Origin of the sequence: Mucilaginibacter sp. SMC90, assembly GCF_022811725.1 — a bacterium.
Taxonomy (GTDB): Bacteria; Bacteroidota; Bacteroidia; order Sphingobacteriales; family Sphingobacteriaceae; genus Mucilaginibacter.
Window position 1 is genome coordinate 4,955,773 of record NZ_CP094527.1, and the last position, 57,671, is coordinate 5,013,443.

The 57,671-nt window shown below is 42.1% G+C and carries 45 protein-coding genes and 3 tRNA genes (2 of these 48 only partly in view); 25 read left to right on the top strand and 23 right to left on the bottom strand.

Annotation, left to right across the window (positions count from 1 at the left end):
* From MTO98_RS20745 to MTO98_RS20755, 3 genes are all read right to left on the bottom strand, one after another.
* Positions 1-272, bottom strand: partial view of a hypothetical protein gene (locus MTO98_RS20745; RefSeq protein WP_243480899.1) — the 5' portion only. It extends 175 nt beyond the left edge of the window; 272 of the gene's 447 nt are visible here — the first part of the coding sequence; it begins with the start codon at positions 270-272; its stop codon lies beyond the left edge, outside the window.
* A gap of 345 nt (positions 273-617) precedes the next feature.
* Positions 618-1,367, bottom strand: a complete 750-nt coding sequence (locus tag MTO98_RS20750; RefSeq protein WP_243480900.1) for a glucose 1-dehydrogenase — start codon at positions 1,365-1,367, stop codon at positions 618-620.
* A 92-nt stretch (positions 1,368-1,459) separates the two neighbouring features.
* Entirely contained in the window at positions 1,460-2,050 is a 591-nt protein-coding gene (locus tag MTO98_RS20755) for a Crp/Fnr family transcriptional regulator (RefSeq protein ID WP_243480901.1), read from the bottom strand.
* 151 nt (positions 2,051-2,201) lie between these two features.
* Between MTO98_RS20755 and MTO98_RS20760 the strand changes: the two genes are divergently transcribed.
* The 3 genes from MTO98_RS20760 (at position 2,202) to MTO98_RS20770 (ending at position 9,751) form a co-directional block, all read left to right on the top strand.
* Entirely contained in the window at positions 2,202-2,744 is a 543-nt protein-coding gene (locus tag MTO98_RS20760) for a carboxymuconolactone decarboxylase family protein (protein ID WP_243480902.1), read from the top strand.
* A 96-nt stretch (positions 2,745-2,840) separates the two neighbouring features.
* Complete coding sequence (locus MTO98_RS20765; RefSeq protein WP_243480903.1) at positions 2,841-3,302, top strand: DUF417 family protein; 462 nt, start codon at positions 2,841-2,843, stop codon at positions 3,300-3,302.
* Positions 3,303-3,694: 392 nt separating this feature from the next.
* Complete coding sequence (locus MTO98_RS20770; RefSeq protein WP_243480904.1) at positions 3,695-9,751, top strand: alpha-2-macroglobulin family protein; 6,057 nt, start codon at positions 3,695-3,697, stop codon at positions 9,749-9,751.
* 196 nt (positions 9,752-9,947) lie between these two features.
* Here the strand turns inward: MTO98_RS20770 and MTO98_RS20775 are convergent.
* The 4 genes from MTO98_RS20775 to MTO98_RS20790 all read right to left on the bottom strand — a co-directional run bounded on the left by MTO98_RS20775 (position 9,948) and on the right by MTO98_RS20790 (position 12,508).
* A tRNA-Ser gene (locus tag MTO98_RS20775) sits at positions 9,948-10,034 on the bottom strand.
* 56 nt (positions 10,035-10,090) lie between these two features.
* Positions 10,091-10,180: transfer RNA gene (locus MTO98_RS20780), tRNA-Ser, on the bottom strand.
* Positions 10,181-10,268: 88 nt separating this feature from the next.
* Positions 10,269-10,355, bottom strand: a tRNA-Ser gene (locus MTO98_RS20785).
* 83 nt (positions 10,356-10,438) lie between these two features.
* The gene (locus tag MTO98_RS20790) at positions 10,439-12,508 is read right to left on the bottom strand and encodes an HD family phosphohydrolase (RefSeq protein ID WP_243480905.1); all 2,070 of its coding nucleotides are present in this window, start codon (positions 12,506-12,508) and stop codon (positions 10,439-10,441) included.
* Positions 12,509-12,622: 114 nt separating this feature from the next.
* On the opposite strand from MTO98_RS20790, the gene MTO98_RS20795 reads away from it, so the two are divergent.
* The 10 genes from MTO98_RS20795 to MTO98_RS20840 all read left to right on the top strand — a co-directional run bounded on the left by MTO98_RS20795 (position 12,623) and on the right by MTO98_RS20840 (position 22,608).
* A complete protein-coding gene (locus MTO98_RS20795) occupies positions 12,623-13,480 on the top strand; it encodes an SPFH domain-containing protein (protein WP_243480906.1) in 858 nt (285 codons plus the stop codon).
* A gap of 8 nt (positions 13,481-13,488) precedes the next feature.
* Entirely contained in the window at positions 13,489-14,016 is a 528-nt protein-coding gene (locus MTO98_RS20800; RefSeq protein WP_243480907.1) for a hypothetical protein, read from the top strand.
* Position 14,017: 1 nt separating this feature from the next.
* Positions 14,018-14,194, top strand: a complete 177-nt coding sequence (locus MTO98_RS20805; RefSeq protein WP_243480908.1) for an Arc family DNA binding domain-containing protein — start codon at positions 14,018-14,020, stop codon at positions 14,192-14,194.
* A 193-nt stretch (positions 14,195-14,387) separates the two neighbouring features.
* Positions 14,388-15,566, top strand: a complete 1,179-nt coding sequence (locus tag MTO98_RS20810) for an acetyl-CoA C-acyltransferase (RefSeq protein WP_243480909.1) — start codon at positions 14,388-14,390, stop codon at positions 15,564-15,566.
* A gap of 156 nt (positions 15,567-15,722) precedes the next feature.
* The gene (locus tag MTO98_RS20815) at positions 15,723-16,649 is read left to right on the top strand and encodes a hypothetical protein (protein ID WP_243480910.1); all 927 of its coding nucleotides are present in this window, start codon (positions 15,723-15,725) and stop codon (positions 16,647-16,649) included.
* A gap of 128 nt (positions 16,650-16,777) precedes the next feature.
* Positions 16,778-18,253 (top strand): POT family MFS transporter, encoded by a 1,476-nt coding sequence (locus MTO98_RS20820; RefSeq protein WP_371825432.1) that lies wholly within the window; start codon positions 16,778-16,780, stop codon positions 18,251-18,253.
* 115 nt (positions 18,254-18,368) lie between these two features.
* Entirely contained in the window at positions 18,369-19,100 is a 732-nt protein-coding gene (locus MTO98_RS20825; RefSeq protein ID WP_243480912.1) for a polyprenol monophosphomannose synthase, read from the top strand.
* Positions 19,101-19,281: 181 nt separating this feature from the next.
* The gene (ruvB, locus tag MTO98_RS20830) at positions 19,282-20,304 is read left to right on the top strand and encodes a Holliday junction branch migration DNA helicase RuvB (protein ID WP_243480913.1); all 1,023 of its coding nucleotides are present in this window, start codon (positions 19,282-19,284) and stop codon (positions 20,302-20,304) included.
* 28 nt (positions 20,305-20,332) lie between these two features.
* Entirely contained in the window at positions 20,333-21,532 is a 1,200-nt protein-coding gene (locus tag MTO98_RS20835) for a Gfo/Idh/MocA family protein (protein ID WP_243480914.1), read from the top strand.
* A 185-nt stretch (positions 21,533-21,717) separates the two neighbouring features.
* Positions 21,718-22,608, top strand: a complete 891-nt coding sequence (locus MTO98_RS20840) for a polysaccharide deacetylase family protein (protein WP_243480915.1) — start codon at positions 21,718-21,720, stop codon at positions 22,606-22,608.
* Positions 22,609-22,751: 143 nt separating this feature from the next.
* Here MTO98_RS20840 and MTO98_RS20845 read toward each other — a convergent pair whose 3' ends face one another.
* Together MTO98_RS20845 and MTO98_RS20850 are read right to left on the bottom strand one after the other, a co-directional pair.
* Positions 22,752-22,940, bottom strand: a complete 189-nt coding sequence (locus MTO98_RS20845; RefSeq protein ID WP_243480916.1) for a hypothetical protein — start codon at positions 22,938-22,940, stop codon at positions 22,752-22,754.
* An 8-nt stretch (positions 22,941-22,948) separates the two neighbouring features.
* The gene (locus MTO98_RS20850; RefSeq protein ID WP_243480917.1) at positions 22,949-23,305 is read right to left on the bottom strand and encodes an STAS/SEC14 domain-containing protein; all 357 of its coding nucleotides are present in this window, start codon (positions 23,303-23,305) and stop codon (positions 22,949-22,951) included.
* A 173-nt stretch (positions 23,306-23,478) separates the two neighbouring features.
* Between MTO98_RS20850 and queG the strand changes: the two genes are divergently transcribed.
* The gene (gene queG / locus MTO98_RS20855; protein WP_243480918.1) at positions 23,479-24,408 is read left to right on the top strand and encodes a tRNA epoxyqueuosine(34) reductase QueG; all 930 of its coding nucleotides are present in this window, start codon (positions 23,479-23,481) and stop codon (positions 24,406-24,408) included.
* A gap of 251 nt (positions 24,409-24,659) precedes the next feature.
* On the opposite strand, the gene MTO98_RS20860 is transcribed toward queG, so the two are convergent.
* On the bottom strand, positions 24,660-25,685 hold the full coding sequence (locus MTO98_RS20860; RefSeq protein WP_243480919.1) for a 3'-5' exonuclease: 1,026 nt from the start codon (positions 25,683-25,685) through the stop codon (positions 24,660-24,662).
* Between the two features lie 125 nt (positions 25,686-25,810).
* Between MTO98_RS20860 and MTO98_RS20865 the strand changes: the two genes are divergently transcribed.
* Together MTO98_RS20865 and MTO98_RS20870 are read left to right on the top strand one after the other, a co-directional pair.
* Positions 25,811-27,784: a DUF3857 domain-containing protein gene (locus tag MTO98_RS20865; RefSeq protein WP_243480920.1), complete on the top strand. Its 1,974-nt coding sequence runs from the start codon at positions 25,811-25,813 to the stop codon at positions 27,782-27,784.
* Complete coding sequence (locus MTO98_RS20870) at positions 27,784-29,694, top strand: DUF3857 domain-containing protein (protein WP_243480921.1); 1,911 nt, start codon at positions 27,784-27,786, stop codon at positions 29,692-29,694. Before MTO98_RS20865 ends, MTO98_RS20870 begins: the two co-directional genes overlap by 1 nt.
* Here the strand turns inward: MTO98_RS20870 and MTO98_RS34310 are convergent.
* The 6 genes from MTO98_RS34310 to MTO98_RS20895 form a co-directional block, all read right to left on the bottom strand.
* Complete coding sequence (locus MTO98_RS34310; RefSeq protein WP_256464308.1) at positions 29,681-29,809, bottom strand: hypothetical protein; 129 nt, start codon at positions 29,807-29,809, stop codon at positions 29,681-29,683. The genes MTO98_RS20870 and MTO98_RS34310 overlap by 14 nt on opposite strands.
* Positions 29,810-29,900: 91 nt before the next feature.
* Complete coding sequence (locus MTO98_RS20875; protein ID WP_243480922.1) at positions 29,901-30,467, bottom strand: C40 family peptidase; 567 nt, start codon at positions 30,465-30,467, stop codon at positions 29,901-29,903.
* A gap of 209 nt (positions 30,468-30,676) precedes the next feature.
* Positions 30,677-33,286 (bottom strand): DNA mismatch repair protein MutS, encoded by a 2,610-nt coding sequence (gene mutS / locus MTO98_RS20880; RefSeq protein ID WP_243480923.1) that lies wholly within the window; start codon positions 33,284-33,286, stop codon positions 30,677-30,679.
* 203 nt (positions 33,287-33,489) lie between these two features.
* Positions 33,490-35,787 (bottom strand): hypothetical protein, encoded by a 2,298-nt coding sequence (locus tag MTO98_RS20885; protein WP_243480924.1) that lies wholly within the window; start codon positions 35,785-35,787, stop codon positions 33,490-33,492.
* Between the two features lie 137 nt (positions 35,788-35,924).
* Entirely contained in the window at positions 35,925-37,865 is a 1,941-nt protein-coding gene (locus tag MTO98_RS20890) for an LTA synthase family protein (protein WP_243480925.1), read from the bottom strand.
* Positions 37,866-38,305: 440 nt separating this feature from the next.
* Entirely contained in the window at positions 38,306-38,869 is a 564-nt protein-coding gene (locus MTO98_RS20895; protein ID WP_243480926.1) for a KilA-N domain-containing protein, read from the bottom strand.
* A 234-nt stretch (positions 38,870-39,103) separates the two neighbouring features.
* Between MTO98_RS20895 and MTO98_RS20900 the strand changes: the two genes are divergently transcribed.
* From MTO98_RS20900 to MTO98_RS20910, 3 genes are read left to right on the top strand one after another with little or no spacing between them, the layout of a single operon-like run.
* On the top strand, positions 39,104-39,502 hold the full coding sequence (locus MTO98_RS20900; RefSeq protein WP_243480927.1) for a DUF2809 domain-containing protein: 399 nt from the start codon (positions 39,104-39,106) through the stop codon (positions 39,500-39,502).
* A gap of 1 nt (position 39,503) precedes the next feature.
* The gene (locus MTO98_RS20905) at positions 39,504-40,274 is read left to right on the top strand and encodes an oxygenase MpaB family protein (RefSeq protein WP_243480928.1); all 771 of its coding nucleotides are present in this window, start codon (positions 39,504-39,506) and stop codon (positions 40,272-40,274) included.
* 3 nt (positions 40,275-40,277) lie between these two features.
* Positions 40,278-41,063, top strand: a complete 786-nt coding sequence (locus tag MTO98_RS20910) for a DUF817 domain-containing protein (protein ID WP_243480929.1) — start codon at positions 40,278-40,280, stop codon at positions 41,061-41,063.
* A gap of 97 nt (positions 41,064-41,160) precedes the next feature.
* Here MTO98_RS20910 and MTO98_RS20915 read toward each other — a convergent pair whose 3' ends face one another.
* Positions 41,161-41,712 carry a sugar O-acetyltransferase gene (locus MTO98_RS20915; RefSeq protein WP_243480930.1) on the bottom strand — a complete coding sequence of 184 codons (552 nt, stop codon included), beginning with the start codon at positions 41,710-41,712 and terminating at the stop codon, positions 41,161-41,163.
* 214 nt (positions 41,713-41,926) lie between these two features.
* Between MTO98_RS20915 and MTO98_RS20920 the strand changes: the two genes are divergently transcribed.
* Positions 41,927-42,382: a hypothetical protein gene (locus tag MTO98_RS20920; protein WP_243480931.1), complete on the top strand. Its 456-nt coding sequence runs from the start codon at positions 41,927-41,929 to the stop codon at positions 42,380-42,382.
* 61 nt (positions 42,383-42,443) lie between these two features.
* Here the strand turns inward: MTO98_RS20920 and MTO98_RS20925 are convergent, their stop codons facing one another.
* On the bottom strand, positions 42,444-42,992 hold the full coding sequence (locus MTO98_RS20925) for a fasciclin domain-containing protein (protein ID WP_243480932.1): 549 nt from the start codon (positions 42,990-42,992) through the stop codon (positions 42,444-42,446).
* A gap of 224 nt (positions 42,993-43,216) precedes the next feature.
* On the opposite strand from MTO98_RS20925, the gene MTO98_RS20930 reads away from it, so the two are divergent.
* Positions 43,217-43,447: a helix-turn-helix domain-containing protein gene (locus MTO98_RS20930; protein ID WP_243480933.1), complete on the top strand. Its 231-nt coding sequence runs from the start codon at positions 43,217-43,219 to the stop codon at positions 43,445-43,447.
* Between the two features lie 98 nt (positions 43,448-43,545).
* A complete protein-coding gene (locus MTO98_RS20935; RefSeq protein ID WP_243480934.1) occupies positions 43,546-43,938 on the top strand; it encodes a DoxX family membrane protein in 393 nt (130 codons plus the stop codon).
* 17 nt (positions 43,939-43,955) lie between these two features.
* On the opposite strand, the gene MTO98_RS20940 is transcribed toward MTO98_RS20935, so the two are convergent.
* From MTO98_RS20940 to MTO98_RS20960, 5 genes are all read right to left on the bottom strand, one after another.
* Positions 43,956-44,573, bottom strand: coding sequence for a TetR/AcrR family transcriptional regulator (locus MTO98_RS20940; RefSeq protein ID WP_243480935.1), 618 nt, complete (start codon positions 44,571-44,573; stop codon positions 43,956-43,958).
* 57 nt (positions 44,574-44,630) lie between these two features.
* Positions 44,631-46,178: a DHA2 family efflux MFS transporter permease subunit gene (locus MTO98_RS20945; protein ID WP_243480936.1), complete on the bottom strand. Its 1,548-nt coding sequence runs from the start codon at positions 46,176-46,178 to the stop codon at positions 44,631-44,633.
* 467 nt (positions 46,179-46,645) lie between these two features.
* On the bottom strand, positions 46,646-47,017 hold the full coding sequence (locus MTO98_RS20950; RefSeq protein WP_243480937.1) for a glyoxalase: 372 nt from the start codon (positions 47,015-47,017) through the stop codon (positions 46,646-46,648).
* Positions 47,018-47,146: 129 nt separating this feature from the next.
* A complete protein-coding gene (locus tag MTO98_RS20955; protein WP_243480938.1) occupies positions 47,147-49,825 on the bottom strand; it encodes a c-type cytochrome in 2,679 nt (892 codons plus the stop codon).
* Between the two features lie 42 nt (positions 49,826-49,867).
* Complete coding sequence (locus MTO98_RS20960; protein WP_243480939.1) at positions 49,868-50,725, bottom strand: DUF1080 domain-containing protein; 858 nt, start codon at positions 50,723-50,725, stop codon at positions 49,868-49,870.
* Positions 50,726-51,068: 343 nt separating this feature from the next.
* On the opposite strand from MTO98_RS20960, the gene MTO98_RS20965 reads away from it, so the two are divergent.
* From MTO98_RS20965 to MTO98_RS20975, 3 genes are all read left to right on the top strand, one after another.
* Entirely contained in the window at positions 51,069-55,148 is a 4,080-nt protein-coding gene (locus MTO98_RS20965; protein ID WP_243480940.1) for a hybrid sensor histidine kinase/response regulator transcription factor, read from the top strand.
* Positions 55,149-55,337: 189 nt separating this feature from the next.
* The gene (locus MTO98_RS20970; protein ID WP_243480941.1) at positions 55,338-56,183 is read left to right on the top strand and encodes a family 16 glycosylhydrolase; all 846 of its coding nucleotides are present in this window, start codon (positions 55,338-55,340) and stop codon (positions 56,181-56,183) included.
* 665 nt (positions 56,184-56,848) lie between these two features.
* Positions 56,849-57,671, top strand: partial view of a TonB-dependent receptor gene (locus tag MTO98_RS20975; RefSeq protein WP_243480942.1) — the start only. Its footprint extends 2,240 nt past the window's final position; only the first 823 of its 3,063 coding nucleotides appear in the window; the start codon lies at positions 56,849-56,851; the stop codon falls past the right edge of the window.

A 57,671-nucleotide genomic window follows, 5' to 3' on the forward strand; every position in this document is an offset into this window, starting at 1 on the left:
TCGGTCAGTTTTGATTGAAAATAATATCCGGTTACTTTGAACTTGTTTGCTTTTGCAATGGCTATATATTTAGCCCTTTCTTCTGGAGAAGGATTAGTATTGTCTATTACAAAAGGGTGAAACGTGAGAATACAGGTTTCAATAAACCGGAGTTCTTTGTTTCTTGTATTTAATTGGTCTAAGGAAATGCGCATGTGCGTTTTAAAAAACTTCTCTTTAAAAAAAGTAGTTTTCCCAGTTGCCTGAATGCCACAAAATATTACTGCTTCCATTGTACAAAGCCATTAACTGTATAAATACAAAAAAGGAAGAACTATTGCTATTTCTTCCTTTTTTGCGTTTTGCGGAGACAGGGATTTGTATACACACCTGTTTCCCGCTTTAAATTGATATTTTAAGGGTTTTCATTTTCGAACTAATCGATTTACTCACCACTTTTATATTTTAAAGATTAGCTGCAAATGCTGCATTCAAATATACTAAAATCGATCTGTAAATAAACCGGGTCGATCTGTTCTGAAGGCTTTCATGTAAAACTAACCTTCGTCACACACGCAGGTGCTTTTTTATGAAATACACCAAAAACGGTTGACTCCTTATTAAAAGCTTATTTTAATTTATAGATCGCGCAGCCCGCCATCAACCAATAGTTCGGTGCCTAACAGATAACTTGAATCGTCTGATGCTAAATATACTGCTGCGGCTCCAATTTCAGAAGGCTTACCAAGGCGTTTTACCGGTGTAAAGTTGCCCATGTTCTCTGCCATTTGCCTGGCTTCATCAGCAGAACTTGCGACTGTATTGAACACCGGTGTATCAATTGGACCCGGGCTCAACGTATTCACGCGAATTTTCAACGGTAACAAATCTACCGAAAAGCTCCGCGCTAAAGAACGTACCGCAGCCTTGGTGGCAGAATAGGCTGCATGATTTGGCACACCTTTGCCGTTTACAGTAGAAGATATCAAAATGACCGATGCGCCTTCATTCAACACTGAAATCGCTTTCTGGACTGTGAAAAATGCGCCTTTAAAATTAACATCGCTTACTTTATCAAACTGTTCTTCGGTAAAGTCTGCCAATGGATTAAGCACATATACGCCTGCGTTGGCTACCAATATATCCAGTTTTCCAAATTGTTCAGATACTTGCTGGTAGATCTGTTCCAGATCGGTGAGACTGGAAACGTCGCCCCGGAAGCCAGTGGCTTCGCTGCCCAGTTCTTTTACGGCACTATCCAAAGCCGACTGATTCCTGCCTGTAATAATAACCTTTGCGCCTTCCGCTATAAATGATTGGGCAATACCTAAACCTATACCGCTGCTTCCGCCTGTGATCAGGGCTACTTTGTTTGTTAACTTTTTCATAATCTTTTTACTTGTTTTGTTTGACTATGCAAAGTTGCCTCACAACTGATTTTCCGGAGATGAAGTAGATTAGGAAAAAAGGTTGAACTACTTCAACTTTTTGGCTTAACCCGTTGATTGCGGATTTTGGAAAGAAATTCAGTGGTCATACCCAGGTAGGAAGCTATAACGTACTGAGGGAATCTATTAACCATCAACGGATATTTCTCCATAAACAATTCATAGCGTTCTTCGGCAGATTGAGTGAGGCTGCTGATAATTCGGCGTTGCATGAATGCCACCGAGCGTTCGGCCAGGATGCGGAAAAAAGTCTCAAATTTATGGTTTTCAGCCTTTAGCTTAATTTCCTGCTCGTGTGTCAACTGGAATAACAGGCTATCTTCCATGGCGATGACAAACATGCTGGCCGGCTGCTGAAATATATAGCTGTTGTAATCGGATATCCACCACTCCTCAACTGCTAACTGAATGGTATGATCCTGCCCTTCGTCGCCAACTACGTACGCTCTTAAGGAACCATCTAAAACAAAGTAGCGGCTTTTAGCGGTAAAATCGGGTTGGATAATGAACTGTCTTTTTTTTACTCTGTGTTCTTTAAAGGCTGCTGCAAATTGTATCCCCTCGTCCTCTGTCAAGGCAACATGCTTTTTAGCATAGCTAATAATAGTATCCTGGTGGCTCATATAATTAAGGTCTGAATAACAAATATAGAGAATTGAGATATTGAACTACTTCAACATCCTTTCCTAATCTACTTCATTGAAACGGGGAGCGCCCTCATGCCACCTTTGTAATGTCAACAATGACGTAACAACAATTAAAAAATTCAGCATAATGGAAACTCAAACAAATTTCACAGTGCCCACCAGATCAGAAGTATCAGCCAACAACCAGGCAATTTTTGATAGCCTTCAAAAAGGTTTAGGTTTTGTACCAAACCTGTATGCTTATTTCGCAAAAAATGAAACTGCATTAGGCGACTATCTTACATTGCAAAATCGCAAAAGCACGCTGCGTGGTAAAGAAAGAGAAGTGGTTAACCTGGTAACCAGCCAGATCAACGAATGTAATTATTGCCGGGCCGCTCATACTGCTTTAGGCAAATTGAATGGTTTCACAGATGAACAGATACTGGATATCCGCCGCGGTCATGCCCCCTTTGATAACAAACTGGATGCTTTGGCCAAATTCACAAAATCAGTAGTTCAGAACCGTGGCCGCGCCACCCGGCCCGCAGTTGAAGGCTTCTTCGCAGCAGGCTATACTGAAGCCAATCTCATCGATGTTGTTATCACTGTTGGCGACAAGATTATCACCAATTACATCCATAACTTAACCGAACTCGAAATAGATTTCCCGATTGCAGAGGAAATATAATCAAGATACAGGCAGTGCGGAGCGTGGAATTTTTCAGCTCCGTTTTGAAAATAACACACAAATCATCAATTTTTTAACACATAAAATTTAAAAGTCATGTTAACACTATCAAAAAAAATCGCGGTATGGAACTTGCCGTTTATTATAACCACATTCGGAATAGTAACTATTTTGCTTTGGATCGGTTCATTTAAGTTTGAAGCTGTAGAAGCTAACGGAATTGCACCTTTGGTTACTAACAGCCCATTAGTTAGTTGGGATTACAGTATTTTTGGTGTACGCACCGGTTCTTCGCTTATCGGCATCACCGAAATTATTGCTGCCTTATTGATTCTCGCCGGAATATTCAAACCCAGCCTGGGGCTGATAGGTGCCGCAATATCAATAATCATATTTTTTGTAACCAGTACTTTTGTTTTATCAACCCCTGGAGTAGTGCACATCGTCAATGGCTTTCCACGATTATCCGATCTGGGTTCATTCCTTTACAAGGATATTACCGCTTTAGGCGGATCCCTTTACCTCTTTGTACATTTTGGTGAAAAGGCAAAAGTTTAACGTTTTTTAATATTTAGAAGTGCAGACTTGTTTTGAGTCTGCACTTTTGGTGTTTAGGCCTTTATACTTTCCTGAGGTGGTTGACAACACAATACTTATCATCTTACAGCCTGAAGCCGTTCGGTCTAAACCCAAATCAAGCGGGTCTTTTAGTATTAAGTTCCAATTGAGCATCCGGAAGCAACTTCATCTTGATTATCAAAAAGTTGATGCTATAAAACTGTGAATGAAAAATAAAATCTTATAACCGAGTACCCAAATTGCCTGTTATCCCTCCGGGGTTAATCATCCCGGCATAATTTGCATATGGGCCTTCAACCACAAAATAGTTACAACCTTAACACACTAAACGCCGCAAATGCAAGTTATTTATGCAACTTTAAACCTTGACGATGCTGTTGTCATTTTCCAAATTGCTAAAATATCTGCCGCTGGCAGTCTTCCTCTTTTGTTTTACCTCACTAAGCGCCCAAACTAATTACAGTACCCTTGTTTCGCAGATTGATTCGTTAACAAACATTGGCCTGCCCAAATCCGCTCTCATACTTACCGAACGTCTTGATTCCGCTGCACGGAAAAATGCCTATTTACCTGGGCAAATACAGGCGGCCTTTTCTCGTGTCAGCTTGCAATCAACGCTCGATGCAGATGACCAGGCAACCAACATCGAGGCTTTCCAGATCCGGATCAGAAAAGCTGATTACCCGGTAAAACCCATTCTGCAATCTTTACTGGCCCAGTTATATTGGGTGTATTATCAGCAAAACCGTTACCGCATCAGTCAGCGTATCAAGCAGCAGCATCCGGATAAAGATATCAGAAACTGGGACACCCAAACCATATTCAATCAATGTAGCAATTTATATGAGCTTTCGTTGGCTGATGCCGTAAAAGAGCAAAGCACACCGGTAAATATATTGGGGGATGCCTTAAAAGGAGATACATCAACAAGGTATTTAAGACCAACCTTATACGACTTATTGCTACATCGGGCGCTTGATTTTTTTCTCTCAAACGAAGCTACGATAACTCAACCCAGGCTATTATTTACGCTAAATGATCCGCTTTATTTTAGCGATAGTAAGTCATTTACCAATTTACGAATTGCAACAACCGATACCTCTTCAGTTTATTATAAAGGGATGACGTATTTGCAGCAAGCAACGCTTTTCCACCTGCAAAAACAAAATACGGATGCGTTAGCTGATATTGATTTGAAACGGATTGAATTTGTAAATACCCATTCTTCACGTGTTGATAATGACACGCTGTACGTTAACGCGCTACGTAATTTCGTTACCGGGTTTTCATCAAGTCCGATAAGTGCGGATGCGCTTGTTTTACTGGGTAAGTATTATTCAGAAATGGAAAACCTGGCAACAGCCCTGCAGTACTACAGGCAGGCAGTTGCTGCGCACCCGGAAAGTACAGGAGGGAAAAATGCGGCAAATTACATTAGGCAAATTACACAAACAACCGTGACAGCCTTCATTGAGGATGTCAATATACCGGGCAGGCCCCTTCTTGCATCGCTCAATTACCGGAATATCAAAACTGTAAAAATAAAGCTTTATAAAATTTGGGCGACACAATACAACCAAATGGCCGCTATGCATGATGAGCGGCACCCTGCTTTTAATTATACCCTACAGCCTATCCCTGAAGTATTTGATTATTTGAAAAAGCTTAGGCCTTTAAAAACTGAAACACTCCAACTGCCGGCTGCTGACGACTACCGGCCTCATATCACCGAGTTTAAGATTGATGCACTTAATAAAGGCGTTTATGTACTTGTTATAGAGGATCCCGCAACGGGCAGCGATGAAACACGCCAGCTAACTACATTTAAGGTGAGTGCTTTAACGTCAGTAAGCAAGCGTTTGCCAGATGGGCGTACACAGTTCAGCGTTTTAAACCGGGAAACAGGCGTACCGCTGCCAGGTGTACAGGTAACAACTAATGAGGCTAACGTGCAAATCAGCGATGCAAACGGCAACTGCTATTTTGATTTAGGCGGGATGAACCAGTACGCCATTAAGCTTACCACGGCCACGGATACCTTATACAGCCCCAGGATGTTTCGGGGAAACTCAAATATACCCGACACAAACGCTAACCGCCATATTATTTTTTTCACTGACAGGGAGATATACCGGCCGGGTCAGGCAATTTACTTTAAAGGTTTGTTTATACGTATTGCGGGAGCAAAAAACTCATCACTGCGCGGCGAAAAAGTGAACTACGTTATTAAGGATAATAATAACAAAGCGTTAGCCGGGGCCCAGGTTAGTACTAATGATTTTGGTTCTTTTGCAGGAAGCTTCGTTATACCGCAAAACATTTCAAACGGGTGGATAATGATCACCACTCCATTCGGCAATAAACGGCTCAGAGTTGAAGAGTATAAACGCCCCGGATTCATAGTGAAATTTTTGCCGGTAAAAAACAGCTACAAGCCCAATGATTCAGTAACTATAAAAGGAACGGTCAAGGCATATTCAGGCTATGGATTATCACAGGCCAGGGTGGCTTTTCGTATTAGCATGTTTACACAGGTAACAGATTATCGCAAATTTGATTACCGCAGGTACCGCTCGGCGCTTATTACCGGAAATGTAGTTACAGACACTGTGCAAACCGATAGCCTTGGAGAATTTGAAATCAAATTTAAAGCCTCAGTAAATGCCCCCGACGACAAAAATCTATCCTATCATTACAGCTTAAACGCCGATGTTACCGCCGGGAGCGGCGAAACCCAGTCAGCAAATACCAGCCTCATCGTTACTTCAAAAAACATAGAGGTTTTTGCAAACGTTCCGGAAAGGATAGCTACCGGTGATAGTTCTGAAATAACGGCCAGTGTTCAAAACCTTAACGCAATTAAGCAAAGCGGGCAAATAAAAATAAACATCTATGCGATCAAAAATCCGGGCCGCATATTTAAAAACAGGTTATGGAACAAACCTGACACCTATTTGATGAGCCGGGAAGATTACCGGAATAATTTTCCGCAATACGCTTATGCTGATGAGGATAACCGCGAAACATGGCCTGTACAATATGAGGTGGGCTCGTTCAGCCAACACACTGATGGTAAATCGCCGGTGATATTTGATCTCAGCCAGCTAAAAAATCAACCAACAGGATCGTACAAAGTGGTGATAAACGCTCAAAATGAGCAGGGCGATACCGCTTCTCACACCTATTTTATCAACTTATTTAATAAACCTGCACGGCCTCAGGGAGCCTCCTTTTGGGTTGCGCCAGCGGGTAAGCAATATACCAGTAATAACACTGCCAATTTCATGGTAGGCTTAGGTGCAACAAGTCACGTACTGATGGAAAAGTACAGTAATGGAAAATTGGTATTATCAAAATGGCTGCATTTAAAAGGTAAAGACCAGCAACTGGTAAGCATCCCGGTAGATACAGGTGATAATGATCAGGAGATCCAATTTTTAAGCCTCTTTGAAAATAAGATGTATACCGCGCGTGAAATGATTGGCAGGCCCGCCCTTTCTAAACAGCTGACCATTAAATTCCTTACATTCCGGGATAAACTGCAACCCGGCGAAAAAGAAGAGTGGAAGCTTCAGGTATCAGGCACAGACAAACAACAGGCAGAAATGGTTGCGGGCCTATATGATGCGTCGCTTGACCCTATTAATGGCGCCCAACCCGGCACAATAAATTATGTTTTGCTAAATTATTTAATTAACCATCGTTCATTTATGACTTACGCTAATACGTGGACGAACATACCCCAATACCAATCATCAACACAACCTTTCAAACACGTTAATTTCTATTTTTCGCCAATTGAACGGAATTATGAACGGCTCCTGATGTCAACAGTATACGCCGATGCCAATCAGATCTTTGCCTCCGTTGAAACTACTGACGCATGGGGGATCCCAATTGCAGATCCGGGACAATTGAATTACAAAGGAGACCCTAATATGGTAATCAGTGAACCTGTTGGCAACAGTAAAATCATGATCGGTTCATCAACAACACGGTTAGATGGCAAGGGGCATACAGGGACTCCATACCAAAATCCGCCGCAAACAGTCATGAGGCAGGTGGTTAATGATTATGGCGACCAGGCAAGCCTGGTGCCCATTATCATCCGTAAAAACTTTGCTGAAACAGCTTTTTTCTACCCTCAATTACATACCGACGAAACTGGAAACATCCTGCTTGATTTCACCTTACCCGAAGAGCTGACTACCTGGCACTTTAAAGCTTTTGCCCATACCAAAGATCTTAAAACAGGATATATAGAGCGCCAGATAGTAACCCAAAAAAAGTTAAGCATCATAGCCCGTGCACCCCGCTTTTTACGGGAAGGAGATACGATAGTTATTTCGGCTACACTGGCCAATTTAACTGCTTCGCCACTAAAGGGAGTAGTTGAGCTGAAACTATTTAACGCACTTAACATGCAGCCAGTGAGCTGGTTTGCAAATATCAGCGATTCCAAACAGGCATTTGACCTGTCTGCAGGTACCAATAAAGCGGCGACATTTAAACTCATTATCCCGGCCGGCACCGAAGCCCTCACCTACCGGCTTACTGCAACGTCGGGCCAATTCAGCGACGGGGAAGAAAATACCATCCCGGTATTGCCAAACCGTATGCTGGTAACCGAATCGATGCCAATGATGGTACGTGGCGGCCAAACAAAGTCATATACCTTTACAAAACTCGTCAGCAAAACCAGTTCTACCCTAAAAAGTAAAACCCTTACACTTGAATATACTCAAAACCCTGCATGGTACGCAGTACAGGCATTACCATACCTTATGGAAGCACCGTATGAATGTTCTGAGCAAGTGTTTAACCGATATTATGCTAACAGCTTTTCAACCGATATGGTTAATAAGCTGCCGGCCATAAAACAGGTATTTAGCAGCTGGAGCAGTAATAACAGTTCTGAATTATTATCAAACCTCGAAAAAAACCAGGAACTGAAAGCTACCTTGTTAGAAGAAACGCCGTGGCTAAGGGACGCGCAGAATGAATCAGAACAAAAGAAACGCATGGCATTGCTTTTCGACTTAAACAAGATGAGTTACGAACTGCAAACCAACCTGAACAAACTCAGAGACAAGCAACTGCCCGACGGCGGGTTCCCATGGTTTGGCGGTACATTTGCCGACAGGTACATTACCCAGAACATACTGGCGGGTATGGGGCAGTTATATCAGCTGCATATGGTAAACCTCGCTGACATGGAATTTAAAAACATTGCGGATAAAGCTATGGCTTACCTGGATAAACAACTGTTATCTGCATCTCAACACCAACATGATTTTAATACCCGTACACTTGATCAGTTAGAAATCCATAGTTATTATGCACAAAGCTATTTTACCGCCCGTACAATTCCCCCGGCTTCCAGAGATCTTTTAAACAATTATCTTGACAGGGCGGCAAAACAATGGGTGCAAAAAACAGTGTTCGAAAAAGGGATGATAGCTTTGACCATGCTCCGCAATAACAGGCCAAAGGTTGCGGCGGCTATCATTAAATCGTTAAAGGAAATTGCCGGATATTCAGCTGAAACGGGCATGTACTGGGCTCAAAATAAACCGGGCTATTATTGGTATCAATCGCCAATTGAAACACAAAGCTTACTTATTGAGCTTTTTACCGAAACCGGTGGCAATGATAAACAGTTAGACGAAATGAAAATATGGCTGCTGCGCCATAAACAAACCAATAACTGGCAAACAACCAAGGCTACAGCCGCAGCTTGTTATGCCTTATTGATGAAAGGCGGCAATAACCTGCTCACCGATGCCCATACATCCATAAAACTAAATGGCGAACCACTGGAACAGCTAAAACCTGCTGTTAAAGCTGATACAGGAACAGGTTATATCAAAACTACCTGGATGGATGAACAGGTAAAACCGGCAATGGGAAAAGTTGAGTTAAAAAACACCGGCAATGCCATCAGCTGGGGTGCCCTGCATTGGCAATACCTTGAAAATCTTGATAAAATAACGCAGTCGCAAACCAATATCCATTTAGAAAGAAAGTATTTTATTGAACGACAAACTGCAGGCGGTGTGGTTTTAACACCAGTTAGTGCAAGCAATAATCCGCGAACCGGCGATAAACTTAAGGTGGTCATCAACATGAAAGCTGATTTAAACTTCGAGTATGTGCAATTAAAGGATATGCGCCCCGCTGGTACCGAGCCGGCCGATGTACTATCTGCTTACAAATACCAGGATGGGCTGGTTTACTACCAGGTAACGAAAGACACCGGTACTAACTTCTTCATCAGTACACTTAACAAAGGTAACTATGTATTTCAATACGAGCTTAGGGTGGTACAACCGGGCAGTTTCTCTACAGGTATAACAAGTGTCCAATGCATGTATGCGCCGGAGTTTAACGCACATGCCGGCGGTGCACGGATCAACTTTATGCGCTAACAGCGTGTAAAGTTGTGGGTTACCAAATGCCACAACATGCCACGCCTGGTACTTGCTTTTCATCAGGGTTAACCGCTATCAACGTATTCGCCTTAAAAGGGTGCTTGTAAGTTAGTGACGTATTAAGCATTTGACATAAAAACAAACCCCCACAATCAATGATTGCAGGGGTTTGAAAATTTATTATTAAAATCTGCGGAGAGGGAGGGATTCAAACCCCCGGTACCTGTTACAGTACACCTGATTTCGAATCAGGCACATTCGATCACTCTGACACCTCTCCTTATAAACTGAACGTTAAACAAAAAATCCTGCTGGCGCAGGATCTGTTTATCTTCTTGGCGGAGAAGGAGGGATTCGAACCCTCGGTACCGTTTCCAGTACGTCAGTTTAGCAAACTGATCCTTTCGGCCTCTCAGGCACCTCTCCATTTCGCTTTTTATTGACGTTCTGAAAATCAAAACCTCATAAAAACCGCAATCCAAAAATAAAAAAAAGCCCTTAGCTTGGGCTTTTGCGGAGAGGGAGGGATTCGAACCCTCGGTACCGTTTCCAGTACGTCAGTTTAGCAAACTGATCCTTTCGGCCTCTCAGGCACCTCTCCGTTTTACTTTTAATTTATTATCCCTTTTTCAGGGACTGCAAATATAGTAATTCAAGCATCCCGTCAAAAAAAAAAATGATTTTCTAATAATCAATCCGCACATGGTAAATACTCATCAGCATCCGCTTAAAAATAGCTTTAATGGTTTCGATATCTTTTAAAGTTATATTACTGTCTTTCAGTTGATTTTGATCGAGCTTGTATTTCACAATGCGATCTACCAGTACGCTGATCGATTCTTCATCGGGCTCCTTTAGTGAGCGCGAAGCAGCCTCAACCGAGTCCGCAAGCATCAAAACCGCTCCTTCTTTGGTGAAAGGAATGGGTCCGGGATAGCGAAAAATGTTCTCGTTAATGAATTTTTCGGGAAAATTCTTCAATGACGACTGGTAAAAATAATCCACTCGCGTGTTACCATGGTGTGTGCGGATGAAGTCAATCACAACTTCGGGCAAATTAGCCTTGCGTGCCATTTCAATCCCTCTGCTCACATGACGGATGATGATCTGGGCGCTTTCCTCATAAGGCAGCTTATCATGCGGGTTAAAGCCTGAGCTTTGGTTTTCAATAAAGAATAACGGGTTCTCCATTTTACCAATGTCATGATAAAGCGCCCCTGCCCTAACCAGCAGTGCATTGCCACCAACGGCATAAATCGCGTTTTCGGCAAGGTTAGCCACCTGTAACGAGTGCTGAAAGGTACCAGGAGCATTAAAGGCCAGTTCGCGCAGCAAAGGTGCATTGGTATTGGTGAGCTCGATGAGCGTAATTTCGGATGTGATGGCAAATACTTTTTCAAACAGGTAAATGAGGGGATAAGCCAGCAGTGTAAGCAGTACGCTAACCACGAACGGTAAAAAGTCCATCCAGTCGATATTCAGGAAATCGCCCTCGCGGATAAAAGTGATCCCCAAAAATGCAACGAAGTATGTAAAGATGATGATCACTGCCGAGATCAGGAATTGCTCGCGCCGTACCAGGTTTTTTATACTGTAAATGGATACCATGCCCGCCGTGATCTCATAATAGGCAAACTCAAAGCTGTTGGGCACAAAAAAGCCGGCTATCAGCACTACCAGCAAATGGATGTTAAGCGCCAAACGGGTATCAAACAATATGCGGATGATGATAGGTACTATACAATAAGGAATATAATACAAATTGGTTGGGAACTGCAATTTTATCGCCAGCGATAAGGTTGCAAGCATTGTAGTAATTACCAGTAATATCAAACTTACCAGCCTGTTATCGGCATAAATATCTTTACGGAAAAGGTAAAGAAAAATCATGAGCAATGATATGGCTATCGCCACAAGGAAAAACTGGCCCAGCAATACCAGGTTCCGGTTACCGTTAACACGGGCATTATCCTCAAAAGCTTTTTTAAACGACTCCAGCTTTTGAAATACATCATCATTAACTACCGAACCTTTGTAAACTATCACCTCCCCTTTTTGAACCATGCCACGCGTCACCGAAAGCCCGTCTATCACTTCCTTTTCAAGCCTTGAAGTAAGATTATTATCATAAGCAAGGTTATTTTGCAATCGGTTACTGATCAGATCAAGCAGGAAGGCTTTATCCAGATCAGTATGCTTGCTTAATATCTTATCGCAGTAAGCCTGTGCTTTTTCTTTAGTAAACAGTTCATTAGTATTTTTATCAGTAGCAACATTTTTGTCCAGGATCCTTATAGAATAATTCTCTGAACTTTGCTGGTATTTGGCGTTAGGCTTAAAAACCCCTGTCTGATAAATTTCCGTTAATAAATCGGTACCTGCAGCAATATACTTTGGCTTCAGCTTATCGTTAATACCGGCATTGTGCCATTTAATTTCCAGATCGGCTTTAAAACCTTCAATCTGTTGGTTTTGCATGCCTGCATCAAGCTGATAAATTGGCATAATGCTTTCCAATGCCGATTTTTGATCGGCCATGATTTCCTGCGGTGTTTTTAATATGGCAAAATTATAGGGCGATACCAGGTCTTTCTGGTTCCAGATCCTTCCCTTTTCGTGCTCGTAGCTAAACTTTGCCTGTTTAGGCAAAAAGTAAACAATAAGCACGATACTTATCAGCATCATCAAAAACTTAACATTACGGGCGTATTTGCGCAGTAAAGCCTTTTGGCGCGAAGTGGATAGTTTTGCCATTTAAGTGATTAACCTGCCAAAAATAATATAAGTTTCTGTTATATGCAGTTTTTCTTGTTTTTGTAAAAATAAATTTGATATCTTTATGATATCATTTTAAAATCAAACTAAATCATGAATCCTGAAAAAACTATCAACCCGCCGTCCGGCTTTGCCGTGTTTGTTCTGGCCATTGTTTTAATAATTGTAGCTGTTTTCTGCTTTGGCTACGGCCTGGAGGTTATTGGCTTCATATTAACTCCAATCAGCATCATATTTTTACTTCCGGGTATCATCATCGTTAATCCTAACGAATCAAAAGTGCTTACCCTTTTCGGTAAGTACGTAGGAACTGTAAAAACAGACGGTTTTTTCTGGGTAAACCCTTTCACTGTTAAGAAGAAAGTATCATTAAAAGCATTTAACCTTAACGGGCAGCAATTAAAAGTGAACGACAGCATTGGTAACCCTATTGAAATTGCGGCCGTTATTGTATGGCAGATCAAGGATACTGCCGCTGCCGTATTTGCGGTTGAAAATTATATTCAATACGTAAACATCCAGAGCGAAGCAGCAGTAAGGCATTTGGCAAACTCATTTCCTTATGATAACCTGGAAGATGAAACCGCAGCTATTACCCTGCGCGGCGGTGCCGAACAGGTAAGCACCATGTTGGAGAAAGAACTGAACGAAAGACTTGACCGTGCCGGCATTGAAGTACTGGAAGCCCGTATCTCGCATTTGGCCTACGCACCCGAAATTGCACATTCCATGCTGCAGGTACAGCAGGCATCAGCCATTATAGCTGCGCGTAAACTTATTGTTGAGGGCGCGGTTGGCATGGTTGAAATGGCGCTGAACAAACTCTCAGAAAAAAACATAGTAGAACTTGACGAGGAAAAGAAAGCAGCTATGGTGAGCAACCTGCTGGTAGTATTATGCGGTGACAAGGCCGTTAACCCAGTTGTTAACACAGGTACATTATACCATTAATATTTATTATGGATCAGTTCAGAAGTTTTGACCAATTGCGTGTAACCGAGCTACCCGTACTAAGGCATGGCTTTTGGCGGCCATGGTATGAACTTACCGACGGGCAGTTCAGCTATGGAAAGCTTACTTACACAGGTGCTTTAAAACGCAGATGCACTATTGAAGTTGCCGGCGTTATCTGGATGATAAAACGCAGAAATTGGACAAGCCGAAAACTTATTATTGAGCAGCCCGACGGTATGGAAATGGGCTTAATAACTCCAGAGGTTTGGAGCCGTAAGGTTACACTGCATTTAAACAATGGGCTTACGGCTACTTTTTATAATAAAAAAATATTTTCACGCACCTGCACCTGGGTAAATGAGCATCTGGGCGATATCCTGAATGTAGAAACCAAGGTATGGAGCCGAAAACAACCTTTTATTGTAAAAATCGATCCGGACATGATCAAAAAAGTACCAGAATTACCATTATTGGCGTTACTGGGCATAAATTTAGTTTTGTTAAAACAGGCCGAAGCAGCGGCCGCAAGTTGATATGGCCGAAAAAAAAGCATTTGTATTACGCATTAACCCCGATATGCTGAAAGAGATTGAGAGCTGGGCTGCCGAAGAATTCAGGAGCACCAACGGCCAGATCGAGTACCTCATGCAACAGGCCCTGCTTGCGCGTAAAAAGGGGGCTAAGAAGAAAAAGGAAGATAGTGATCAGTGATTGGAGGTTAGAGGTTAGGACAACAGGCAAATTCGATAAATTCTTAATTCGTTTAATTCTAACTTCGATTACGCAAAACCAACTAATCTCTAACCTCCAACCTCTAATCCCCCTTAATTAATTTATTATGCATGCATAGTATTTTCTTTCATTCAAATCACTAAATTTGCCCACCAATTTTAATGAGGGACACATGAAAGAAGTAGTAATAGTAGCCGCCACACGCACGCCTATAGGTAGTTTTGGAGGAAGCTTAGCCGCCATAAGCGCTACGCAATTGGGTGCGGCGGTTATCAAATCGGCAGTTGAAAAAGCAGGTTTACGGGCCGACCAGGTTCAGGAAGTTTATATGGGCAACGTAATGTCGGCCAATATTGGGCAGGCACCGGCAACCCAGGCGGCTATATTTGCTGGGCTCCCCTATCTGCCCGCCACAACCGTTAATAAAGTTTGTGCATCGGGCATGAAGGCCATTATGCTGGCGGCCCAAAGCATAGCGATAGGGCAAAATGATATCGTAGTTGCCGGCGGTATGGAAAGCATGAGCAATGTGCCTTATTATCTTGATAAAGCCCGCAATGGCTACCGTTTAGGCAACGGGCAAATTATTGACGGCCTGGTAAAAGATGGCCTATGGGATGTTTACAACGATTATCACATGGGCTCCGCAGCCGAACTTTGCGCTACCGACTGCAATATCAGCCGTGAAGAGCAGGACGCCTACGCTATATTATCATATCAACGCGCCCAAAAGGCACAGGCAGATGGTAAATTTAAAGATGAAATAACGCCTGTTGGCCTCAAAGATAAAAAAGGCGATATCACTATGTTTGCCGAAGACGAGGAGCCGCAAACAGTAAAGTTTGAAAAGATCCCTTCGCTTAAACCCGTATTTAAAAAAGATGGTACAGTTACAGCAGCTAATGCATCAACCTTAAATGATGGCGCTGCGGCAGTAGTGCTTATGAGCCGCCAAAAGGCTGACGAGCTGGGCATAAGGCCGCTGGCCAAAGTTGTATCTTATGCCGATGCCCAGCAGGCTCCCGAATGGTTTACTACAGCACCATCAAAAGCTATTCCGCTTGCACTGCACAGGGCTGGCTTACAAAACTCAGATATCGACTTTTTTGAGATCAATGAAGCTTTCTCTGTAGTATCAATAGCCAACAACCAGCTTTTAAACCTCGACCCGGAAAAAGTGAACGTTAATGGCGGCGCTGTTTCACTGGGCCATCCCCTTGGTGCCTCGGGTGCACGAATCATTGTAACGCTCCTGCACGTATTAAAGCAAAACAACGGTAAATACGGCGCGGCCGGCATTTGCAATGGCGGTGGCGGTGCCAGTGCAATGGTTATTGAAAATTTACGTTAATATTGTGCGCAGAGGTGTCATCCTAAGCCTGTCGAAGGACGTGGGCATACACCCAGCCCGCTATGCTTCGACGAGGCCTGCATGACCCGTTTTAAATTTGTAGCGGCAGGCGCGATGACACGATGTAACAATACGCTCATCTAATTAAATAAAATAGTGACAAAAAAAGCTCTTCTGACCATCTTTTCCATATTACTTTGCCTTCAAACTTTTGCGCAATATTATGACGAAGGTACACGACTTAAAAAGCTCAACGAGTTCCAGGATAGCCTTAACCATCTGGGCAAAAAGATTGTAAATGATGAAAATGATATGGAGCGCAAAAACGCCAACTATCAGTTTATTAAAACACTGGTACAGGCGCTAAAGATCAACAACTCGTTCCTGTTCCCCTTTGATTCGGTTAAGAGTATCAGCATTATCAACTCGCCTGATAATCGCTTCCGCATTCTGAGCTGGCATGTAACAAACCTTGATGGCAGTTATCGCTTTTACGGTACGGTACAAATAAATACGGGAGGTGCACTCAAAATGTACCCGCTGGAGGATTACTCACCATTGTTAAAAAATCCGGAAGATTCCGTAACCGACAGTCATAAATGGTATGGCGCTCAATATTATAAGATATTACCGGTTTACGGCCCCAAACCTTACTATGTACTATTAGGATGGAAAGGCAATACGGTAAAATCAACAAAAAAGGTAATTGATGTAATTTCATTTAACAATAGCATACCACAATTCGGTATGCCGGTATTTAATGGTAACGGAAAAACCCGCAATCGTGTGATATTTGAATACGCCCGGCAGGTATCTATGCTATTAAGATTTGTGCCGGAGAAAAACATTATTGTGTTTGACCACCTTGCAGCTCCCGACGGCCGGAGCAAAGATAAACCTGAAACTTATGGCCCCGACCTGAGTTACGATGGCTACCAATTAAAAGATGGCCGCTGGACCTATGTAGATGACCTTGATATGCGCAACATTGCCGATGCCACCAGTTCAGGCACTGATAATGAATATGTTGACCCCAAAAAACAGGCAGCAAAAGACCGCGCTCTTTTACCTTCAAGGCACTAAGAATAAAACCACTGAACTAAGCAAAAAACCAAAACATTTATTATATAACTTGTAACACTTTCGGTATTAAATTTCGAATTAATAGAAATATAGTACTTTAGCAAAAACTATTGACGATAATGCAAGAAATCTCTGCAACCACCACAAAAAAATCAAGATTCCCCAGAAGTGTCCCCTATATTATTGGGAATGAGGCTGCCGAACGTTTTAGCTTTTATGGCATGCGTTCAATACTTACCCTTTTTTTGGTGAAACAATTCTTTAACCCTACAGGTAGTGCCGCGCTGGCCCAACAGGCTGATGCCCACGCTAATAAGCTAAATCATTTATTTGTTATGGTGGCCTACGCTTTGCCATTTGTAGGCGGAATGGTGGCCGACTGGTTTACCGGCAAGTATAAACTCATTCTTTATATTTCTATAGTATATTGCTTTGGCCACCTGTTGCTGGCAATGTTTGATACAAGCCTCAATGGTTTTGAGATAGGTATGCTGGTTGTAGCTATAGGCGCTGGCGGTATCAAATCATGTGTTTCGGCCAACGTAGGCGACCAGTTTGATGCCAGCAACCAGGATCTGCTTTCAAAGGTTTACGGCTGGTTTTATTTCAGCATCAATGCCGGCTCTATGCTGTCAACAGTGGCTATCCCTATTGTTTATAAATATTTTGGCCCTAAATGGGCTTTTGGTATTCCCGGAATATTAATGGGTTTAGCAACCGTGATATTTTTTATGGGCCGCAAAAAATATGTAAAGGTGCCTCCTCAAGGTGTAAACCGCAATAACCTGGTGTTTATTACCTGGTATGCGCTTACCCATTTAAGTAAAAAGAAACCTGGCCAGTCATTACTTGATATTGCTAAAGAAAGCTATGATCCGGAACGTGTAGAAGGCGTTAAAGCTGTATACCGTGTAATTTCTGTATTCTTTTTTGCCCTGGCATTTTGGGCCGTTTGGGACCAGTGCCTTTCAGAATGGACGCTTTATGCAGCAAAAATGGACCGGAACATTAACCTTGGTTTTACTTCATTCCAGATAGAACCTGGTTCAATGTCTACATTTAATACTATTTTCCTTTTGTTATTCATACCACTTTTCAATTATGTGATTTATCCGTTTTTTGATAAGATCGGATTAAAGACAACACCTTTGCGCAGACTTGGTGTAGGTTTGATTTTGACGGCGTTATCTTTTGTAGTTATCGGTTTTACACACGTAAGCATTGATCATGGCGGCGCACCTTCAATGTGGTGGCAAGTGCTGGCCTTTTTAATATTATCAGCTGCAGAGGTATTAGTATCAATTACCGGTTTAGAATATGCTTATACGCATTCTCCAAAATCAATGAAAAGCACCATGTCGGGCATTTGGTTCCTGGTGGTTTCATTCGGAAACCTGATCACAGCTCTTGTTAACGGGCTCATTGAAGACGGCGGCTGGTGGGCCAAAAATCTTAAGGGTGCCAATTACGAATGGTTTTTCGTGGCTTTTATTGCTGTGTTCATCATCATATTCCTGATTGTTTCGCCACGCCTTAAAGAAAGAAACTATATTACAGATCCCTATGTAGAAAACGAGGTTATTGCCGACACTAATAACCTATAAGATATCAGCCCGAAATTACAGGATCGCGCAAGCTTTCCTGTTTTTTTGTTTGATGCCCTTTAAATTGATTATTTTCGCACCTTAAATATTTAGCTCATTTTCAAAATACTATTCAGTGCCCGATAGCATAGTAATCATACCAACCTATAATGAGAAGGAAAACATCGAGCGGATGATCCGCAAGGTATTTTCGTTGCCTCACGATTTTCATGTCCTGATTATTGACGATGGATCACCTGATGGTACGCCGCAGATAGTAAAAAGCTTGCAGGCCGAATACGATGGCAGTCTTTTTATGGAGGAACGTGCAGGAAAGCAAGGGTTAGGTACCGCCTATATACATGGTTTTAAGTGGTGCATAGCCCGCCATTACGACTATATTTTTGAGATGGATGCCGATTTTTCGCACAATCCGGATGATCTGTTAAAACTACGACAAGCCTGCATTGACGGAGCAGACGCAGCCGTAGGCTCGCGTTACGTAACGGGGGTAAACGTAGTAAACTGGCCTATGAGCAGGGTATTAATGAGTTACTTTGCTTCGGTTTATGTACGTTTTATAACCGGCATGAAGGTGCAGGATGCTACGGCCGGTTTTATGTGCTACAAGCGTAAAGTGCTTGAAACCGTGAGGCTGGATAAAATTAAGTTTGTTGGTTACGCCTTCCAGATAGAAATGAAATACACCACCCTTAAACATGGCTTTAAGCTGGTAGAAGTCCCCATTATATTTACCGATCGTACGGCTGGCAGCTCTAAAATGTCTACCCGCATTTTCCGCGAAGCATTTTTAGGCGTGATCCAGATGAAGATCAACAGCATTTTCAGAAAATACCCGGAGGGATGATTTTTTGAGGCGAAAGGATAAAGGTAAAAGGCGAAAGGTAGAAGCATTTCGCCTTTTTACTTAATCAAACACAAGTAAACCTTTCACCTTTATCCTTTTGCCTTTAACCTTATTAAAAGAAACAAACCTTTTACCTTTAACCTTTCAACTTTAGCCTAAAAAATTACTAATTTCGTTGGCAATGAATGAGCATCTTGATCCTGAACGCGAACGTCTCAGTCCTGCCGAACGTGATATTGAAAAAGTATTGCGCCCCCAGCAGTTTGAGGACTTTACCGGTCAGCATAAAATATTAGCCAATTTAAGGATCTTTGTACAAGCCGCACGGCAACGTGGCGAGGCGCTTGACCATGTGCTGCTGCACGGCCCTCCGGGCTTGGGTAAAACCACCCTATCGCACATCATAGCCAACGAAATGGGCGTAGGCATCAAGATCACTTCCGGCCCTGTTTTAGACAAACCCGGTGATTTGGCAGGCTTACTTACCAACCTTGAAACAGGCGACATCCTTTTTATTGATGAGATCCACCGCTTAAGTCCGCTGGTTGAAGAATACCTGTACTCGGCCATGGAGGATTTTAAGATAGATATTATGCTGGAGAGCGGCCCAAATGCCCGCTCGGTTCAAATTTCGCTTAATCCGTTTACATTAGTAGGTGCTACTACCCGCTCAGGCCTGCTTACTGCACCGTTGAGGGCCAGGTTCGGTATCAACTCGCGATTGGAATATTACGATGCCAAGCTGCTTACCACCATTGTATTACGCTCTTCATCGATATTAAAAACGCCTATTACCGATGAAGGTGCTTACGAAATTGCCCGCCGTAGCCGTGGTACCCCCCGCATTGCCAATGCTTTGCTGCGCCGTACCCGCGATTTTGCCCAGATCAAAGGCAATGGCAAAATTGATACTGAGATTGCTCAATATGCACTTAACGCTTTAAATGTAGACAGCCACGGTCTTGATGAAATGGATAACAAGATCCTGCTTACCATTATCGATAAATTTAAAGGCGGCCCCGTGGGCTTAAAAACTGTTGCAACGGCGGTTGGTGAAGATGAAGGAACGATTGAAGAAGTTTACGAACCGTTTTTAATACAGGAAGGTTTTATAATGCGCACCGCACGCGGGCGCGAAGTTACCGAAGCTGCCTATAAACATTTGGGAAAGATAAAGCTGGGAGGAAATCCGTCGTTATTTTGATATAAACTTACATACATCGCCACCAATTATGAATGCCAAACTAAAACTACTACTAACAACAACCGCGCTTATTTTAGGCGGTGCAACTATCACATTGGCGCAAACAACGCCATCACCTGTCAGCAGCCCTGCACCGGGTACTTCTGTTACGTCGCCTGCCGATTCTGTTAATAAAATAAAAAAAGATACTGTACCGGCAGTACACAAACCTGTCCCAACCTTAAAAGTGGGCATCATGGGTTTAAATCATGATCATATTCACTTGATATTAAGCGAATATCGCAAAGGCAATGTGAACATTGTAGGTATTGCAGAGCCTAACAAAAAACTTTGGGAAAAATTTGGCAAAGCATATAACCTGCCCGACTCCCTGTTTTTTGACGATCTGAAAAAAATGTGCACCGCCCGCAAGCCAGCTATTGTGTTAGGTTATAACGAGGTTGGCAAACACGTGGATATTGTAGAAACCTGTGCACCCCTCGGTATCTCTGTAATGGTTGAAAAGCCATTGGCCGCAACCCTTGAGCAGGCAAAACGCATGGAGTTTTTGGCGCTTAAATACTATGTAAAAGTGCTTACTAACTATGAAACCACATGGTACCCATCCTTTCAGGACGCTTACAACACCGTTAAATTGGATAGTGTAGGCATAATCCGCAAAATGGTGGTACATGACGGACACCAGGGGCCGCGCGAAATTGGCTGCAGTGAGGATTTTCTGAGCTGGCTTACCGATCCCGTTTTAAATGGCGCGGGAGCACTTAATGACTTTGGCTGCTATGGTGCCGATTTAATGACCTGGTTAATGAAAGGGCAGCGTCCGATAGCTGTAACCGCTATTGCGAGGCATTACAAACCAAATGTATATCCAAAAGTTGAAGACGACGCTACAATACTTGTTGAATATGCCAACGCTACCGGGCAAATAGAAGCCTCATGGAACTGGCCGTTCAGCATAAAAGATATGGAGATATTTGGCGCTAAGGGTTATATCCATGCCTTTGATAAGGATAGTGTGCAGGTAAAAGTTAATGATCATGTAAGAGGATATAAAGCGTCGCCGCTTATTTCGCCTGCCGATGCACCGGTAGCTTATTTTACAGCCGCTTTACAAAATCCACTTAAACACCCTGATGACCGCTCCTCGTTAAAATATAATATGATAGTGATGCAAATACTGGATGCAGCCAAACGATCAATAAAAGAAGGTAAACGCATCGTGCTGTAAGCCGTAATCAACGCTATAAATCATAAAAACCTGCAATGTTTTTCTGGCAGAAAAATATTGCAGGTTTTTTTATTGTGCGTACTTAGCTACTCTAAATCATTAAATTTATTTACAATAAAAGATAGGCATGTTATATAATTATTAATTTAGCCGCCGTTAATTAAGCAATAAAACCAATCTATAATATGATAAAACAAACATTAGCCATGTTGGCCATTTGTGCATTCGGCGCTGTTTCATGCCAGTCAAAGCCTTCAGATAAATCAACGGCCACGGTTCCCGCCGCAACTACTCCGGCTACTGCTAATGCTGCCACACAAGGTGACGCTGCTGCTATTTTAGCCCGCAAACAGGTGCCTGTGCTTTGCTATCACCAAATCCGCGACTGGAAACCAACGGATTCAAAAAATGCTAAAGATTACATAGTTCAGATTGCTGCCTTTAAAGAACACATCAAAATGCTGGCCGACAGCGGGTATCACACCATATTGCCCGATCAGCTTTATGCTTACCTTACCAAAGGCGCACCGCTGCCTAAAAAGCCTATCATGCTTACTTTTGATGATACCGATCTTGATCAATTCACGATTGCCAATCCTACCCTTAAAAAATATGGTTTCAAGGCAGTTTATTTCGTGATGACCGTATCCTTAGGCCGCCCGCATTATATGACCAAAGAGCAGGTAAAACAACTCTCTGACGAAGGTAACGTAATTGCCAGCCACACATGGGACCACCACCGTGTTGACCGTTATTCACATACCTCAACCCTGAAGATCATTGGTAAAAACGGTAAGATAACCAACCGTCCGGTTGATGACTGGGTTACCCAAATTGAAAAACCAACCAAAACTTTAGAAGAGATCACCGGCAAAAAAATGGATTACTTTGCTTATCCGTTTGGTATCTGGAACAAAGCAGCCTTACCTGAGCTTAGAAAACGCGGTTTCAAAATGGCTTTTCAATTAGCTGATAAGCGTGATCAAACTGATCCGCTGATGACTGTACGCCGTATTTTAGATAGTGGCTACTGGAGCGCTAAAACTTTAAGTAACAGTATCCGGAATAGCTTTTAACCCCCGGCTCCCTAAAGGGGGAGTTTCGGAAAATATTAAACAAAAAATGCCTTACTCTTTAGTAAGGCATTTTTTGTTTATCGCTATATGAAGATAGGCAATATGCCAATCAAAAACTCCCCCTTTAGGGGTTGGGGGGCGAACTACAGGTTTTCACCTGCCGGGCCCTGACCTTTGTTTGATGACGGCATTTTGCTGATATCCATTTCGCCGGGCTTTAAATGAGCTATCTCGGCTATTACAGTATCATCACCGGTATTTTCGCCTAACTCATCATTGTGCAGGTCCGAATCATCATTGTTCATAGCTGCTGCTTCGTCTATTGTTTCCATAATGATATTTATTTAATTCCTGTTACCCATTTTACGGCTTCATCTAATTCCTCCAGCTTATAACCGGCAAACTTACCGGGCAAAATATATTTAAACAGGTGGCTGAACTCACGAACGCCATCCTGATCGGTCACAACAGCAACCTTGTTCCACCGGGTAAAATATTTAAGGCCCAGCCTGATATTACCGCACCAGGCACCCGCTGTAAAATTTTTTATATTGGTTTCCAGCACCAATAAAAAGTTGATTCGTCCGGTTTGCTCAACGTGTTGCTCAAGCAATGGTCGTAAAGCCTTCTCGTAATCACCAATGGTAACGTGGCCCACGGCATGCATCCCTAACACATGCGCAGGCAAGTATCTCATATGCTCAAGCATGCTATAAATTCGTATTTTTTAATCAGATACAAAAACTGCACCAATAGTACGGTTATAGCAAAAGGGAGTAAACAATAATAACATGCATATTACGATGATAAAGGTGGTCGGTCATCACCTGCCTAACATCTATCAATTTCAATTATGTTATCTTTGCACAAATGCAGCAAAACAAGGCTACATACAGTCAACTCATTAAAAGCGAGGCGCAAAAGCTCGGCTTTTTGTTTTGCGGTATAGCTAAAGCTGATTTTTTGGAAGATGAAGCTCCACGCCTTGAATCCTGGCTCAAAAAAAACATGCACGGCGAAATGGCGTACATGGAGAACCATTTCGACAAACGCCTTGACCCAAGGCTATTGGTTGACGGGGCAAAATCGGTTGTCTCGCTGGGTATAAATTATTATACAGATCAGCAACAGGGCGATCCGTTATCGCCAAAAATTTCCAAATATGCCTACGGTATCGATTACCATACAGTAATTAAAGATAAGCTCAGGCAATTACTGCAAATCATCAATGACAAAATAGGCGAAGTAGGTGGCCGTGCATTTGTTGATTCGGCCCCGGTGCTTGATAAAGCATGGGCCCGTAAAGCAGGCATGGGCTGGATAGGCAAAAACAGCAACCTGCTTAACAAAAAAGCTGGCTCATTCTTTTTCCTTGCCGAACTGATCATTGACCTTGAGCTGGAATATGATATAGCCCCCACAGCTGATCATTGCGGTACCTGCACCAACTGCATAGATGCCTGCCCTACCGATGCCATTGTTGGCCCTTATGTGGTTGATGGCAGCCGCTGCATATCCTATTTAACCATAGAGCTTAAAAACGAGATCCCACCGGAGTTTAAGGGTAAAATGGATAACTGGATGTTTGGCTGTGATGTTTGCCAGGATGTTTGCCCATGGAACCGTTTTTCTGTTTTGAACACTGAACCCGCTTTCACACCTCATCCAGACCTGCTGCATCTGAAAAAAGATGACTGGCAGGATATTACCCAGGATATTTTTCAAAAGGTATTTAAAAACTCGGCAGTTAAACGCACGAAATTTAGCGGATTGAAACGAAATATCGATTTTTTAGGTTAAAGGTTAAAGGTTAAAGGTTAAAGGTTAAAGGTTAAAGGTTAAAGTGGAACGAATCTATACTTATCGGGTTTCAGAATAATATCCACAAAAAAGCCCTTGCAAATTCACAAAGGCTTCATTCAAAAAATCCTATAAATGTCTTAATTAAAACAAATCGAGTTTAGACATATGCGGGCATGCGACCGTGAGGACACGGCCGCCGGGGAAAAGTTCATGGTAATCTTCAAATCCTCAAAATCAAGGTTCAGGGATCAACCCTTTTTAAACTTTAAAGCTAACTGGGCCAGCATATCATCGTTAACGGGCTTTGCCGGTTCATCATTCTTTTTATAAGGCTTGTTTTGATGATGCTGATTTTTGGTATGATCGGGTTTGGTGTATTCCTTTTTCTGATACTCAGGTTTAGGAGCAGCAGGTTGTTGATCTGCCGGTTTTGGCTGCGCGGCTCTGTTGGCCTGGCGTTCTGCAGTTTTTTTAGTATTCCAACGCGTGTAAATTTCTTCGAGCTTACGTTTGGTATATAATGGAAAATCGCCCTGCATCATCCATGAATAATAGCTTGGTTCGGAGTTAAATACTTCCTCCACACGCTTGCCTTTATGCTTGCCAAAGTTTATTAATTCTTCGCCTTGCTCATTGTAAACCATACGACCTGCAAAATCAACCGGTTTACTCAAGTTGGTAAATGCATGTAAAGCCTCAACATCACCAACAACAGGGACTGTTTTGTTACCTTTTTTATCCTCCCACTCCACGTTTTCATAACGTTCAATCTGCGCCAATAAAACCTCCATAGTGGCACGGGTATCCGCTTCGGCCGAGTGTGCATTTTCAATCACCTTATTACAGTAAAACTGGTAAGCAGCCTTTAAAGTACGCTGTTCCATTTGGTGAAAAATGTTCTGCACATCAACAAAATGGCGCTCATCTAAACTAAATGAAACCCCGGCGCGTAAAAACTCTTCCATTAGCATCGGGATATCAAATTTATTTGAGTTGTAACCCGCAAGGTCACTATCGGCAATAAAATCGGCAATGTCCTGGCCAAGCTCTTTAAACTGCTTTTCGTTTACTATATGCTCATCATAAATACCGTGCACCAGCGACGATTCGAGCGGGATAGGAATGCCCGGGTGAACACGCCATGTTTTAACTTCCTCGCTGCCATCAGGGTTAAGTTTAATGACAGATATTTCAACTATACGGTCGGCACCGATATTGGTACCTGTTGTTTCAAGATCAAAGAAAGCCAGGGGGCGTTTTAAATTTAATTTCATTTGTCAGTGTTCAGAGATGCAAAGGTTGCAAATGTCCTAAAATTAATCAGCAGAATAAATTTTTTAATTTATTTAATATACCAATTTATTATTTAATTTGATTACCCCTAATTATCACAATTTGTATGAACAAAATTTTTCTTATTCTTTTGATTTTTATTGGCTTATCACATTTAGCTAATGCACAGGATTTTGAATCCGGAATCACTGATCAGGAGATTGAAATGGCCAAATACGATAAAGATCCCCAGGCCAACGCTGTGTTTCTGAATGAATTTGGCAATACCAGGATCGATGAGGTGAGCGATCATATCAGGCTTATTCATACATATCATGCCAAAATAAAGATCTTCACCAAGGAAGGGCTTACCCAGGGCACCATCGAGATCCCGATACATAACGGCGATAATAGTTCTGAAGAGGTTAACGATGTTACCGGGTTCACTTATTATAAAGACGACAACGGCATTATTCAAAAAGCCGAACTTGATCCTAAAAAAGTATTTACTGTTAAGGACTATAAGTATGGCAGTACCGTAAAATTTGCATTACCGGCACTGCGCCCCGGTTGTGTCATCGAGTTTAAATATGAACTTATTTCACCCTATTGGGACCATTTCAGAGGATGGACATTTCAGGACGATATCCCTAAAGTTTACTCGCAGTATGAAGTACATATCCCCGGCTTCTGGACTTTTAATGCCTCATTGCGCGGGGTACTGAAACTAACCAAAAACAATTCGGAAGTTGAACGCGAATGTTTCTCATCAGGAGGCTCGAAAGCTGATTGCTCACATATCACTTACGGCATGAAAGACATTCCGGCGTTTGTTGACGAGGATTATATGACCGCCCGTAAAAACTTTTTATCTGCCATTTATTTCGAACTTGTTGAGGTTACCAATCCGTATACCAGCGTACGAACGGTGGTAACCAAAGAATGGAGCGATGTTGACCGCCAGTTAAAAATAGCTGATGAATTTGGCGTGCAACTAAAACGCACCAGCCTGCTCAAAGAACGCATAGCACCGGTAATTGCGGGTAAAACAGATGATCTGGAAAAGGCAAAGTATTTATACGCATGGGTAAAAAGCCAGGTAAAATGGAACGATTATATCGGCATTTACAGCAGCGATGGCGTAAAAAAAGCACTGGATACACATACCGGAAGTGTTGCCGATATTAACCTAACGCTTATTACGGCGCTTAATGCCGCTGGTCTTAACGCCGAGGCTGTATTACTTTCAACCCGCGACCACGGGATGGTAAACACTCTTTACCCTGTGCTCACCGACTTTAATTATGTAATTGCCAGGTTAACCATAGGCGATAAAACCTATTTGCTTGACGCAACCGATCCGCTGCTTTCATTTGGCCTGCTTCCTCTTAAATGTATAAACGATAAAGGCAGGGTGATCAGCCTTAATAAACCATCATACTGGATAGAATTAAGTACCCAGCAAAAGGCAGCCACCACCCGCATGTTTGACCTCACGTTGCTTGATAACGGTAAACTCAAAGGCACGATAGTCAATTACTATAAGGGTTATGATGCTTATGAAAAGCGTAAAGCCATTAAAAAATTCAATACAGTTGATGAATATGTGGAGGATTTTGACGAGAAGCAGCCTAAGTTAAAAGTACTTAAATCAGATATAACGAACCTCGACAGTCTTGAAAACCCGTTAAGGGAAACTTTTGATGTGGAGATAGAGGCTTTTGATAACACTAATCATGATAAGCTTGCTTTTAACCCCTACTTTTGGGAAAAACGCACTACCAATCCCTTCAAACTCGCTGAACGCGATTTTCCTGTAGACTGGGCCTTCGCATCTGACAAAAGGTTGGTTTTGGTAATGCACCTGCCCGCGCAATACATCGTTGAAACTCCGCCGCAGGCAGTTGCTTATTCGCTGCCTAATAAAGGTGGTATGTTTGCCACCACTTTTGAAAGCCAGGACAATAACACTTTCACTTTTTCAAATATTATGCAGTTCAATAAATCGGTTTACGATTCGGCCGAGTATCCTTACCTAAAGGAATTATTTAACAAGATCATCCTTACAGAAAAAGGTGATATGATCTTCAAGAAAAAATAATGAAAGCATTTTTAACTACACTATTTATACTTTCGGCAATAGGCTGTGTAAAAGCACAGGAGAATTATGATGTATCGCTTATTCCGAAAGAACTATTACCCTACGCAAGTTCAGTTGTACGCAACGAGGAAGTTACCGTTGAGGTTAAAGACTTTGACAATACCCTTTGCCATGTAAAAAAAGCCATAACCGTTTTTAACAAAAATGGCGACGACGATGTTGATATAGCTATATGGCATGATAAAAGCCGCAGTATCAGGGATATAAAAGGCGTGATTTATAACCAGTGGGGTAAGCCTGCGGGCAAGTTTTCGGAAAGTGATTTTGATGATGACAGTAACCACGACGGGTTTTCGCTTTTTACCGATCTGAAGATCAAACACTATCAACCCAAAGTAGCCGAATACCCTTATACCATCAGCTTTGAATATGATATCCGTTCAAAGCAATCACTTGATCTTGATAACTGGCACCCCATCAGTTCTGATGGTGTAGCGGTTGAAAAAAGCTCTTATACACTGATCTGCAAACCCGACTTCAAGATTAAATACAAGCAAACCAACCTGCCCATTAATGTGGTTACCGGCACCAACAAGCAGGGGCAACAAACATACACCTGGCAAATCAGCAATTTGAAGGCTTTAAAATATGAACCATATAGCCCCGTTTACAGGGCTATAATGCCCAGCCTGAAAATAGTACCTGAAAAGTTCATGTATCGTGGAATAAGCGGTTCGTTCACCAATTGGAAAGAACTTGGCCAGTGGCAATATGACAAGCTTAACGCCGGTCGCCAGCAACTACCGCCGCAAACCGTGGCAAAAATGAAAGAACTTACCGCATCCATAACCGATCCCAAAGCTAAAGCCCGGAAAATTTATGAATACATGCAGGGCAAAACGCACTATATCAGTATACAGGTAGGGATTGGCGGCTTACAGCCCTTTTTTGCATCTGACGTCGACCTGCAAAATTATGGCGATTGCAAAGCGCTGGTTAATTATACACAAGCCTTATTAAAGGCCGTTGATATTGAATCATACTACTGTGTTGTACAGGCCGGAAACTCAAAAGTAAGCCTCCTGCCTGATTTTGCAAGTTTAGACCAGGGCAATCACGTTATCTTGTGCCTGCCCTTTAAAAACGATACAACCTTTGTAGAGTGTACAAGCCAAAACATACCTTTTGGCTTTCTGGGCGATTTTACCGATGACCGTACGGTGTTAGCCTGTACACCCCAGGGAGGTAAATTGATGCATACGCCCAAATACACAACCCAGGCCAATCTTGAGCAGCGCAAAGCCACGTTCACATTAAGTGAAAATGGCGGCCTTTCGGGTACAATGGTCACTAATTTTAAGGGGGCAGATTATGAAGAGCGCGACCACGTGATATATGAGTCGAAAACGGAACAGATCAAAGACCTGAAAAAGATATACCCCATAAACAACCTTGAAATTGAAAGCGCGGATCTTAAACAATTTAAGGTTGAACAGCCCTACACTTCAGAAACCTTAAAAATTGCAGCTACGGATTATGGGGCGATAACTGATGGGAAAATTATATTTCTGGCCAATCCGGCCAACCGTATAACCTCGCCTTTGCGCGAGGTGCGTAACAGGCGCAATGATGTTTATATTAACCGGGGGTATACCGATGAAGACGAAATAACTTACACCCTGCCGACAGGTTACAAGGTTGATATGCGTCCCAAAAAAGTAAGTATCGAAAAACCCTTCGGAAAGTTTGAATCAAGCACAACGGTAAACGGTGATAAGCTCATTTATAACCGAAAATTACAGATTGTTGATGGCACCTACAGCAAGGATACTTACCAGGCACTTGTTGATTTTTACCAGTCGGTAGCCGATGCTGATAATGACAACGTTACGCTGATTAAAGGTAACTAAATATCACAATACCGAGGATGATGCCAAGCACCATGATCACGTAAAGCATGATTTCGGTGCCGGCAAAACGTTTATATTTAGTCCAGAATGAGTAATCTCCTTTTTTATCGGCCATGATGGGGCAAAAATATCGAAAATTGAGGCACCGATACTCGCGTAATTTGTAAAAGTTCTTTTAAAATTCCTGCTGATGGAACTGGTGCAATTTAATTCATGCCGGTAGGTACGTTTTCAATAGAGCCGGCCCTTGAAAAGTATTTGTACAATGATGGATCCCGCAGTTTAACGATGATCACTCCACGGCGTGAACTGGCATGTACTACATATCCATTTTGCAGGTAAACACCTACATGGCTAAACTGCTTGCCGTCAAAATCAAAAAATACCAGGTCGCCTTCCTTCAGGTCTTCCTCATATTTACGTTTAATAACGGTAATTTGCTTACTGGTCATGCGTGGGATAGTGATACCGTAAACCTGTTGTTCCAGCAAAAAAGTTAAACCGGAGCAGTCAACACCATCTTTATCAAGCCCTCCAAATTTGTACGGCGTCCCCATCCATTGGTCAATAAAGGCATAAAGACGTCCGTTTTGGATATCTCCTCGGCCCACACCCATAATTTCGGAGTATTTTGAAGCGATATCCGGCGAAGGGTTAACCACTTCACCCGGCTGGCCGCGCATAGCGGCCTTGCGCGAATGACATGAGCTTAATATAAATGGGGAAAGGAAAAATATAAACAAATAAAAACTACGGCGCAGGTATATGCTCATGAAGTAAAATTAACTTTAAACTTTATTGCAATGATACAGATGTTTTTAACATATCAACATGGGGTGGATGTGCAGGTGTGCGGATTTTAGATGTACAGATGCTGAAAAGCCAAACTTACGAAGTTTTAAAAACTTCGTAAGTTTCAGAGCGGAAGATCAGGATTCAATGATATGTACATTTGCACATCTGAAATCTGCACATCTAACAATTAACTCTTCACCACCCTTTGGATCTCATCCAGTTTCATGAGTGCTTCAACCGGGGTTAAGGTATTTACATCAAGGTTATTCAGCGTATCGCGAATTTTTACCAGAACAGGGTCATCTATCGAAAACATCTGCATCTGTACAGCTTGTTTTTGTACCTTACGGATACTCTCTTTAATATGTTCGCCGCCGGTGCGTTCGTTTTCCAATTTTTTTAAGATCTCGTTTGCACGCGTAAGCACTTTTGAAGGCATCCCGGCCAGTTTGGCCACATGGATCCCGAAGCTGTGCTCACTGCCGCCCGGCACCAGTTTACGTAAAAAGATAATCTGTTGCCCTACCTCCTTAACCGATACATTAAAGTTTTTAACCCGGTTAAACGAATTGCTGAGCTCATTGAGCTCATGGTAATGCGTAGCGAACAGCGTTTTAGCCCTTGCAGTCGGGTGGTTATGCAGGTATTCGGCAATTGACCAGGCGATGGAGATACCATCATAAGTTGATGTGCCGCGACCGATCTCATCCAGCAGGATCAGGCTCCTGTCACTCAGGTTATTCAGGATGCTCGCTGTTTCGTTCATCTCTACCATAAAGGTTGATTCGCCGGACGAAAGGTTATCCGAAGCCCCTACCCTGGTAAAGATCTTATCTACAAGGCCAATCGTGGCTGCTTTAGCGGGCACAAAGCAGCCCATTTGAGCCATTAACACAATCAAACCGGTTTGCCTTAACAGGGCCGATTTACCTGCCATGTTGGGGCCTGTAATAATGATGATCTGCTGGGTTTCAGCATCAAGGTATACACTGTTGGTGATATATTCCTCGCCTATGGGCAGGTTTTTCTCAATAACCGGATGGCGGCCACCTTTTATGTCAAGCGCCTTACTCTCGTTTATCTCCGGCTTTACGTAATAGTTTTTGATGGAAATGGTTGCAAAATTGAGAAGCACATCCAAACGGGCTATCAGCTGGGCGTTTAACTGAATAGGCTTTATATATTCTGCAAGTGAATACAGCAGGTCGTTATATAGTTGCGTTTCAAGCGCCAGGATCTTTTCTTCGGCACCTAAAATCTGCTCTTCATACTCCTTTAGTTCAGGCGTAATATAACGCTCTGCGTTAACCAGCGTTTGCTTGCGGATCCACTCGGTTGGCACTTTATCGCGATGGCTGTGTGTAACCTCCAGGTAATAACCAAACACGTTGTTGAATGATACTTTAAGCGATGGGATACCGGTCAATTCGGCCTCACGCTTTTGGATCTCGAGCAGATAACCTTTACCGCCAAAAGCTATCTTACGCAAACGGTCAAGCTCATCGTTGATCCCCTCGTTCATCACCGAACCTTTTACCAGCATTACCGGCGGCTCGGGGTTCAATTCGCGTTCTATCTTTTCACATATCAGTGCGCATGGGTTCAGTTGCTCGCCGATAGCGCGCAACGGCGCGCTTTGCGATGACTCGGCAATCCGTTTAATTTGCGATATGGCCGTGAGGGCTTTCCTTAATTGGCAAACCTCACGCGGGTTGGCTTTTTGTAAACCTATTTTTGAAATGAGCCTTTCCAGATCGCCTATCTGGCGCAGGTACTGCAGCAATTCTTCTCTTAACTCTTCGTTTTCTATTAAATATTCAACCACGCCCAAGCGGTCGTTAATAGCCTTGATCTGCTTTAGCGGCATCACAATCCAGCGGCGCAGCAAACGTGCACCCATGGGCGAGCAGGTATGGTCAAGCACATCAACCAGGGTAAGCGCGTTTTCATTGGCCGAACCTACCAGTTCAAGGTTACGGATGCTGAACCTGTCGAGCCAAAGGTAGCGGTCTTCCTCTATCCTGCTGATGGCCGAAATATGGCCCAGGTTGCGATGTTCCGTTTCATTCAAATAATGAATAGCGACGCCGGCAGCAATGATGCCTAAGTTCAGTTTATCTATGCCGAAGCCTTTAAGCGACTTAACACCAAAGTGTTTGAGCAATGTTTCGTTGGCGTAATCACCACTGTAAGGCCATTCATCAAGGGCATAGGTATAAAAGCGGTCGCCGTAGGTGTCTTTAAAATCACGGGTGCGGCTTTTAGGGTAGATAACCTCACTGGGCGAAAAACTTTGCAGCAGCTTGTCAATATAATCGCTGTTGCCCTGCGCAGTCATGAATTCGCCGGTTGAAATATCAATAAGCGCTATGCCGATACTATTTTTTTCAAAATGCAGCGAAGCAAGGTAGTTATTGCTCTTTTGATGCAGGATATTATCATTGGTAGCCACACCGGGGGTAACCAGTTCGGTTACGCCACGCTTAACAATGGTTTTGGTAGTTTTTGGATCTTCCAGCTGATCGCATATCGCCACGCGCTGCCCCGCCCTCACCAGTTTAGGGAGATAAGTATCCAGCGAATGGTGCGGAAAACCGGCAAGCTCAATATGTGTTGCAGCGCCGTTTGCCCGGCGGGTTAGTACGATGCCTAAAATACCGGCAGCCTTAACGGCGTCTTCGCCAAATGTTTCATAAAAATCGCCCACCCTAAACAGCAGCAAAGCACCAGGGTACTTTACTTTGATAGCATTGTATTGCTGCATTAAGGGGGTTTCTTTGGTTGTATCTTTAGCCAAGCGGTTACTCCTTCTGTTAATCGGGTAAAGTTAATGCATTGGCAGGTGTTTTAAGGCATTGTTGAAAAGTTGGATAAGTGTGGATAGATCTGGATATTGATGATAAATATCTATAGCCCTATGTTACAAAAACGCTTTTTTAAAACAAAAAAGCAGTACTTATGCTCATGGTAAGTACTGCTTTAAAGTTGTTTCACCCGGCGTTAAATTATTGAAAAGTTAACCACCTCCGGGGTATCGCCATCCGGATCAATTGTAATTGTGAAAACCTGGCTCATCTCCGATAAAATATTCAGATCGCGGGCGTAAAGCATTAAAAAATTCCCGATAGTCCTTAAACTAAACGACTGGCTAAAAACGCCGGATATTTTTTTATAAGCATTATTAAAGCTTGTGTATTGACTATGTTGCTGTACGGCATTATTGAGATTTTGAATACCCAAAATAAAATCCTTTAAATCAGATTGCAGCGAGGGGTTGGAACGAATAACACCTGCATAGGTATCGCCGAAAATCCAGTTACCAGGGTCGGCTTCGAACTGGGCGAGATGATCAGGGTTGCCCATATTTCTTACAACCTCTTCGGCAGCTGCGGCAAAATCACCGGGGTCGGTATCAGGATCAAAATCATTTAAATAACCAAGCCAAAGCCCTCCATAGGTTTGCTGCCGGGCTGCAGGATCGCGCCTAAGCTGATAATCAGAAATATAGGTCATGGAAGCCCCCATTGCCATAGCAAGATATTTAAGGTTCAATCCGCTCCAGCCGATACTACTTATTGTTTGCATAAGCAGCTTAAAAGCAGCCGGGGAAAAAAGCAACTTATGTTCTGTTAATACTTTCTTGTCTTTAACGTTAACCTTAGGAAGGTATTTGGTAACAACGGCTGTTACGTCGGCTACTTTAATTGCCCCCCATAAAACCGCAAGATCAATCAAATCCCTGAAACCGTCTTCATCCAACCTTGTGTTTTCTGATATCTGGTTTATGAGCATGCTGATGTCAAACTCGTCAATTGCGGGGATAGCCTGTTTGGAATAGCCCGCCATATCTGCTGTAATTAAACCCTTCCATGACCCGGCAGGTTTGCCCAGTCCCCATTTGTAGCCCAGTACCCTCTCCATTGAGATCTGCTGCGCTGTATTACCCAAATTAGTTCTTACTACGTCCTTTAAATCAGTATAGTCCTTCCCTAAAAGATTAAAATCAAATAGCTGCAAACCAAATCCCCAGCTTTTGCTAACCGTGATCTTTTTTTCGTTTAAATACGAATTCACCACGGCACCTGCCACTTTGCTATCCCGCAAATCATCCAGCAAACCGGTGAGCTTAAATTTCAGCAGATCTTTGTGATAATTATTATTTGCAATCAGTTCTTTTGTTGGAAGTTTAACCGACAATATTTCGTTTTCTTCGGTCAGCCTTTTATACTGATAGCTAAAACTAAGATCTAAACTGGCGTTGGCAATTGCTTTTATTTTATCCGGGATTATGGTTTTAATAGCTGCTATCTTAGCAATTAATGTATTTATTGAATCCGGAACCTTATCCAGCTTAAAATAAATCAATAACCTTTTTACCATTTCCTCCTGGTCGGCATCAGCAACACCACCTTTTATTTTTTGAAGGGCAGTATCGATTTCGTTGGCTGTATGACCAAATACCGATTCTATAATTTTTTCATATAACTCTTCAAGCTGATTTTCAAGTTCGCTGCTGTTTGTCAATCCAATTTGGATAGCAGCACCGGCACTTACTCCTGTAGAGGTTGCTTTGCCTTTTTTAAATATGACAAGGCATTCCTTATTTGGAAGTTTCTTTATGAAATAGCGAAAATCATCTTTGACAGAGAAGTTGACCGTGGCCATTAAACTTGGCGTGAGGCTAAGATCAAGCGTAACAGGAACAGGTAAAATCCCGGCAAGTAAGCTTAACGATGATGAAAAAATATCCGACCAGCTGATTTTAATGGAACTTGAAAGACTCCCTGTTACCAGGAAAGCAAGCGCATCATCCTCATCAAGATCCTCTATATCTGCCGGATCAAAAATGGTATGATAATGAATAATATCCTGCAAAAAGGCTGCATTGACGATATCAGTATTGGCGTGTTTTTTATAGAAAACAGATTTTGCATTACCCTCTGAAGTTAAAGCCAGGTCAAACCCAGCACTTGCAATAGGTAAATTTGCATCTAACTTAGCGGTTATTGCATTGGTATATTTCAAATAAGCCTCTGATTCGGAATTAAATATAATGGGGGCATCTTTTACCCCTACAAATTCATCCTCGTCTTTATCATCCTCATCGTTAAATAGCTTGACGCTAACACCGGCCCCTGCGCCAATGGTAAAAGTTACACCTTGAATATTAACAGATTCTGCACCATCGGTTTTCAGCGCAATGGGAGTTTCATCAGCCATAAGGTCTTTATCTTTTAAAACCTTAGTGGTGAGCAGCAATTCGCGCAAGGGCAAAAGAACATTCGATAAATCAATCATATACAATGAGTTAGTATTACAATGCAATTTAACATTGTATTTTAAACTTATCGTAAAATCTATAAAAAAGATGCGAGATCCAGTCTACGTAAATCAGGGAATATGCATAAAGCAATAACGTAAAATCAAAATTACTGTTACTGCTGCTTCGCCACGAGTTTCCCGTTAACTATCCTATCGGTATAATCCTGTATCAGGGCTTTGCAGTCCTGCATGCCTTTTTGCATTTCGGCGTTTGGTTGGGCGGTCATCAGGTTTTTCTCCAACCCTTTATCACTCACAGCAAAAATTCCCGTAAAGTTTTTACCATCAAAAAGGTAAGTGTAATTACCCTGCATAAACTGGTAAATATTACCTGTAGAATTGATGACCCTCGGCTGTTCATCAGGCAAGTTGCTTACCAAACTCCGCCCCCAGGACCTGAAAGGTTTATTATAGCCAATTAAACCGGCCAGCGTTGGATAAATATCCATTTGTGATGCCAGATCGGTACGGACGCCCTTAAGGTTATAGGCGCTGTTTGCGCTGTAAAACAAAATTGGTACCGCGAAACGGTTAACCTGCTTGCTGTATTCGGCATAATAAGTTTGACTGGTATGGTCGGCCGTGATCACAAAAATAGTATTGTTAAACCAGGGCTGTGTTTTAGCATAATTGAAAAAAATCCGCAGAGAATTATCGGTATACTGAACACATTTATCAATAGCCAGCGGACCGCCCTTAAACCTTGCTTTATATTTTTCGGGCAATTGGTACGGATCATGTGACGACAATGTGAACAACGTAGCCATAAAGGGCTGCTTTTGCCCGCTCAGCGTGCGCCCCATAAACTGAAAAAAGTGTTCGTCCCAAATACCCCAGATGCCGTCAAAATCTTTATCATCGTTGTATTCCGTACGGCCGTAATAATGCTGATATCCCAAAATATTGCCAAACCCCTGGAAACCCATGGAACCGTTGGCCGCCCCGTGAAAGAACGAAGTTTGGTACCCCATGCTATCACAAACCGAAACTATGGACTGGATGTGTTGTTTTGCATACGGCGATGAAGTAAAAGCATTCTGAAATGACGGGATACCGGCCAATACCGACGACATGGCATGGATAGACTGCCTGCCTGTTGCGTAGGCATTGGTAAATATGAGGCTGCTGTTGGATAGAGAATCCAAAAACGGCGTATATGATTTAAAGCCCGGTATATTAACGTCCCGGTTCATACTGCCCCAATATTCGCGGGCCATGCTTTCCAATATAATGATCACCACATTGGGCTTGGCGGCCGGTTGGGTAGTGTATAGCTTTATGGGTTTGATGTTGTTATTAATGTAAGTTTCATCCACCCAGTGCTGCAATTTATAATTATTGGTGCCAAGCGTCCGAAAAACGGCAAAAGGAGTATTCAACACAATATCGCCCTGGTTTGGAACCGTAATGTGCTTGTAGGCATCAACCATGTTGATAGGCCTGGTGCTATGCGCAAAATCGCCCCTGATACCGCCAATTACCAGTGTAAGAATAAGCAGGAATGATACTATCGACGACAGAAAATACACCTTCTTATCCGCAACAACCGCGGGCTTTTGCTTCACCCGATTGTATAGCCAGATCCAGCAAACAGAGCATAATATAAATATAATGATCACATACCAGTAAGCTTCAGAAAAATGGGTGAATAACAGTTTCTTGTTATTTTCATCGGCAAGCACATCAAGCGTAGCCTTGGTTGATCGTACCTGACTAAAACGATAGTAAATGATATCAACAAAGTTGGTAGCGTAGGCCAGTAAATTGGTAACAAAGTAAAGTATAGCCACACCTTTTTGAAACGCGGGCCGCGTATTTACTGTTAAGGGTAAAACGCTGAGCAGAATAAACAGGCTGTTGATATAAAGCAATGCTGTAGTATCAAAAGCCATACCGTAATAGCAGAGCTTAAGCAAAGCCCAAAAGCTATCCACTGCAAACAGGTGAGTATTGAATGCAAAAAACAATACCCTGGCAATAAAATAGAATAAATACCCTAAAAACAGCCTGTATAAAAGCACTTTATATTCGGCCAACCTTAATTTACTTTCCATGAAAAACGCGTTGCTTTAGTTTCCCTAAAGGTTTGACCGGCAGGAGTTGATCAAACCAAATTGCCCCGGGAGCTAATAAAAAGCGAAAGTAAAAAAAATAGAATAACAATTATTTAATACTAAATCAACAGCGATTTAATGACATTAGGTTGGCAAATGAAATGTTGAACATCGGTACGAAAGAGAAATCTTCTACACCTATACCTATAAAAGCAGGGTGTAGATGCGTCCACATGGCAGTCTTGAGAGGGCCGCGATGGGGAAAAGCGTGAGCAGGGGGTATTAAGCCGCCCGGAGATTAACAGCCCCCTGATCAAGAAAAGAACCGCATATTCCCACGCTTTGATGAGTTTTCATCTTAAAGTATGGTAATGGCGAAAACACTTGAACTTACGAATTTTATAACAGATAGAATGCTGCGCCTGCTTTATATAGAATAACTAAATGGCTTTTAATTGCCTGTACTGCCTTAAAGTGGCCTGGTTGTTTCTCTTGATCCTGTAGGGAAGCTTTTTTAGTTTTTCCTGCAATAGCATATACGATTGAAAATCGGCGTTGCCCTGCAGTTTCTTCACCAGTTTATCCAATTGATCTTCAAACTTTACAATTTGCTTGTAGGCTTCATTATTATCCCGCAAGTTGGGTAAAAACTCCCTGATAGTGCTATATACCCATACCTCAAATTTAGGGTTGAGCCAGCCGGCAAATTTCAATGCTAAAACTTCGCACATCCAGAGGCCGTCCAGTCTGTTCACAAATATCATTGCTTCCAAATCCAAAGAACTCTTTATATTATTCCCTTCAGAATTCGATTCATTAAAAGGCAATGGAATGTTCTTCAACTCTTCAATAAAGTCTTTAGTTTGCTGAAGCTTTAAAAACTCAGTTGGATTTTTCCCAAAGATCTTACCCATTTCTGTGGCATTGATCATCAGATCTTTATCGCTAATATCAAACTCAACCACCTGGTTATTAAATTCAAATTCAAAAACTGCATTTACCATACACCTGCTTTAACTTATACCTGTAATTAAACTACAAGTATACCAACAGTAATTTTAAAACTACAAAAATTAGCAAAAAAAGTTATAAACAATAAAAATACCATAAAAATTAGCAAACAGATCGCATTATGCTGCATGATAGTGAATGTGTTCCATAAAAAATAAAAGTCCCTCCCCTCATTGAAATTTAAAACATTCTAATAACTTTGCAATACAAAGTACTTTTTAATTAACATGAGCAATAACAAGCCATACTTCATTTTAACGCTGATCCTTTTCATCACAGAGGTATTCATCGGCATATATCTACATGACAAGCTCATACGCCCATTTGGTGGCGACCTGCTTGTGGTTATCCTTATTTATTGTTTTGTAAAAACCTGCGTTAATACGCCGTGGCTTAAAACAGCGGTCGGCGCACTGTTTTTTGCGTATATGATTGAAATATCACAGTACTTTAACCTGCTTGCCCACCTTGGCTTACAAAACTCAAAGTTAGCAGCTATACTGCTTGGGCATTCGTTTTCCTGGGGCGATATGCTTTCCTATACCATAGGGATCTCCATTGTAATACTCACAGAATTATTTTGCAGGCAACAAAATAGCAGCATACCAAAAATTAAAAACATATAGCATGGATTTTTTTGTAGATGAACATTCAATAGTGCGCAAGATTTGGGGCAAGGCGGATACTATCCTGTTTATTTTTGCCGGTGCCGCAGCCGAGTTTGCTTTAAATAAGGCTGTCGACTGGCTTTATTTCACCGGAAAACTCCCTGCCGACCCTCTGTCCCGCTTGTTTAGCACCGTAGCGTATTCCAGGCAGATTATTTTCTCGGAGCGTGAAGCTGCTTTAAAAGCAATTGATAAAATAAATGCCATACACAAAAGCGTTGAAACCGAACGCGGCTCCCAAATACCAGACTGGGCCTATCGTGATGTGCTTTTCCTGCTCATCGATCTATCTATCCGCTCATATGAGCTATTGGAAAAGCCGCTCTGCCTTGCCGAAAAAACTGAGGTATTTGATGTGTTTTATAACGTTGGTAAACGCATGCAGCTAAAAGGTTTGCCAATAAATTATGAACACTATGTGCAGATGCGCCAGGATCATCTTGAGCATAACCTGGTTAATAGCGCCTTTACAGCCGATTTATATCAACAATACAAAAAGCACCTTGGTTTTACCCGCTATCACATCTTGAAACAGGCACAACTGCTAACCGTGCCTGCACAGGTTAGCCTGCAACTGCCATTAGGCAAAATAGCCTGGCTCTGGCCTGTTTTAACGATCTACAAAACAGTAAAAAATCTTAAACCAGGAAAGTTTTTCAGGGATGCCCTCCTGCCAGTACAATATAAAACCCAGATTCAGGGAATGGATGAGGCATACGCCTTAAACTGATCTATGAAAACCACCCTCAAACATTTCTTCATTTTTGTGCAACAGCAGGCCCTCTCCTGCCTGTTCCCTGTTTTAGTATTTGTAATGCTGGCTCTTTCACATCTGTTTACCGGTATCCTGCCGCGCTATGACTTTATGCTGATTACCTGCCTGCTGATCCAGGCGGCTTTGTATTATACCGGGATCGAAACTAAAGATGAAGTACTGGTAATATGCATATTTCACCTGCTGGGCTTGCTGATGGAGCTTTTTAAGGTCCATTATGGATCATGGGCTTATCCCGAATTTGCTTTTACGAAAATAGGCGGCGTACCGCTGTACAGCGGCTTTATGTATGCCAGTGTTGCCAGTTACATGTGCCAGGCCTGGCGAAGGCTTGACCTGCAAATACAAAACTGGCCTAACCGGTATGTTACCCGCACAATAGGTATTTTAATATACCTTAATTTTTTCAGTAACCATTTTATACCTGATGTACGCTACGGAATAGGTGTGCTGATCCTTTATTTTTTCAGGCAGTCGGTTGTTGTATTTTATTTAAAAGGTAAACCTTACAGCATCTCAACCATATTATCATTTATGCTCATTGGCTTTTTTATATGGCTTGCCGAAAATATAGCTACCCGGCTTGGGGCCTGGCGGTATGCTTATCAGCATCATACCTGGGCAGTAGTAAATTACCAGAAAATAAGTTCATGGGCTTTCCTGGTAATTGTAAGTTTTATAATTGTTGCCGAATTGAAATTATTAAAAAATAGTACAAAAACATCGCCTATACTGTCGGCTTAAAACTGTCTTGCAAGCCCCCCATCCAGGTTTGGTAAAATTCGTGCAACGATGTGTCTTGATCACATGAAATTTCCAAATCTTAATTAAAATTCCGAAATTATAACGCCCTGATCACGCGGCAGGGGTTCCCTGCAGCCACAACATTAGCTGGAATATCTTTGGTTACCACACTCCCTGCACCTATTGTGGTATTATCACCTATGGTAACACCGGGGCAAACAATTACGCCGCCGCCCAGCCATACGTTATTGCCAATAGTTATAGGCGCAGCATATTCCGGACCTTTAATCCGCTCTGCTGCTATAACCGGGTGATAAGCCGTATAAAGCTGAACATTGGGTGCCAGGAACACATTATCGCCAAAAGTAACGCGGGCACAATCCAGTATGATGCAGTTAAAATTCAAAAACAGGTTATCGCCTGCAGTTATATTAAAACCATAATCACAGTAAAAAGGGGACTGAATGTCGATATTGCCTTTAAAGCTTCCTAATAATTGTTTTAACAGCGCGGCTTTGGTTTCCTTATCATCGTAACCTGCAGCATTGTATTGTGTAAACAGTAGTCTTGCTTTTGAACGGGCAGCAACAAGTTCGGCATCCCCGGCGTTATACAGCTCGCCGGATATCATTTTTTCAAGTTCGGTCATAGATTATGTTTGCAGGTGTAGGTTGCAAATATAGGCGCTTAATATTAAAACTTGTAAAGTACCAGCGGTTTATGCCGTTAACCTATATTACTGGCGCGCATTCCATTCCGATATGTTTTATCCTGTAATGCACTGATTTCTAATTTTAAAAAACCTTTCCCGAAATTGAAAGTTATATTAATAGTTAACTTTTTGTAAACAAAAGGAAAAAACTATGAAAAATTTAAGAATAGCAGCCGCAGCTATCGCCCTGTCGTTAGCCGGCTCATTTGCAATAGCCGATGGTCATAGGCCTCAAGATAGCGGCACCACCATAGCAAAGTATTCAATGCCTACCGATACCGTACCCGGTAAAAATAAAAAGAAACCAAAAACACCGGTACCAACGCCTGCGCCAACTGATCCGGCGCCAAACCCGAACCCGGCACCTACGCCAACTCCTACCCCCACACCAACGGAGCCGAACCGGGTGCCGATGCCTGTGCCGACGCCAACACCTGCGCCAGCCCCGACACCAACGCCAAACCCTTCGCCAACACCTAATACCCCTAACCCGGTGCCGCAGCCAATTCACCAAATATCCCTGGCCCAACACCAAGCCCGACACCTAACCCGTCGAGCCCAACAACGCCTACAAACCCTGTGCCTACTCATTAAACAAGGCACCTAAATAAAAAAGCCCGGAGCTTGCAGAGCGTCCGGGCTTTTAATTTTTTGTTACCTTAGTTTGATTAGTTTGGCATCAATACAGTGTTAACCACATGGATAACCCCATTTTTTTGGAAAACATCGGCAATAGTGATCCATGATTTGCCGCCCTTTTCATCAACAAGGTATAGTTTTTTGCCTTGAGCCATAACAGTAAGTGTTCCGCCTGCCACTGTTTTTAATTCAGTTTTTCCTTTTCCCTCTTTAACTTTAGCCCACAAATCTGCCGAGCTTAAGCGGCCTGCAACCACGTGATATGTAAGGATCTTTGTCAGCATTGGTTTGTTCTCCGGTTTTAACAGCGTTGGAACTGTTTCTTTGGGTAGTTTATCAAACGCCTCGTTAGTTGGGGCAAAAACGGTGAACGGGCCGTCGCCTTTCAGGGTTTCAACCAAACCTGCAGCTTTAACAGCGGCTACAAGTGTAGTGTGGTCTTTTGAATTTACAGCATTGTCAATAATATCTTTAGTTGGGTACATAGCCGCACCGCCTACCATTTTGGTTTGAGCATTGGCTTTAGGGGCTATTGCAAAAATTGCTAATGCAAAGGCCGCGATAATCATCTTTTTCATATGTTACTGTTTTTAATTGTTTGGGAGGAACTACGGGGAGCAATAACAGGCAGATTCAACCAGCCAACAAAAACAAGATAAAACATTGTATATCAACACATTAACTACACCCTGTTTTAGAGTAAAGCATTCAGCGCCTGTATCAAACAACCTAAGTGTTTATTATTAAAACTCCAATCCGAAGCGTTCCTGATTACGTTTATCAATCAAACAACCAATCAAAAATGCTTACCGAAAAACTTATAGCAAACCGGATCCGTGCGGTTAGGGAAGAAAGAAATTATACCCAGTTTTACGTTGCCTACAAACTCAGGGTATCGCAAAACACATTCAGCAAAATTGAGCTGGGCAACGTTAAGCTAACGCTTGCAAGGCTTATTGAAATAGCTAAGATATTAGAAATAGACCTTGTGGAATTTTTAAGAGAAGAGCACCTGTATATTATTGCACGCTAAATAATTGACCAGGCATCATATACATTATCGTTTATATTCTAAGATTGCAAGTTTGATCATCAATTTTTGATAAATTCAGCCCGGATTATAAACAATTCATGAAAACTACAACACTGATTTGCCGGGTATTGCTCGGTTCACTCTACCTGATATTCGGACTTGATTACTTTTTACACTTTATACCTTACCAGCCATTGCATACCGGTAAAGCGGGTGCCTTTATAGCAGGTTTAAAAGGCACGGGCTATTTTTATCCTATGCAAAAAGTAATACAGATAGTGGGCGGGTTATCATTAATGTTTAACCGGTACGCACCGTTTTCGGCAGTGGTGTTATTCCCTATCAGTTTAAATGTACTATTGTTCCACACATTTTTAGTACCATCAGGATGGCTTATGGGCGTTACGCTTGTAGTACCCAACCTGTTGCTGGGCTATGCTTACCGCAAATACTATAGCGGAATGTTTACGATGAAAGCCATTGGAGAGTGATCATGGCTGGCAGGCTTTTAATTGTTGCCCCCCTTCAATACCTGCCCTATCCATCCCGGGATCAGTTTCCTCCTTTCTTTCATCATCTCTACAAACTCAGATGAGTCGAAATACCCTGCCTCCAATTGCCGGGGGCGCACAAGAAATGGAAAAACAATCATGCCTGCTATATTCCACATCAGGTGGATGGGATGAAATCTAATAGTACTATCGGCCTGCAGTTCATAAAGTTGTTTGGCAAAAACGGAACCTGTTAATGTTTTAACTTTTTCAACCATAGGCAATGTGGTTTGCCCCGCAAGCACCTCGTTTACCATAAAAAAAGGAAAGTCGGGGTTCTCCAAAAGCTGATCGATGTAGTATCCCACGCAGGCATCTATCTTTTCGATGGCAGTGGTAGCTTCATCATTCAAAACAGGTTCGATCTTATCAAAAAGCTTTTGAATGGTTTCGTCCATGATAAAAGCAAAAAGGTTTTCTTTACTGCGGAAATAATAATTAACCGATGCTACGTTTGTGTTGGCCCCGGTTGCTATATCCCGCACAGTAGTAGCCAGAAAGCCTTTTTTGGTAAAGATCTGCCTGGCAGCGTTCAATATTTTCTCTTCGGTTGTAGTTTCGGCGGTGATAGTCATGGAATGATATATGTTTTCAAATTTAATCATTCAAAAACATATATCATCCGGGGCTTTTTAATGCGTATCCGCTACGGCCTTTTGGCCTTTTACAATCGGCGCTAAAAATATCAATGGAATTGCTGCCAGCATTACCCAGCCAACCACAATGTAAGCATCATTGTAACTTAGCAGTGTACTTTGTTTATTTACCGTACCATCAATGGCGGCATAGGCCATTTTTGAGGCATCAAAAAACGACTTGCCTTTGGCCATGAACCCGTGTAACAATGCGTTGTACCTATCGGTAAAATAAGTATTGTACGGATTGATGTTATTTAACAGGTTGTTACGGTGTGTTGCCACGCGAATGTGGATCAGCGTGTTTAAACCAGCTATCCCAAACGAACCACCAAGCTGGCGCATCATATTATTTAAGCCTGTACCCTGTCCTATTTCGGCACCTTTTAAACCACCAATTGCAATGGTAGTAAGCGGAACGAAAAGCAGGGATAAACCAATACCCCTGATAGCCAACGGCCAAAAGAAATCGCCGGTGCCCGATGCCAGCGTTGAACCACTCATAAACCACGAAAACACGAAGAACAAAATCATGCCGCCTACAGCCATGAATTGTGCGGGCAGGCCTTTGTTAAGCATAATGCCCACAAAAGGCATCATCATAATGGTAAACAAACCGCCTGGCAGCAAGATCTCGCCGGTTTGCTGTGCCGAAAACCCAAGCAGGTTTTGACAAAAAACAGGAAAAACAAACTGCGACCCATACAAGCCTACGCCAAGTATAAACGAGGTAACCATACCGGCAGAAAAGCTGCGGTGCCTCATGATCTTAAAATTAACGATAGGATGGTCCGTACTTAATTCACGCCACAAAAAAAGTAGGAAGCCGATAACCGCAGTACAGGTAAGCACAATGATATAGGTGGTGGCAAACCAATCCTCATCCTCACCTTTTTCTAATATAGTTTGTAAACTGCCAACTGTTATGGCCAGCAAAGCAATTCCCCACCAATCAATGGGCTTATCTTTCGCGTCTCTGGCTGTCACCTTTACATACATTACCGTAAATATTGCTGCCAGAATCCCCACAGGTATATTCACATAAAAAATCCAGCGCCAGGCGGCATGGTCTGTTATATAACCACCAATTGTAGGGCCTATGGTTGGGCCAACAACTGCTCCCAATCCAAACAGGGCTGTGGCAGTGCCCAGTTGTTCTGCAGGCCAGGTTTCAATCAGGATAGCCTGCGATGTTGAAAGTAAGCCGCCGCCCGCCAAGCCTTGCAAAACCCTGAAGGCAACAAGCTCGGTAAGGCTATGGGCATTACCGCACAAAAACGAAGCTATGGTAAACAGAATGATGGAGGCTAAAAAGTATTTTTTACGCCCGAAAAAACTGCTCAGCCAACCCGACATAGGCAAAATGATCACGTTTGCTACGCTATAACCTGTCACTACCCAGGCAGCATCGGTTATTGTGGCCCCAAGGTTGCCTTGAATTTGGGGAATGGAAACGTTAACTATGGTAGTATCTATTAATTCTAACAATGAAGCGATAATTACTGTGATAGTAATTATCCACTTTTTAAATCCTGACTCGGCCATTTGATAAAAGTTTGATGTCTTAAATAATGGCACAAAATTAATCAATCGTTTGATTAAAACATTTGTTTAAAATAATTGTATGAATTATTACGATGGAGTGACAAGCGAATTTTAAAGAAGATTTACAGGGCGGGTTAAAGATTAGCGTGAATCCGATAAGGATTACCAGGCGAGGCTTAAGGACATTAATAGCTTTATCAGGAGAAAAAGCCGACTATACCCTTAGCAAACTTCGCTGCCTGCGTATATTATGGGCGCTCACACCCAGATATTTTTCGGAAGAAGAAATTAAAATCATGTCATTGAGGAGGGACGACGAAGCAATCTCTTAGCTAAGCAAATCGGATATGTATTGACTACAAGACTGCCACGCTCAATGACATAATTTTTTTTTTGGGGGGGGGTAATTCATATTCCGAACAACAGGCCAATCCTATTCTCCAAAACAGTTCAGAACGCAAAAAATATTAAGATTTATTAGAAAACTCACCGAAATGCCAAAGTATGCCGGAGGGATCATGTAAAAAGCATTCCCTCCCCCATTGCTCTACGCGGATTGGGGTTAATCTTGCACCCTGGTATTTTGAAGGCAGATCTAAAGCTAACAGTTCATTCCAGTAGCGGGCAACGTCATCAACTTCCAGAAAGATCATGGTATTGTCTATCCAGTCTTTAACGTATGCGTTTTGTAAGTAAAAAGCAAGTTGGCCGGTTTTAAAAACGGACATATTAGCATCAAGTACAACCTCGTCAAATCCCAGATCGCGGTAAAAACTACGTGATATTTCAAAATTTTTAGAGCCAATGAACGGCCTGAGCGATACAGCGTTGTGTTGCATAATTGGTAGGTTTTAAAATCAGGCCGGCAACCTGCTTAATTTTGTTGCAGATTGCCGGCGGCTAATTAAACACTAAGATACTTTATACCTGCTGATTTTCAAACAACTCCTCAGGATTCAGCCTCGTTATTAGTTTTTTTGCTGAGAAAGAAAAGTAACAAGTGATGCAAACTCGTCATAGGATAATGCGTTGGCAAGGCCTACAGGCATCATGGATGTTTTCAATTCCTTACGGCTAAGCACATCGCTTGATTTAATGGTAAATACATCCCCGGTAATGTTTCTCATCACTATTTTCTGAGCAGACTCATCCGTAATAAATCCCATATAGCTTTTATTGCCTTTAGCTGTTATCATTACAGTAGCAAACCCCTGCGAAATAGAAGCGCTTGGCTTTAAAATAGATTCGGCAATTTGCTGGCGGTTCATAATTGAACCAATCTGCCCCATAAAAGGACCTTTTAGCTTTTCGCCGCGGGTAAGGCTATGACAGGCAACACAGCCTTGGCGGGTAAAGAGGGCCTTCCCTATTTTGGGATCTCCTTTAACTTTAGCTAACATCAGCATCACATCTTCGATGGAAGTATTACCGATCTGTCCTTTCTTATTCAATATTTTCGCCAAATCTACTTTAACCTCTTTTGTCGCAGCATCTTTTTCTTCACCGCCAAACGCAGTGATACCCATTTGATGGCGCTCATTCAGATCGGCAAAAAACTGTTTGCCCGCAGCACCTGACTTGCTCCGCTGAAGCGTAAGAAATTTTTCGATCCGGGGTGAGGCTTCCCAGGTTACACCTTTATAAATGGGACCATGCGAGTCGGGCCTTGTTCCCCACCACCATGAAGCATCATAAGGCGCTTCCTGTTTATAAAGGCGGGCCAATGTTACCAATATCTGTTTCTTTGTTTTAAGATCTTTAACTTTTGGGTAAGCAGCAATTAATCCGTTTACCGCCCTGGCATCATACATGTAACGCAATGCCCATAACCCCAATGTTGAATTGGGTGTTCCAATAGCACTAACACATGCGTCAACCGCATTCATACTTACAAGTGCCCTTACAGCTAAGTGAGGCAGTATTATGGCCGAATTAGGTGTTGCGTGAGGCCCTTCGGTATTTTTAGCAGGTGCTACAAAACTTGCAGGAACCTTAGTTTTAAGCAACTCATGGGCAGCCTCCAAACGTCCAAGGCGCCCCAGGCCTATAATTGCCGCAGCCTGCACGCGTGGCGACGGATCTTTCAGTGCACTTAAAAAAGGAGCAATCGGAACCTGTGCTATCCCATCTTTCCTGTCCGTTAACTCACGTAATGCAAATTCTCTGAGGGCATTGTCATGGGTAAGTTGCACAAGGTTAGATATCCCACTTTCCCTGGCAATTTGAGCATAAGTAAAAAGAGCGGCTGCCCGGGCATATAAAGGAGCACCTGTTTCTGATGCAATAGCAAAAGCTGCTTTACTACTTTCGCTTGCAGGCCTGGTTATAAGTTCCTGAGATGCATTTAACCTTGCTACTGCGCTCTGTGATTTTAACATGTTGGCTAAATCAGCCACTGTCATTGCCTTAACGTCAGGAAATGCCTTGTATGACCATCCATTTGGTATGGCCCTGATAACATAGCCCTTTGACGCGCTGCCAGAATATCCGGCCCCATCCCAGGCCGAGAGGTAAAGCCTTCCGGATCCATCAACATCAAGATCGGTGATCTGTGGAAGTTCAATAAATGGTTCTTCTGCTTGCGTAAAGCTGGGCCCATCGGGCGTTACCCTGTTTATATAAAGTTCACTCCGTCCCCAGTCGGCGGTCATAGGCACATGATTATACTTTTCAGGCCAGGTTGGTTCGTCCATAAACAATGAGCCAGTACCCGAACCACCACCCAAATCAACCAGTCCGGGCAATATTTCGTCGGTAAAATGCTTGAATAATAGTGGGTAGCCATATTCGCCGGATTGGATATGATGCGAAAAACGAATATTCCAGCCGCCGCCGTCGTTGGTATTATCGCGGGTAAATATATTCATGTAAGAGTCTATAGCTACATCATAGATATTACGTGTACCATGTGTATAAACCTCCATCTCTTTGCCGTTTGGCCTTACCCTTATAATACCGCCACCAAGCATGGTCAGTTTTTTACCATCACGGTCTGTCGCATCGTGAAAACCAAAATCCCCTACTGCTATGTAAATCCATCCGTCAATACCCATGCGGATACCATTAGTAGCATGGTCGGTTCCACGTTCGGCCAGCATGTGCGCATTACTTAAATGTTCAATTAGTGGTTTTGGCGGCCCATCGGCTATACCATCGTGATCTTTATCTTCAAAAACTTCCAGGATCATGCCACTCGCTTTACCTGTTTCTTTCGAAAAAACGGTATGAAGCACAAAAACCTGGTCGCCCATGATGAGTATGCCGCGCGGATCGTCAACATCGGCAAAATCTGTATGCTTATCTAACTTACCATCATTATCGCTGTCAATAAGTTTAATTATCCGCCCTTTTCCCGGATCTTTACCCAGCGAACCGATCATATCAACGCCAACAAACACCTCACCGGTAGCTGCAACGGCCAAACAAGCCGGACTTGGCGTAATATCAGGCCCGGTAAACCTGGTGATTGTAAAACCGGCAGGCCAGTGGAGCGAATCGCGCTTAGAGAAATTTAAATCTCGCCCTTTTGTTGATGATGAAACACTGCGTTTAGCTGGCGTAATTCCGCTCGCGCCGGTATTCGCAAAATATTTGAATGTCAGCAAAAATGATATGCATAAGAACAGGGTCAGGGAAAACTTTAACATCGTTACTTTTTGGTTATAGGTAAATTTATTTGTGATTCTATTTTATTGTTTAGCAATCCGTTTTTCGGCCGTTAACTGCTGTATTATTCCGGCAAGCTTTTGAGGGTCATGCGTATATTTTTCGAGGTTAACAATTTCAACTTTCCTGAACTCAACCGGATGACTTTCGCTTTGCAGGGAAATTGTGCCGCTCTTTAACAATGCGCCTTCTTCTGCCCCGCCAACAGGATCCAGCTGCGGGCGCTGATAACGTAACACTTCCTCGCCGTTTACATAATGTACAACCAGCGAATCACCTAATACCAATGCCTCTACCCTAACCCATTGATCGCCATGAAAAGTTGCCGATTTTGAATCCAGGCAATGACTTTTAACAACCGAGTTGTCAAGCACATACTGTGTTCCGGGGGTGCACACATTGGCTGTTGGCCGTTTGTCCTTACCATTGCCCCCCAATAGTTGCACCTCAATTGACACGGGAAAATCCTGATCGAGGCCCATTGTTTTAGGATCCTGTCCATATATCATAATACCGCTGTTGCGGTACGCCCATCCGGGACCATCTTTAACCTGGTTGCCTGTAAAACGGTATTCCACACCTATCAGATAATATGAAAAAGGCTTTTTATAAAACAAATGTCCAAACTGCTCGTCAAATTTTTCATACTGATCATAATTTACCTGGATCTTATGATCAACTACCCTGAAGGTATTACCAAAATTTTCATTTACAGCATGTTTTCTGATCTTAACAGTCCAATCCTTCAGGTCTTTCCCGTTAAAAAGCTGTTCCCACTTAACTTTTACTTTTGGGTCAGGTTTTTTAAACGCCAATAAAGCTATCAGGCCTGTTAACAATAAAATATTCAGAGTCGAAAAAATGAGTCCACGTTTTATCATGACAATTATTTTTTGATATCCAACTATAAGCTTATCCGTTAGGAAAAAGACAGATATTTATATAGGTATAACCGGTTATTTGACCAAAAATGCAATATTACAATCAAAAAAAAGGGGGGTAAAGCCCGAAATTTAAGGGGGTAAAATAAAACACAGGTAAAAACCCTGCACGTATCATATTTATTACATAAATAACCAATCTATAAGCCTGTAACCTTCCTGTTACTAACATCACCCTGTTCCGTTCCCTGATTTGTAACATTATCGTTCGGAGCTGAAAACACAACCCTTTTGCCAATGATTTTGATATTTTTACTTACCAGTTGTTAACTAATAATTTATAATGTATACCAGGATAAATAATATTTTAAATCCGAAAATATACTTTAGCTTTCTTTTCCTTTTTATTTACCTGAATGTTTTTGGCTTTACCAACGGCCACCCTATAAGGTATTTTGGCATTGAAAACGGATTATCAAATAACGCGGTTACCTCCATTTACCAGGACCAATACGGATTTATATGGATGGGCACTTATGATGGCCTAAACCGGTATGACAGTGATGAATTTAAGATTTATAGAAACGAGTGGAATAACAGTAAATCGCTCCCCTACAATCACATCAGCGCCTTAAATGGAATTGGCAATAAGATTTTGATAGGTACGCAGCGCGGACTCGTTTTTTATAATTACCAGGACTCCTATTTTTACCCCGAGTATTTTCAGGAACACAGCAGCGGTATCCGCCTAAAAATAGCTTCAAATATAAATATCATAGTAGCCGATAAAGACAGCAACTTATATATAGGCACAGATGAACTTGGATTGTTGAGATATGATAAAGCCAGAAAACTTTACCTGCAAACGGAGCTTACCAAACAATATAATTATAGCGTAAAAGCAATATGCCCAACCCATAATGGTGCCTGGGTATTTATAAAAACCAAAGGACTTGGTTTTTATGACTTCAAATCCGGACGGATAAATATCGTTGATACCCGGCTCAGCAGCGCCAGCTGCTTGCTTACAGATAAAACCGGCAACGTTTGGATAGGTACAGAAAACGGTTTGTTTTTGTTCAATATCAAAACAAAAACACTCAACAGGTTTAGCCCGGCCGCCAACAGGCTTACAAGCGATAATATATCCAACCTAACACTTGATGAAAAAGACAACATATGGATAGCTACCGATGGCGGAGGCGTTAATATTTTAAATACCAGCAATGGCAAACTAACTTTCATTACCAATGGTAACACGGAAGGCTCGTTGCGAAGCGGAGCTATTACCACTGTTTTCCATGACAAGGAGTATAGAGAGTGGATAGCAACACTACGCGGAGGTGTTAGCGTTGTTGACAACCTGAAAAAACCATTTGCACTTTATAACAATGATCCATTCAATAAAAACAGTGTGATCAATAATTTCATCCTCTCGTTTTGTGAAGATGAAAAGCATAACCTGTGGATAGGCACGGATGGCGGCGGACTTTCTTATTGGGATATTAAGAACAATATATACACCGGCTATACCCATGCATCAACCGGCGGTGGCTTGAGTACTGATTTTATCGTGAGCATAGTTAAAACCTTTGATAATAAAATATGGATAGCCTCCTTCAACGGCGGTATCGACGAATTTAATAAAGCCACGGGCGTTTTCAAGCATTACAATTGCTATAATACTTTAACCCGGACAGCCGATAAAAATCTTTGGAAATTATTTGAAGACTCCAGGCATCATTTATGGGCCAGCACCACCCGCGGTGGGCCATTATACCTTTACAACCGCAAAAAAGATTACTTTGAACTATTTGATGAAAGCCTTGTTAACATACACACTATTTTTGAAGACAGGAAAGGAACATTATGGGCAGGTAATTATACCCGGCTTATTAAAATAGACACTGTTAGGAAAGCCCATTTGTTTTTCAATGTTGGTTATGGGATAAGAACCATTGCAGATGATAATTCAAACCATTTGTGGATTGGAACTGAAGGAGGAGGCTTATTGAAATTTAACCTTAAGGATATGAGCTATCTGAGGTATACTAAAGTTAACGGCCTGCCAAGTAATTCAATTCTTAATATCCTTATCGACAATAAACAGAACCTGTGGTGCAGTACATATAACGGCCTTACCAGGTTTTCTCCGGCAAATAATAAGTTTACAAATTACATTGTTTCTGACGGCCTGCAAAGCCTTCAATTTAACTACAATGCAGCTATACGGCTTCATTCGGGCAATATGGCATTCGGCGGGATCAACGGATTCAATATATTCAATCCCGATAGCATCGAGGTAACAGACCATCACCCGGATCTTCGGATCACCGGCTTAAAGGTTGACAGTTCAGAAGCCGATGGCTCTGCCGAACTGTTAAAAGACCAATCGGTAGCCGACCTTAAAACAATAAGCCTTAATTATTCGCAGGCTGCGCTCACCCTTCGTTACACAGCCCTTGAATATTCCTTTCCTGATAAAATTAATTATGCATACTATCTTGAAGGCTGGGATCACAGGTGGAATTACGTAGGCAAAACCCAGTCGGCGTATTATACTCATTTGAGTGAAGGCAATTATACGCTCAGGATCAAAGCAACAGATACAAGAGGAAATTGGATGCCAAAACAGATAAACGTTCAGGTTATCGTGTTTCCTCCGTGGTACCGTACCTGGTGGGCCTATGTAATATACACCGCTATTATTTTCGGTATAATATACATCTGTTTCCTTTACCGGGTAAAACAGACAAAACTTAAATTTGAAATTAACCTGGCCAACCTAAAAGTTGAAAAAGAAAAAGAACTGAACGAAAAGAAGCTTGCTTTTTTTACCAATGTTTCACATGAGTTCAGAACTCCTTTAACATTGATCATTAACCCCATCAAAGATCTGCTGGATAAAACCAAAAGCCATTCGGATGAGCTAAGTACAGTGTACCGGAATGCCCGACGATTATTGGGGCTGGTAGATCAGCTTTTGCTGTTTCGCAAAATTGAAAGCGAAAACACGCAGTTAAATATAAGCGAAGTGAATTTCGTAAACATATGCGAGGAGGTATTTTCATGCTTTGTTCATCAGGCTAAAATCAAAAAATTAAATTACACGATAAAAACATCCGGAAGGAATATCTCCGTATTTGCCGATGTTGAGAAAATCGAGATATCATTATTTAACCTTATTTCAAATGCGGTTAAATTTACCCCCGAGCATGGTACCATTAATATTGTTGTAGAAGACGATGATACCCACGTTTTATTTAAAATAACTGATAATGGCATTGGCATTAGCACCGAAACCGGTGATAAGTTGTTTGATAAATTTTACCAGGTAAAAGATAATAATTACTTTAAAAAAGGATTCGGCATAGGTTTATACCTGGTTAAGGTTTTTATAGATTGCCATAAGGGCACAATAAATTATGTAAATAATAAAACCGGCGGAACCACCTTCACCTTAAAGCTGCCAAAGGGGATCAAGCATTTTTCGGCTGAGGAAATAAACCTGGTAGCAAATCCCGATTACAATTTTGTGAATGACCTTATAGATCATGACAGTAAAGAGCTTGTTGAGGAAAATAATGAATTACAAAAGCTTGAATTGTTTAGCCAGGAAAAACACACCATCATTGTCATTGACGATAATGAACAGATAAGAACATATATCAAAAAAATATTTTTTGTCGACTATTTGGTTATTGAGGCAAAAGATGGCACAATTGGCCTCGAGCTGATCAAAAAACATATTCCAGACCTGATCATCAGCGACATTGTTATGGATGGAATAAACGGGTTGGATTTATGTAAAATGATCATGGAAGATACGGCCATAAAACATATTCCGGTTATTTTGCTCACCGGTGATACTACACCTGATATCATGATAAAAAGCCTTGAACAAGGTGCCATAGATTTTTTACGCAAACCATTTGATAAAGAAATACTTACAGCAAGGGTTAAAAGTGTACTAAGAAACAAAACCAAGCTTCAGCAATACTTTTATAAAGAGGTTACAAAAGAAAACGTTGCAATTAATATTTCCCGCGAAAACAAAGACCTGCTTAATAACTGCATTGCCGTTATAGAACAAAACTTCATCAATGATGATTTTGATGTGTATGCACTGGCCGATGCAATAGGGATCAGTTATCCAACGCTTTTCAAAAGAATTAAAAGTACTACCGGCCAGTCAATCAACAACTTTATCAGGTTTGTTCGCCTGCGCAAAGCTGCCGAACTCCTGATCCAAACCAATTGCAATATCAATGAGGCGGCAATACAGGTAGGCATTAGCGACATCAAATACTTCAGGGAGCAATTTCATAAACAATTCGGCGTCAACCCGTCAGAATTTATCAAAAAACACAGGGCCAATTTCCAGGTATCATATCGTTTAAATGAATTTGAAAACCTGCGGTAAATTTAAAAGTATGTATCAAGTTTAAAGGGTTCTGCGCTGTTTTTGTAAAAAGAGCCGCGGGGTAGCCCGATAGCAAATTTCGCCCCCTTTAATTTATAGGTTTACCCCTGCTTTGCCCCTCAAAATATCACTTATTTTGTTTGGGTATAAAACCAATACAACCATTTTAAACTATAATTATTCGTTTTTATGATAACCAGAATGATCGCTGCGGCCCTGCTCATATTTATTCCGTTTGCAGGTAAATGTCAACAGGATACAGTGGGCGGCTATAAATTAGTTTGGGCAGATGAATTTAATAGTAATGGCCCGCCCAATGCTGATAACTGGGGCTTTGAATCGGGGTTTGTACGCAACAATGAAGATCAATGGTACCAGGAGCAAAACGCAGCCTGCCACGGAGGCAAGTTGATAATTGAGGCTCAGAAGGTGCACCTGCCTAATCCTGGGTATCTACCCAACAGCATCAACTGGAAACAAAAAAGACAATTTATAGACTATACTTCATCAAGCATCAATACACGGGGCAAGCATAGTTTCCAATACGGACGGTTCGTGATGTGCGCCCGGATAAGTACCGATGCTGGGCTATGGCCTGCTTTTTGGACCCTGGGGGTTGAAAAACCGTGGCCGTCCAACGGCGAAATTGACATTATGGAATATTACAGAAATAAGCTTCTGGCTAATATTGCCTGTGGTACTGAGGCCCCTAACAAAGCAAAATGGTATAGCAATACCAAAGCCATGAGCACTTTTAAAACTAACTGGAGTAAGAAATTTCATATCTGGCGCATGGATTGGGATAAAACCGCCATCAGCTTATATGTAGATGATCTTTTACTTAACCGTGTGGCTTTAAAAGACCTTGTTAACCAGGACGGCAGCCAGTTTAACCCTTTTATGCAGCCGCACTATATATTATTGAACCTTGCAATCGGGGGCGACAATGGCGGTGCCCCTTCTGCCACAAAATTCCCTAAACGTTTTGAAGTTGATTATGTACGCGTATATCAAAAAACGCAAAACCCTGAATAATACTTGCCGGTAGTTAAAACTTTGACTGTTTAAATTATTTAAAAGAAATACTTCTGTTTATATGCGATTTAGTGTCAATAACACAAGCTTTTATAGATTATCCCCTTTTTTTTACAGCTTTACCCCCTTTTTTTCTGAAAAAATAGAGGTTAATTGGATAACCAATTAGCGTAGACTGTTTGTCATAACCCCTGCAATATTATAACAGCCTATTTATACAGATTTTTTTTATTTATTAAAAAGTTGCTTCCTGGCGCTATGAGATAATATAGCCTATAATGTAAAAAACGCATTGTGACTATAACTATCGCCACCAGGTTTATGAGCCAGGAAGCCGCTATGTTCTTTGAGAGTGCTGCGTGAATTTCGCTTTAAATTTAAATTGTTATTTCGACAATTATTTTCTATTAACTGAATCAAATAACCTAAACAAAAAATGATGGTAAAACAAAACAAGTAAAACGAAAAACGGACCAGGATCCAGATGCATTAAACCGATGCCAATTTTCAATTTTTAATCAAACCCAATTATGCAATATTTTTTACCTGATAAAATATCTTCGAGAAAAAAATTCGGATCAATAATTTTATCATTGATTCTGCTGGTAGTAATGCAAACAAGCAGCTATGCAGCAACTGCTTTTAACTCATTTAGTAGAATAACGTTGTCCCGACACGTGGCCGCCGGTCCAATTAAGGGAAAGGTGATTGACAAAACCACAGGCGAAACTATTATTGGAGCCTCCGTAAAGATTAAAGGGACAACTACAGGGGCTGTTACCGATGTAAACGGTAGTTTTACCCTTAATGCCGATGCTAACGCCGTGTTGGTAGTTAGCTACATAGGTTACGAACAGGCAGAGTTTCCTTTAAACGGACAAACGTCTGTAACTATCAGGTTGCAGGTGAACGCCAAAAACCTGAATGAGGTAATCGTAGTAGGCTACGGTACACAAAAGAAAACGTCTACAACCGCAGCTGTATCCACAATTCAAACTACAGAGATCGCAAAAAAACCTGTAGTTAATTTAACCAACAGCCTTGTTGGACGTGCTTCTGGTTTAATTATAACCCAGGGCAGTGGCGAACCAGGTTACGATGGCTCAAATATCCAGATCAGAGGTATTGGTTCTACCGGTGGTAGTTCTCCTTTATTGATTGTTGATGGTGTGCCTCGTGATTTCAGCCGTCTCGACCCAAATACAATCGAAAATATTTCGGTACTAAAAGATGCGGCTGCTGTTGCCCCTTACGGTGTGGCCGGTGCAAACGGTGTAATCCTGGTAACTACCAAAAAAGGTAAATCGGGCAAACCGACTTTAACTTATAATGGCTATTATGGCCTTCAAAATCCAACTAAAGTGCCAACCTTTGTTGGATCGTATCAATATGCACTGCTCAGAAATGAGGCCAATGCCAATGATGGTCAGCCACCTGCATACACAGCCGATGATATTCAGAAATTTAAAGATCATTCTGATCCTGACG

Excerpts from the sequence above, each read along its gene's own strand:
- MTO98_RS20750 (WP_243480900.1), bottom strand. The coding sequence starts at position 1,367 with ATGAAAAAGTTAACAAACAAAGTAGCCCTGATCACAGGCGGAAGCAGC.
- MTO98_RS20755 (WP_243480901.1), bottom strand. The coding sequence starts at position 2,050 with ATGAGCCACCAGGATACTATTATTAGCTATGCTAAAAAGCATGTTGCC.
- MTO98_RS20760 (WP_243480902.1), top strand. The coding sequence starts at position 2,202 with ATGGAAACTCAAACAAATTTCACAGTGCCCACCAGATCAGAAGTATCA.
- MTO98_RS20765 (WP_243480903.1), top strand. The coding sequence starts at position 2,841 with ATGTTAACACTATCAAAAAAAATCGCGGTATGGAACTTGCCGTTTATT.
- MTO98_RS20770 (WP_243480904.1), top strand. The coding sequence starts at position 3,695 with ATGCTGTTGTCATTTTCCAAATTGCTAAAATATCTGCCGCTGGCAGTC.
- MTO98_RS20790 (WP_243480905.1), bottom strand. The coding sequence starts at position 12,508 with ATGGCAAAACTATCCACTTCGCGCCAAAAGGCTTTACTGCGCAAATAC.
- MTO98_RS20795 (WP_243480906.1), top strand. The coding sequence starts at position 12,623 with ATGAATCCTGAAAAAACTATCAACCCGCCGTCCGGCTTTGCCGTGTTT.
- MTO98_RS20800 (WP_243480907.1), top strand. The coding sequence starts at position 13,489 with ATGGATCAGTTCAGAAGTTTTGACCAATTGCGTGTAACCGAGCTACCC.
- MTO98_RS20805 (WP_243480908.1), top strand. The coding sequence starts at position 14,018 with ATGGCCGAAAAAAAAGCATTTGTATTACGCATTAACCCCGATATGCTG.
- MTO98_RS20810 (WP_243480909.1), top strand. The coding sequence starts at position 14,388 with ATGAAAGAAGTAGTAATAGTAGCCGCCACACGCACGCCTATAGGTAGT.
- ruvB (WP_243480913.1), top strand. The coding sequence starts at position 19,282 with ATGAATGAGCATCTTGATCCTGAACGCGAACGTCTCAGTCCTGCCGAA.
- MTO98_RS20835 (WP_243480914.1), top strand. The coding sequence starts at position 20,333 with ATGAATGCCAAACTAAAACTACTACTAACAACAACCGCGCTTATTTTA.
- MTO98_RS20840 (WP_243480915.1), top strand. The coding sequence starts at position 21,718 with ATGATAAAACAAACATTAGCCATGTTGGCCATTTGTGCATTCGGCGCT.
- MTO98_RS20845 (WP_243480916.1), bottom strand. The coding sequence starts at position 22,940 with ATGGAAACAATAGACGAAGCAGCAGCTATGAACAATGATGATTCGGAC.
- MTO98_RS20850 (WP_243480917.1), bottom strand. The coding sequence starts at position 23,305 with ATGAGATACTTGCCTGCGCATGTGTTAGGGATGCATGCCGTGGGCCAC.
- queG (WP_243480918.1), top strand. The coding sequence starts at position 23,479 with ATGCAGCAAAACAAGGCTACATACAGTCAACTCATTAAAAGCGAGGCG.
- MTO98_RS20860 (WP_243480919.1), bottom strand. The coding sequence starts at position 25,685 with ATGAAATTAAATTTAAAACGCCCCCTGGCTTTCTTTGATCTTGAAACA.
- MTO98_RS20865 (WP_243480920.1), top strand. The coding sequence starts at position 25,811 with ATGAACAAAATTTTTCTTATTCTTTTGATTTTTATTGGCTTATCACAT.
- MTO98_RS20870 (WP_243480921.1), top strand. The coding sequence starts at position 27,784 with ATGAAAGCATTTTTAACTACACTATTTATACTTTCGGCAATAGGCTGT.
- MTO98_RS34310 (WP_256464308.1), bottom strand. The coding sequence starts at position 29,809 with ATGGCCGATAAAAAAGGAGATTACTCATTCTGGACTAAATATAAACGT.
- MTO98_RS20875 (WP_243480922.1), bottom strand. The coding sequence starts at position 30,467 with ATGAGCATATACCTGCGCCGTAGTTTTTATTTGTTTATATTTTTCCTT.
- MTO98_RS20885 (WP_243480924.1), bottom strand. The coding sequence starts at position 35,787 with ATGATTGATTTATCGAATGTTCTTTTGCCCTTGCGCGAATTGCTGCTC.
- MTO98_RS20890 (WP_243480925.1), bottom strand. The coding sequence starts at position 37,865 with ATGGAAAGTAAATTAAGGTTGGCCGAATATAAAGTGCTTTTATACAGG.
- MTO98_RS20895 (WP_243480926.1), bottom strand. The coding sequence starts at position 38,869 with ATGGTAAATGCAGTTTTTGAATTTGAATTTAATAACCAGGTGGTTGAG.
- MTO98_RS20900 (WP_243480927.1), top strand. The coding sequence starts at position 39,104 with ATGAGCAATAACAAGCCATACTTCATTTTAACGCTGATCCTTTTCATC.
- MTO98_RS20905 (WP_243480928.1), top strand. The coding sequence starts at position 39,504 with ATGGATTTTTTTGTAGATGAACATTCAATAGTGCGCAAGATTTGGGGC.
- MTO98_RS20910 (WP_243480929.1), top strand. The coding sequence starts at position 40,278 with ATGAAAACCACCCTCAAACATTTCTTCATTTTTGTGCAACAGCAGGCC.
- MTO98_RS20915 (WP_243480930.1), bottom strand. The coding sequence starts at position 41,712 with ATGACCGAACTTGAAAAAATGATATCCGGCGAGCTGTATAACGCCGGG.
- MTO98_RS20920 (WP_243480931.1), top strand. The coding sequence starts at position 41,927 with ATGAAAAATTTAAGAATAGCAGCCGCAGCTATCGCCCTGTCGTTAGCC.
- MTO98_RS20925 (WP_243480932.1), bottom strand. The coding sequence starts at position 42,992 with ATGAAAAAGATGATTATCGCGGCCTTTGCATTAGCAATTTTTGCAATA.
- MTO98_RS20930 (WP_243480933.1), top strand. The coding sequence starts at position 43,217 with ATGCTTACCGAAAAACTTATAGCAAACCGGATCCGTGCGGTTAGGGAA.
- MTO98_RS20935 (WP_243480934.1), top strand. The coding sequence starts at position 43,546 with ATGAAAACTACAACACTGATTTGCCGGGTATTGCTCGGTTCACTCTAC.
- MTO98_RS20940 (WP_243480935.1), bottom strand. The coding sequence starts at position 44,573 with ATGACTATCACCGCCGAAACTACAACCGAAGAGAAAATATTGAACGCT.
- MTO98_RS20945 (WP_243480936.1), bottom strand. The coding sequence starts at position 46,178 with ATGGCCGAGTCAGGATTTAAAAAGTGGATAATTACTATCACAGTAATT.
- MTO98_RS20950 (WP_243480937.1), bottom strand. The coding sequence starts at position 47,017 with ATGCAACACAACGCTGTATCGCTCAGGCCGTTCATTGGCTCTAAAAAT.
- MTO98_RS20955 (WP_243480938.1), bottom strand. The coding sequence starts at position 49,825 with ATGTTAAAGTTTTCCCTGACCCTGTTCTTATGCATATCATTTTTGCTG.
- MTO98_RS20960 (WP_243480939.1), bottom strand. The coding sequence starts at position 50,725 with ATGATAAAACGTGGACTCATTTTTTCGACTCTGAATATTTTATTGTTA.
- MTO98_RS20965 (WP_243480940.1), top strand. The coding sequence starts at position 51,069 with ATGTATACCAGGATAAATAATATTTTAAATCCGAAAATATACTTTAGC.
- MTO98_RS20970 (WP_243480941.1), top strand. The coding sequence starts at position 55,338 with ATGATAACCAGAATGATCGCTGCGGCCCTGCTCATATTTATTCCGTTT.